At 66.6% G+C, this 55727-nt stretch carries 54 protein-coding genes and 3 pseudogenes (2 of these 57 only partly in view); 31 read left to right on the forward strand and 26 right to left on the reverse strand.

Annotated features, from left to right (window positions below; genetic code table 11):
• Positions 1 to 291, forward strand: partial view of a hypothetical protein gene (locus tag RHA1_RS02705; protein WP_011593813.1) — the 3' portion only. Its footprint begins 177 nt before the window's first position; only the last 291 of its 468 coding nucleotides appear in the window; the start codon falls outside the window, past its left edge; the stop codon is at positions 289 to 291.
• Positions 292 to 864: 573 nt separating this feature from the next.
• Here RHA1_RS02705 and zwf read toward each other — a convergent pair.
• Positions 865 to 2439: a glucose-6-phosphate dehydrogenase gene (gene zwf, locus RHA1_RS02710; RefSeq protein WP_011593814.1), complete on the reverse strand. Its 1575-nt coding sequence runs from the start codon at positions 2437 to 2439 to the stop codon at positions 865 to 867.
• 216 nt (positions 2440 to 2655) lie between these two features.
• On the opposite strand from zwf, the gene gnd reads away from it, so the two are divergent.
• Positions 2656 to 3555: a phosphogluconate dehydrogenase (NAD(+)-dependent, decarboxylating) gene (gnd, locus tag RHA1_RS02715; protein ID WP_011593815.1), complete on the forward strand. Its 900-nt coding sequence runs from the start codon at positions 2656 to 2658 to the stop codon at positions 3553 to 3555.
• A 34-nt stretch (positions 3556 to 3589) separates the two neighbouring features.
• On the opposite strand, the pseudogene RHA1_RS02720 reads toward gnd, so the two are convergent.
• Positions 3590 to 4365 (reverse strand): annotated as a pseudogene (locus RHA1_RS02720) (AraC family transcriptional regulator).
• A gap of 91 nt (positions 4366 to 4456) precedes the next feature.
• Between RHA1_RS02720 and RHA1_RS02725 the strand changes: the two are divergent.
• A pseudogene (locus RHA1_RS02725) lies at positions 4457 to 5253 on the forward strand (TSUP family transporter).
• A 123-nt stretch (positions 5254 to 5376) separates the two neighbouring features.
• Here the strand turns inward: RHA1_RS02725 and RHA1_RS02730 are convergent.
• The gene (locus tag RHA1_RS02730) at positions 5377 to 6243 is read right to left on the reverse strand and encodes a helix-turn-helix domain-containing protein (RefSeq protein ID WP_011593820.1); all 867 of its coding nucleotides are present in this window, start codon (positions 6241 to 6243) and stop codon (positions 5377 to 5379) included.
• 185 nt (positions 6244 to 6428) lie between these two features.
• Between RHA1_RS02730 and RHA1_RS53495 the strand changes: the two genes are divergently transcribed.
• The 4 genes and pseudogenes from RHA1_RS53495 to RHA1_RS02755 all read left to right on the forward strand — a co-directional run bounded on the left by RHA1_RS53495 (position 6429) and on the right by RHA1_RS02755 (position 10757).
• Positions 6429 to 7898: an alpha/beta hydrolase gene (locus tag RHA1_RS53495; protein WP_011593821.1), complete on the forward strand. Its 1470-nt coding sequence runs from the start codon at positions 6429 to 6431 to the stop codon at positions 7896 to 7898.
• A gap of 230 nt (positions 7899 to 8128) precedes the next feature.
• Positions 8129 to 8542 (forward strand): annotated as a pseudogene (locus tag RHA1_RS02745) (nitroreductase); the annotation flags it as partial.
• A gap of 98 nt (positions 8543 to 8640) precedes the next feature.
• Positions 8641 to 10116 (forward strand): MFS transporter, encoded by a 1476-nt coding sequence (locus tag RHA1_RS02750; RefSeq protein ID WP_011593823.1) that lies wholly within the window; start codon positions 8641 to 8643, stop codon positions 10114 to 10116.
• Complete coding sequence (locus RHA1_RS02755; RefSeq protein WP_050787236.1) at positions 10113 to 10757, forward strand: TetR family transcriptional regulator; 645 nt, start codon at positions 10113 to 10115, stop codon at positions 10755 to 10757. Before RHA1_RS02750 ends, RHA1_RS02755 begins: the two co-directional genes overlap by 4 nt.
• Positions 10758 to 10781: 24 nt before the next feature.
• Here RHA1_RS02755 and RHA1_RS02760 read toward each other — a convergent pair whose 3' ends face one another.
• The 4 genes from RHA1_RS02760 to RHA1_RS02775 form a co-directional block, all read right to left on the reverse strand.
• Complete coding sequence (locus tag RHA1_RS02760) at positions 10782 to 11183, reverse strand: (R)-mandelonitrile lyase (RefSeq protein WP_011593825.1); 402 nt, start codon at positions 11181 to 11183, stop codon at positions 10782 to 10784.
• Positions 11184 to 11194: 11 nt separating this feature from the next.
• Positions 11195 to 12079, reverse strand: coding sequence for an aldo/keto reductase (locus tag RHA1_RS02765; protein ID WP_011593826.1), 885 nt, complete (start codon positions 12077 to 12079; stop codon positions 11195 to 11197).
• A gap of 83 nt (positions 12080 to 12162) precedes the next feature.
• Positions 12163 to 13569, reverse strand: coding sequence for an MFS transporter (locus tag RHA1_RS02770; RefSeq protein ID WP_011593827.1), 1407 nt, complete (start codon positions 13567 to 13569; stop codon positions 12163 to 12165).
• On the reverse strand, positions 13566 to 14615 hold the full coding sequence (locus tag RHA1_RS02775; RefSeq protein WP_011593828.1) for an alcohol dehydrogenase catalytic domain-containing protein: 1050 nt from the start codon (positions 14613 to 14615) through the stop codon (positions 13566 to 13568). Before RHA1_RS02775 ends, RHA1_RS02770 begins: the two co-directional genes overlap by 4 nt.
• A 101-nt stretch (positions 14616 to 14716) precedes the next feature.
• Here RHA1_RS02775 and RHA1_RS02780 point away from each other — a divergent pair, with 101 nt between their 5' ends.
• A complete protein-coding gene (locus RHA1_RS02780) occupies positions 14717 to 15616 on the forward strand; it encodes a helix-turn-helix transcriptional regulator (protein ID WP_011593829.1) in 900 nt (299 codons plus the stop codon).
• A gap of 80 nt (positions 15617 to 15696) precedes the next feature.
• Here RHA1_RS02780 and RHA1_RS02785 read toward each other — a convergent pair whose 3' ends face one another.
• From RHA1_RS02785 to RHA1_RS02795, 3 genes are all read right to left on the reverse strand, one after another.
• Entirely contained in the window at positions 15697 to 16512 is an 816-nt protein-coding gene (locus RHA1_RS02785) for a bifunctional allantoicase/(S)-ureidoglycine aminohydrolase (RefSeq protein WP_011593830.1), read from the reverse strand.
• 124 nt (positions 16513 to 16636) lie between these two features.
• Positions 16637 to 17299 (reverse strand): transcriptional repressor LexA, encoded by a 663-nt coding sequence (gene lexA, locus RHA1_RS02790; protein ID WP_050787455.1) that lies wholly within the window; start codon positions 17297 to 17299, stop codon positions 16637 to 16639.
• 393 nt (positions 17300 to 17692) lie between these two features.
• Positions 17693 to 18982 (reverse strand): glutamate dehydrogenase, encoded by a 1290-nt coding sequence (locus RHA1_RS02795; protein ID WP_011593832.1) that lies wholly within the window; start codon positions 18980 to 18982, stop codon positions 17693 to 17695.
• 186 nt (positions 18983 to 19168) lie between these two features.
• Here RHA1_RS02795 and RHA1_RS02800 point away from each other — a divergent pair, with 186 nt between their 5' ends.
• The gene (locus tag RHA1_RS02800; protein ID WP_011593833.1) at positions 19169 to 20092 is read left to right on the forward strand and encodes a LysR family transcriptional regulator; all 924 of its coding nucleotides are present in this window, start codon (positions 19169 to 19171) and stop codon (positions 20090 to 20092) included.
• Positions 20093 to 20117: 25 nt separating this feature from the next.
• Here the strand turns inward: RHA1_RS02800 and RHA1_RS45595 are convergent, their stop codons facing one another.
• Positions 20118 to 20768, reverse strand: a complete 651-nt coding sequence (locus RHA1_RS45595) for an LLM class flavin-dependent oxidoreductase (RefSeq protein WP_237726836.1) — start codon at positions 20766 to 20768, stop codon at positions 20118 to 20120.
• On the opposite strand from RHA1_RS45595, the gene RHA1_RS02810 reads away from it, so the two are divergent.
• Both RHA1_RS02810 and RHA1_RS02815 read left to right on the forward strand, forming a co-directional pair.
• Positions 20746 to 21633 (forward strand): NAD(P)/FAD-dependent oxidoreductase, encoded by an 888-nt coding sequence (locus RHA1_RS02810; protein WP_237726837.1) that lies wholly within the window; start codon positions 20746 to 20748, stop codon positions 21631 to 21633. The two genes, RHA1_RS45595 and RHA1_RS02810, sit on opposite strands and share 23 nt — an antisense overlap.
• Before the next feature lie 87 nt (positions 21634 to 21720).
• Positions 21721 to 23229, forward strand: coding sequence for a protein adenylyltransferase SelO (locus tag RHA1_RS02815; protein ID WP_423816209.1), 1509 nt, complete (start codon positions 21721 to 21723; stop codon positions 23227 to 23229).
• A gap of 162 nt (positions 23230 to 23391) precedes the next feature.
• Here RHA1_RS02815 and RHA1_RS02820 read toward each other — a convergent pair whose 3' ends face one another.
• On the reverse strand, positions 23392 to 23733 hold the full coding sequence (locus RHA1_RS02820) for a YciI family protein (RefSeq protein WP_009473200.1): 342 nt from the start codon (positions 23731 to 23733) through the stop codon (positions 23392 to 23394).
• Positions 23734 to 24271: 538 nt separating this feature from the next.
• On the opposite strand from RHA1_RS02820, the gene RHA1_RS50300 reads away from it, so the two are divergent.
• From RHA1_RS50300 to RHA1_RS02835, 4 genes are all read left to right on the forward strand, one after another.
• A complete protein-coding gene (locus tag RHA1_RS50300; RefSeq protein ID WP_167540920.1) occupies positions 24272 to 24664 on the forward strand; it encodes a hypothetical protein in 393 nt (130 codons plus the stop codon).
• 170 nt (positions 24665 to 24834) lie between these two features.
• On the forward strand, positions 24835 to 25101 hold the full coding sequence (locus RHA1_RS45600) for a YdeI/OmpD-associated family protein (protein WP_011593838.1): 267 nt from the start codon (positions 24835 to 24837) through the stop codon (positions 25099 to 25101).
• Between the two features lie 181 nt (positions 25102 to 25282).
• Positions 25283 to 26200: an NADP-dependent oxidoreductase gene (locus RHA1_RS02830; protein ID WP_011593839.1), complete on the forward strand. Its 918-nt coding sequence runs from the start codon at positions 25283 to 25285 to the stop codon at positions 26198 to 26200.
• Positions 26201 to 26418: 218 nt separating this feature from the next.
• Positions 26419 to 26862 carry a DoxX family protein gene (locus RHA1_RS02835; protein WP_011593840.1) on the forward strand — a complete coding sequence of 148 codons (444 nt, stop codon included), beginning with the start codon at positions 26419 to 26421 and terminating at the stop codon, positions 26860 to 26862.
• 52 nt (positions 26863 to 26914) lie between these two features.
• Here RHA1_RS02835 and RHA1_RS02840 read toward each other — a convergent pair whose 3' ends face one another.
• On the reverse strand, positions 26915 to 28207 hold the full coding sequence (locus RHA1_RS02840) for a wax ester/triacylglycerol synthase domain-containing protein (RefSeq protein WP_011593841.1): 1293 nt from the start codon (positions 28205 to 28207) through the stop codon (positions 26915 to 26917).
• A 118-nt stretch (positions 28208 to 28325) separates the two neighbouring features.
• Positions 28326 to 29972 (reverse strand): alpha/beta fold hydrolase, encoded by a 1647-nt coding sequence (locus tag RHA1_RS02845; protein WP_011593842.1) that lies wholly within the window; start codon positions 29970 to 29972, stop codon positions 28326 to 28328.
• A gap of 269 nt (positions 29973 to 30241) precedes the next feature.
• On the opposite strand from RHA1_RS02845, the gene RHA1_RS02850 reads away from it, so the two are divergent.
• On the forward strand, positions 30242 to 30613 hold the full coding sequence (locus RHA1_RS02850) for a thioesterase family protein (RefSeq protein ID WP_011593843.1): 372 nt from the start codon (positions 30242 to 30244) through the stop codon (positions 30611 to 30613).
• Positions 30614 to 30693: 80 nt separating this feature from the next.
• On the opposite strand, the gene RHA1_RS50305 is transcribed toward RHA1_RS02850, so the two are convergent.
• Entirely contained in the window at positions 30694 to 30852 is a 159-nt protein-coding gene (locus RHA1_RS50305; protein WP_016880869.1) for a hypothetical protein, read from the reverse strand.
• Between the two features lie 490 nt (positions 30853 to 31342).
• Here RHA1_RS50305 and RHA1_RS02855 point away from each other — a divergent pair, with 490 nt between their 5' ends.
• Positions 31343 to 32686, forward strand: coding sequence for an NAD-dependent succinate-semialdehyde dehydrogenase (locus RHA1_RS02855; protein WP_011593845.1), 1344 nt, complete (start codon positions 31343 to 31345; stop codon positions 32684 to 32686).
• Between the two features lie 124 nt (positions 32687 to 32810).
• On the opposite strand, the gene RHA1_RS02860 is transcribed toward RHA1_RS02855, so the two are convergent.
• The 3 genes from RHA1_RS02860 to RHA1_RS51550 all read right to left on the reverse strand — a co-directional run bounded on the left by RHA1_RS02860 (position 32811) and on the right by RHA1_RS51550 (position 33856).
• Positions 32811 to 33014 carry a cold-shock protein gene (locus tag RHA1_RS02860; RefSeq protein WP_005242781.1) on the reverse strand — a complete coding sequence of 68 codons (204 nt, stop codon included), beginning with the start codon at positions 33012 to 33014 and terminating at the stop codon, positions 32811 to 32813.
• 156 nt (positions 33015 to 33170) lie between these two features.
• Complete coding sequence (locus RHA1_RS51545; RefSeq protein WP_011593846.1) at positions 33171 to 33578, reverse strand: class I SAM-dependent methyltransferase; 408 nt, start codon at positions 33576 to 33578, stop codon at positions 33171 to 33173.
• The gene (locus RHA1_RS51550; protein WP_237723886.1) at positions 33575 to 33856 is read right to left on the reverse strand and encodes a class I SAM-dependent methyltransferase; all 282 of its coding nucleotides are present in this window, start codon (positions 33854 to 33856) and stop codon (positions 33575 to 33577) included. Before RHA1_RS51550 ends, RHA1_RS51545 begins: the two co-directional genes overlap by 4 nt.
• A 329-nt stretch (positions 33857 to 34185) precedes the next feature.
• Between RHA1_RS51550 and RHA1_RS02875 the strand changes: the two genes are divergently transcribed.
• Positions 34186 to 35217, forward strand: coding sequence for an aldo/keto reductase (locus RHA1_RS02875; protein ID WP_041810984.1), 1032 nt, complete (start codon positions 34186 to 34188; stop codon positions 35215 to 35217).
• 95 nt (positions 35218 to 35312) lie between these two features.
• Here the strand turns inward: RHA1_RS02875 and RHA1_RS02880 are convergent, their stop codons facing one another.
• On the reverse strand, positions 35313 to 36377 hold the full coding sequence (locus tag RHA1_RS02880) for an LLM class flavin-dependent oxidoreductase (protein WP_011593849.1): 1065 nt from the start codon (positions 36375 to 36377) through the stop codon (positions 35313 to 35315).
• Positions 36378 to 36915: 538 nt separating this feature from the next.
• On the opposite strand from RHA1_RS02880, the gene RHA1_RS02885 reads away from it, so the two are divergent.
• On the forward strand, positions 36916 to 37425 hold the full coding sequence (locus RHA1_RS02885; RefSeq protein ID WP_011593850.1) for a GNAT family N-acetyltransferase: 510 nt from the start codon (positions 36916 to 36918) through the stop codon (positions 37423 to 37425).
• Between the two features lie 14 nt (positions 37426 to 37439).
• On the opposite strand, the gene RHA1_RS02890 is transcribed toward RHA1_RS02885, so the two are convergent.
• Positions 37440 to 38852, reverse strand: coding sequence for a PLP-dependent cysteine synthase family protein (locus tag RHA1_RS02890; RefSeq protein ID WP_011593851.1), 1413 nt, complete (start codon positions 38850 to 38852; stop codon positions 37440 to 37442).
• A 229-nt stretch (positions 38853 to 39081) separates the two neighbouring features.
• Here RHA1_RS02890 and RHA1_RS02895 point away from each other — a divergent pair, with 229 nt between their 5' ends.
• Positions 39082 to 39345, forward strand: coding sequence for a WhiB family transcriptional regulator (locus RHA1_RS02895; RefSeq protein WP_272942749.1), 264 nt, complete (start codon positions 39082 to 39084; stop codon positions 39343 to 39345).
• A 180-nt stretch (positions 39346 to 39525) separates the two neighbouring features.
• Here RHA1_RS02895 and RHA1_RS02900 read toward each other — a convergent pair whose 3' ends face one another.
• On the reverse strand, positions 39526 to 40221 hold the full coding sequence (locus tag RHA1_RS02900) for a GntR family transcriptional regulator (RefSeq protein WP_016880841.1): 696 nt from the start codon (positions 40219 to 40221) through the stop codon (positions 39526 to 39528).
• Between the two features lie 193 nt (positions 40222 to 40414).
• Here RHA1_RS02900 and RHA1_RS02905 point away from each other — a divergent pair, with 193 nt between their 5' ends.
• The 3 genes from RHA1_RS02905 to RHA1_RS02915 are packed head-to-tail and all read left to right on the forward strand — an operon-like array spanning position 40415 to position 44368.
• On the forward strand, positions 40415 to 41686 hold the full coding sequence (locus RHA1_RS02905) for an amidohydrolase family protein (protein WP_011593853.1): 1272 nt from the start codon (positions 40415 to 40417) through the stop codon (positions 41684 to 41686).
• Positions 41676 to 43163 (forward strand): APC family permease, encoded by a 1488-nt coding sequence (locus tag RHA1_RS02910; RefSeq protein WP_011593854.1) that lies wholly within the window; start codon positions 41676 to 41678, stop codon positions 43161 to 43163. The genes RHA1_RS02905 and RHA1_RS02910 overlap by 11 nt, the downstream gene beginning before the upstream one ends.
• Positions 43160 to 44368, forward strand: a complete 1209-nt coding sequence (locus RHA1_RS02915) for an amidohydrolase family protein (protein WP_011593855.1) — start codon at positions 43160 to 43162, stop codon at positions 44366 to 44368. Before RHA1_RS02910 ends, RHA1_RS02915 begins: the two co-directional genes overlap by 4 nt.
• A gap of 24 nt (positions 44369 to 44392) precedes the next feature.
• On the opposite strand, the gene RHA1_RS02920 is transcribed toward RHA1_RS02915, so the two are convergent.
• Both RHA1_RS02920 and RHA1_RS02925 read right to left on the reverse strand, forming a co-directional pair.
• Entirely contained in the window at positions 44393 to 45061 is a 669-nt protein-coding gene (locus RHA1_RS02920; protein ID WP_011593856.1) for a zf-HC2 domain-containing protein, read from the reverse strand.
• The gene (locus RHA1_RS02925) at positions 45048 to 45605 is read right to left on the reverse strand and encodes a sigma-70 family RNA polymerase sigma factor (RefSeq protein WP_193384919.1); all 558 of its coding nucleotides are present in this window, start codon (positions 45603 to 45605) and stop codon (positions 45048 to 45050) included. Before RHA1_RS02925 ends, RHA1_RS02920 begins: the two co-directional genes overlap by 14 nt.
• 208 nt (positions 45606 to 45813) lie before the next feature.
• Between RHA1_RS02925 and RHA1_RS02930 the strand changes: the two genes are divergently transcribed.
• Genes RHA1_RS02930 through RHA1_RS02940 form a run of 3 tightly spaced genes read left to right on the forward strand, consistent with a single transcriptional unit; the run spans position 45814 to position 47981 of the window.
• Entirely contained in the window at positions 45814 to 46272 is a 459-nt protein-coding gene (locus RHA1_RS02930) for a COG4315 family predicted lipoprotein (protein WP_011593858.1), read from the forward strand.
• Complete coding sequence (locus RHA1_RS02935; protein WP_011593859.1) at positions 46265 to 47368, forward strand: catalase family peroxidase; 1104 nt, start codon at positions 46265 to 46267, stop codon at positions 47366 to 47368. The genes RHA1_RS02930 and RHA1_RS02935 overlap by 8 nt, the downstream gene beginning before the upstream one ends.
• Complete coding sequence (locus RHA1_RS02940) at positions 47358 to 47981, forward strand: cytochrome b (protein ID WP_011593860.1); 624 nt, start codon at positions 47358 to 47360, stop codon at positions 47979 to 47981. Before RHA1_RS02935 ends, RHA1_RS02940 begins: the two co-directional genes overlap by 11 nt.
• Before the next feature lie 295 nt (positions 47982 to 48276).
• Here RHA1_RS02940 and RHA1_RS02945 read toward each other — a convergent pair whose 3' ends face one another.
• On the reverse strand, positions 48277 to 49161 hold the full coding sequence (locus tag RHA1_RS02945) for a class I SAM-dependent methyltransferase (protein WP_041810991.1): 885 nt from the start codon (positions 49159 to 49161) through the stop codon (positions 48277 to 48279).
• Between the two features lie 339 nt (positions 49162 to 49500).
• Between RHA1_RS02945 and RHA1_RS50310 the strand changes: the two genes are divergently transcribed.
• Entirely contained in the window at positions 49501 to 49650 is a 150-nt protein-coding gene (locus tag RHA1_RS50310) for a hypothetical protein (protein WP_009473232.1), read from the forward strand.
• Positions 49651 to 50039: 389 nt separating this feature from the next.
• On the opposite strand, the gene RHA1_RS02950 is transcribed toward RHA1_RS50310, so the two are convergent.
• Positions 50040 to 51845, reverse strand: coding sequence for a zinc ribbon domain-containing protein (locus RHA1_RS02950; protein ID WP_011593863.1), 1806 nt, complete (start codon positions 51843 to 51845; stop codon positions 50040 to 50042).
• A 386-nt stretch (positions 51846 to 52231) separates the two neighbouring features.
• Here RHA1_RS02950 and RHA1_RS02955 point away from each other — a divergent pair, with 386 nt between their 5' ends.
• The 4 genes from RHA1_RS02955 to RHA1_RS02970 all read left to right on the forward strand — a co-directional run bounded on the left by RHA1_RS02955 (position 52232) and on the right by RHA1_RS02970 (position 54825).
• Entirely contained in the window at positions 52232 to 52612 is a 381-nt protein-coding gene (locus RHA1_RS02955) for an NAD(P)/FAD-dependent oxidoreductase (RefSeq protein ID WP_011593864.1), read from the forward strand.
• Between the two features lie 96 nt (positions 52613 to 52708).
• A complete protein-coding gene (locus RHA1_RS02960) occupies positions 52709 to 53413 on the forward strand; it encodes a hypothetical protein (protein ID WP_011593865.1) in 705 nt (234 codons plus the stop codon).
• Positions 53414 to 53594: 181 nt separating this feature from the next.
• Positions 53595 to 54002, forward strand: coding sequence for a YciI family protein (locus tag RHA1_RS02965; protein WP_009473239.1), 408 nt, complete (start codon positions 53595 to 53597; stop codon positions 54000 to 54002).
• Positions 54003 to 54189: 187 nt separating this feature from the next.
• Positions 54190 to 54825, forward strand: coding sequence for a GyrI-like domain-containing protein (locus tag RHA1_RS02970; protein ID WP_011593866.1), 636 nt, complete (start codon positions 54190 to 54192; stop codon positions 54823 to 54825).
• A 58-nt stretch (positions 54826 to 54883) separates the two neighbouring features.
• On the opposite strand, the gene dapA is transcribed toward RHA1_RS02970, so the two are convergent.
• Positions 54884 to 55727: the 3' portion of a 4-hydroxy-tetrahydrodipicolinate synthase gene (gene dapA, locus RHA1_RS02975; protein WP_009473241.1), read on the reverse strand. The gene runs 62 nt beyond the window's last position; only the last 844 of its 906 coding nucleotides appear in the window; its start codon lies beyond the right edge, outside the window; the stop codon is at positions 54884 to 54886.

Raw genomic sequence — 55727 nt, forward strand, 5'->3', positions numbered from 1 at the left:
TGGGAACGCCTGCACTACGACTGGACCGACCCCCACCGCATCGTCATGACGACCACCGACTCCAACCTGTGGGGCGGCAACTCCGGCCACACCTACACCCTCACCCCGCGCCCCGACGGCACCACCGACATCGACGCCGTCGTGGTCCGCGACGGCAAAAACCTCAAAGGACGAGCACTCGCAGCCGTGCTCGGCGTCTTCGGCACCCGCGTCCTGGGAAAGGCGTTCGACAACACCATCGCCGCCATCGAAGCCCGCAACCACACCCCACGAACGGCAAACAACACCTAACCCAGAGGGCGCCGTCGAGCACCGCAACCACGGCGCCCGGCGGCGCCACCATGTCCGACAGTCCGTAGCAGTGAAGGTAGGCAGGCCGGCGACATCCGCGTCGGGCCCACTGTCACGGTGGCGACGAGGGCGGTGTCTTCGCAGACGATGTCCTCGCCGCTGTTCTGCGCCCCCGCACCGGCTTCCCCGCCTGGGTGGGAGCCTTGTCTTCGGCCGCGACTCCCGCCGGGGCCGCCGACACCTTCTGCACAGGACTGGGAGTCGTTGCCCCGGCCACGGTTCCGGGTCCGGTCGACGGCTCACCGGCCCCCGCGCGGTCCGGCTTCGTGCCGAGTTTGAGTTGGTCGAGGACCAGCGCCGTAGAGCCTCCTCCCACTCCCACGGTTCGACATGCGCACACCTGACCAATAGCCGAGGAGCATGGTCTGCATCACTATTTTAATTCAATGATCCCCTTGTCCCTGCTCCGCCGGAGCTCGTCCTCGTTGTCGATCGTCGTACGCGTCGGCGGACCTGCAGCCCGAACCCCGGCGCCGCAGAACGGCGCACGGAATTGAGCGGCGGCACCGCGGGTCAGAGCGACCGCCACTCCCGGCCGGTCCGGCTGAGGATTCGTTCCGCAGACTCCGGGCCGGACGCGCCGGACGGATAGTTGTCCGGGCGACCGAGGGCTGCCCAGTGCTCGAGGAGAGGATCGATGACCCGCCAGGACCATTCGACCTCCTCACGGCGAGGAAAGAGGGTGGCGTCCCCGCGCAGCACGTCACAGATCAGCCGCTCGTAGGCCTCCGGCGCCGGGTCGAACACCGACCGAAAGTCCATCCCCAGGCTGACCGGCTGAATGTGCATGCCGCCGCCCGGACGTTTGGCGCCGATGTGCAACTCGATTCCGTCGTCCGGCTGAACCCGGAGCACGAGCACGTTCGACACCGCCGCGGCCCGGGCAGCGGGTGAACCATGGGCGGGGGGTGTGAACGTTACCGCGATCTCGGCGGTCCGCCGTGCCAGGCGTTTGCCGGTGCGGATGAAGAACGGCACGCCGGTCCGCCGTGCCAGGCGTTTGCCGGTGCGGATGAAGAACGGCACGCCGGCCCACCGGCGAGTCGCGATGCCGACTGTCAGGGCCGCGAAGGTCTCGGTCGTCGAGTCGGCTGGGAAGCCTGCCTCGTCAGCCAATCCTGTTACGGGAACACCGTTCTCCACCCCCGCACCGTATTGGCCGCGGGCAGATGTCTCCGCGAGCGGTCCGAGGAGTCCGGTGGCGGAGAGGACCTTGATCTTCTCGGCGGCGATGCTGTCGGCATCGAACGCGACGGGTTCCTCCATCGCGATCAACGCCAACAGTTGCAGCAGATGATTCTGGATGACGTCGCGGGCAGCACCCACGCCGTCGTAGTACCCGGCGCGCCCGCTCACTCCGACGCTCTCGGCCATGGTGATCTGCACGTGGTCGATGTGCCGGTTGTTCCACAACGGCTCGAACATTCCGTTCGCGAAGCGTAACGCGAGGATGTTCTGCACCGTCTCCTTCCCCAGGTAGTGATCGATGCGGTAGATCGAGGACGGCGGAAACACCCTTTCCAGCGCGACACCGAGGGTCTGCGAGCTGGCGAGGTCGTGCCCGAACGGTTTTTCCACCACCACCCGGCGCCACCCACGATCCCCGCGGTGGAGACCGGTGATCGCCAGCTGGTCGCAGACCGTGGCGAACGCGGACGGCGGCACCGACAGGTAGAACACGTAATTGCCGGGCTTACCACGACGGACGTCGAGCTCGGCCAGCCGGGCGGAAAGCCGGGCGAACGCGGCCGTGTCGTCGAACGACCCCTGCACGACGTGGATACGCTCGACGAGCCCAGCCCACACCGCAGGGTCGAATGGTGTGCGCGCGTGCGCAATCACCGCCTCACGCAGCCGGGCTTCGGTGTGCGCGCCGTCGCGAGCGAAGCCGACGAGATCGAAATCCGGTGGCAGCTGGCAACCGTGCGCGAGGTCGTAGATGGCCGGGACCAACTTCTTGCGTGCGAGATCACCGGTGATTCCGAAGATCACCATCGAGACCGGTTCGGTGACCTGACCACTATTGCCGATCAACGCCTCACCGAGTCCGCCGTCCGAGCTGGCTGCCAGCGGGTCCCTCTCCTGCACTTCAGACACGGTGACTTCTGTTCCCACTCCGTCTTTCGCTCCACCACAAGCGCATTCGGACAATGCGTCGAATACCAGTGTGGAAGGCCTGAAGACGGAATGCACTTGGCCGAGCGGCCAGTGACAGCTCCCCGTCCGGTCAGGTGAGGCGACCCCGAAACCGCCGTAGACATAGACATCGGCACGATACCGAGAATCGAGAATGGAACGGTGACGATGAAACTGGGACTGGTCGGTCTGGGCCGCATGGGTCTGAACATGCGTGAGCGGTTGCGCGAACGCGGACTCGAGGCGATCGGATACGACCCTCACGCCGCCGCCAGCGATGTGGACAGCCTCGAATCGTTGGTCGAGTCGCTTCCGGCACCGCGGGCGGTGTGGGTGATGGTGCCTGCCGGTACGCCGACCCGTCAGGTGATCGGGCAGCTTTCGCGCCTGCTCGCGCCCGGTGACCTCGTCGTCGATGGCGGCAACTCCCGGTTCACCGACGACAAGGTGAACGCGGACATCCTCGCCGAACACGGCATCCGCTACCTCGACTGCGGCGTCTCCGGCAGAGTGTGGGGACGCACGAACGGCTACGCGCTGATGGCCGGCGGCGACGCCGCCGACATCGACCGGTTGATGCCGGTCTTCGACGCGCTGCGACCGGACGGTGACCGTGAGGACTCCTTCGTCCACGCCGGCGCGGTCGGTGCCGGCCACTACGCGAAGATGGTGCACAACGGCATCGAGTACGGGTTGATGCAGGCCTACGCCGAGGGGTACGAGCTGCTCGCCGCCGAGGACTCGATCGTGGACGTTCCCGCAGTCCTGCGTGCCTGGTCCAAGGGCACCGTCGTGCGGTCCTGGTTGCTCGACCTCCTGGTGCAGGCCCTGTCCGAGGATCCCGACCTGGCCGCGATCTCCGGCTACACCGAGGATTCCGGCGAAGGCCGCTGGACCGTCGAAGAAGCCATCGCACACGCGGTTCCCGCGCCGGTGATCTCCGCCGCATTGTTCGCGCGGTTCGCCTCCAGACAACACGATTCGCCCGCCATGAAAGCCGTTTCGGCGCTGCGCAACCAGTTCGGTGGGCACGCCGTCCGACGTTCCGAAACCGCCGGGATCGCCTGAACAGTGACGGCCTCGACCCGACCTGCCCGGCAACTCACCGGTGCGTGTCCTCGCGGCGGCCGGCGGCGGACGGCGCCATTCCGAACTCGCGGCTGAAGGCGAAGGAGAAGGCTGCGGGAGATGCGTAGCCGAGAGTCGAGGCGACCCGAGTCACCGGCTGCGAGCGCAGCATCGGGATGGCTGCCAGCAACCGAGCCCGCAGGCGCCAGGCCGCCGGACTGACCCCGACCTCGCGTAGGAATCGCCGGGTGAAGGCGCGTTCGCTCACGCCACTCGGCCCGCCCACTCGGCGTTCGTCACGCCGACCTCCGGCTTGCCGAGATAGGACCGGCACAACGCGACCAGGTCGGCCGACGTGGGCAGCATCAGGTGCAGGGGCAGCGACCTGAGCGTTGCCAGCTCGAACAGCAGCAGTGCCGCGACGGCGCCCTCCCTACCGTCGCGGTCCTACTCGGCGGGTAGATCGGCGGCGACGAGCAGCAATTCACGGAGCAGCGATGACACCTCGACCACGACGCACGCCATGGGCCACCACGGCACCGCAGCTGGTTCGATGTAAAGACTGCTCGTACTCACACCGAGCATCCGTACCCGATGCCGTGTGGCCGGCGGAATCATGACGCCCTGAGCCGTGGGCACCGTCCAGGTGCCGTTGTCGGTCTCGACGACCATTGTTCCTGTAGCTCCGTACAGGAACTGCGCACGACGGTGTTCGTGCCAGTCCAGCACGAAGCCGGCCGGATAGTCGGTCGCGATCGGGAGCACGTCCCGCTCGATACTGTCGATGTCGCCGAGCGGGACATTTCTCACCACACCCAACCTACCGACTGACTCTCGAAAGAAATCGACTGACATTCGATTGTCGCCGCTACAGCGATACGGTGAACTGGACCGAGTGAATATGTTCGTTCTCGTTCTCATCGGCCTCGTGACCGGGTTGACCACCGTCCTGTTCGGTTTCGGCGGCGGGTTCGTGACCGTCCCGGTCGTCCTGTGGGCAGAAGCAGGGCTCGGCGACTCGGCCGCCCGGGTCGCAGTCGCAACATCCGCGGCGGTGATGATGGTGAATGCTGCCGTCGCCACGTCCGCAACCTCCCGCACGGTGCTGCGTCACTTGCGTGACTCTCGTTGTCTGCTAGCACTTCTCGGTCTCGGAGGCGTGGCAGGCGCGTTGCTCGCCCGGCTCGTACCCGGCGCAATCATCCAGTGGGGGTTCGTCATCTACCTCGTCGGGACGATCGTTGATGTCCTGGTGCGGCCGGGCTTCTTCCGTCCGGCGGCGCCGCACACCACCGACTCTCGGCAACGGTTCGCCATACCGACCTCGCTCGGGCTACCGATCGGCGCGAGCGCAGCATTTCTCGGCGTCGGCGGCAGTGTCATGACGGTGCCTCTCCTGCGCCGCTCCGGATTGATGATGGGTGTCGCCACCGCACTCGCAACCCCGCTGACCCTCGCCATCAGCCTGCCGGCAGTTCTGATCTTCCTCGTCGGCCGCGGTCCCGGATCACCCGCCGGCGCCGCCCTGGCCGGCTCCATCGACCTGGCCGCGGCCCTGGCGCTTCTCCTCGGCGCACTCCCGGTGATCGTCACGCTGAGGGACGCCCACCCCGTCTGCCCGACCGTGTCCACGCGGTCGGTTACGTGCTGCTCCTCGTCGCGGTCACCATGACCACTGTGCTTGCTGCGCTTCGGTAACCGCAAGCGCGTATCCCGCCGACACGGGAGGAAGGATCACGCCGGTGCCGCCCACACCCAACGACGTCCGTGAACCCACCGGGGTAAGCCACGTCGACGGTAGCCGACTCTCCTTCCCGGACTTCAGGAATGCTGATGTTCGGGCCGGTCGGATGCGGCCCAGCTGGAGAGCAGGCGGAGGGATTCCTCGGAGGGAGAACCAGGCTCGGCGGTGAATCCGAACAGGGTGAGACCGGCCGCACTGGCAACCTCGAGCGCCTCGAAACGCAGAGTCAGGTCCCCGACGACGGGATGATGGAACCGCTTGGTGCCGCGCCGGTGCGCCTTGATGTCGTGCGTCGCCCAGCGAGTGCGGAACTCGTCGCTGCGAGTGGCCAACTCGCCGACGAGGCCGGTGACCGCCGCCGAATACGGGGACCGCGCCGCCTCGCTCCGGAGTATCGCGACGGCGTCGTCGGCAGCATGGTTCCAGTCGGGGAACGTTTCACCGGCGCGGCGGTCGAGGAAGATGAAGCGGGCGAGGTTGGGCACGCCGTCCGAGCGGTCGAACACGTCGGCGTACAGGGCGCGGCCGAGGGCATTGACCGCGACGATGTCGAGGTGACCGTTCTGCACGACCGCGGGAGCGGTGATCATCGCGTCGACGAGGGCCTGAACCGGCTCCGGAACCTCGACGCGCGCCCGGGGAGCAATTCGCCTGCGGGGCCTGGTGGACGCCGCGCGGGCCAGCGTGAAGAGGTGTTTCGTCTCTTCGTCGTCGAGCCGCAGCGCGGTCGCGATGGCGTATAACACTTCGTCGGACACCCCTGAAACGCCGCCGCGCTCGATCTGCACGTAGTACTCGGCACTGACTCCGGCGAGCATCGCGACTACCTCCCGGCGCAGCCCCGCGACGCGGCGCCGACCACCCGTGGGCAGGCCCACCTGGTCGGGTGTGATGCGTGCGCGGCGGGTCGTCAGGAAGTCCTTGATCTCCTTGGCGATTTCCATATCAGCAGCTTAGGGACCTCCGACAGCCCGTGGGAGGGGCTGAGGGTACCCCCGATAACCGGCTCTGGTTCGGGGGTGCGGATCACAGCAGAGTGGTGTGAGCACACGGTTCGGGCCGCCCGGAACCGAGTATCGAGATCCAGACCGGCCGGCGGGCTCCGCCGGACGACGAAGGGAATGAGCGCATGACCACGAAAACGACCGAGACCGTCAGCGTGAAGACGCCGTACTGGGACATCGCTGCAGACATCTACTTCCCGCCCGGATTCGACGAGTCGAAGCAGTACCCGGCCATCATCAGCGCGCACCCGATCGGCAGCTGCAAGGAGCAGACGTCCGGCAACGTGTACGGCACCGCCCTCGCCGACGCCGGCTACGTCGTCATCGCATTCGACGCCAGCTACCAGGGCGCCAGCGGCGGCGAACCCCGGTTCACCGAGGACCCCACGCAACGGGTCCAGGACTTCAGCTTCGTCGTCGACCACCTCGTCACGCTGCCGTACGTGGACGCCGACCGGATCGGCGTGCTCGGCATCTGCGGCGGTGGCGGATACTCCATCAGCGCAGCGAAGACGGAACGGCGGATCAAGGTCGTCGGCAGTGTCGTGGGCGTGAATTTCGGACACCTCCTGCATGAAGCGTTCAGCGGCTACGACCCGATCGCGACACGGGAGGCGATCGCCGGGCAGCGCACCGCCGAGGCCCGCGGCGCCGAACCGAACGTCGAGAACCTGCTGCCGCCCACCGTGGACGCGGCGGCCGGGACGGGACTCGACGTCGTCGAGGCCACCGACTACTACAAGACACCCCGCGGGGAGAAGCCGAACGGCGCCACCCGCAGCCTGATCTCACGACGAGCAGCGGGATACGGGTGGGACGCCTTCACCCACGCGAAGTACTCCTCACCCAGCCGCTGTGTGTCGTCGTCGGAAACAAGCCCGGTGCGTTCGGTTCCTACCGTGACGGCCTCGAGATCTACCGCCGCGCCCGCTCCGAGACGAAGCAACTCGTCGTGGCCGAAGGCTTCTCGCACTACGACCTGTACGACCAGCCCGACCCGGTCGGGCAGGCTCTCGACGCCCTCATCCCCTTCTACAACAAGAACCTCTGACCGAACGAGCACACATCACAATCAGAAGGACTCGGTAATGGACAGCATCACCTTTCCCAACGGCCCGATCACCATGGCCGGCAACCTGTTTCTGCCCGACAACTTCGATCCGCAGGCCAGCTACGCGGCCGTCGTCACCGTGCACCCGGGCGGCGGTGTGAAGGAGCAGACCGCGGGCCTGTACGCCGCGAAAATGGCGGAGGAGGGTTTCGTCGCACTGGCCTACGACGCCTCGTTCCAGGGCGAGAGCGGCGGCGACCCGCACCACCTCGAAGATCCGTTCGCTCGGGCGGAGGACGTCCGCGCCGCCGTCGACTTCCTGCAGAGCCTGGGCTATGTCGACGCTGAACGGATCGGCGTCCTCGGGGTCTGCGCCGGCGGCGGGTACGCCGTGAATGCGGCCCTGACCGACTACCGGATCAAGGCCGTCACCACCGTCAGCGCCGTGAATATCGGCGCCTCGTTCCGGCGCGGGTGGTACGGAACCGACTCCGACGCAGCGTTCTTCCGGGAGAACCTGGCGGCTCACTCCGAAGCGAACTGACACCAGCCCGACCCGGTCCTCCCGGCCTCTGGAATCCCCAATGGCTCGGGAGGACTCGGCATCGCCACTCCAGCTTCCGGGTACCAGCTCAATGGTTCGGGCTTGCAACAGATCCGGCATGCCACCGACGCCACGTGAACTGTTCTACTCCCCCACCACGTCAGGGGCCCATCCCATCAATCGCTTCTCGATGACCGAGAACGCAGCTTCGCGCGGAAATGCATTTTACAGTCTACCGTGAACGGCGCCGCGCCAGCGGTTGGCAGCTGTATCAGGCCGTCGGCGTGGAGCGCGGCGACCGCGAAGCCTCGGCCCTCCAGGCGTTCGAAAACTTTCGCTTCTTCGGCGCGCCGCACGTCGCGATCATCACCACCGACGCGGTGCACGGGGTGTACGGTGCCGTCGATACCGGCCTGTACGTGGGCACATTCCTACTCGCGGCGCGGAGCCTCGGACTCGGGGCAATCCCCCAGGCCGCGCTCGCCAGTCATTCCCCGCTCATCCGCAAGCACTTCGACATCCCCGCCGATCGAAAGATCTTGGTCGGCATCTCGTTCGGCTTCGCAGACACCGACCACCCGGCCAACAACTACCGCACCACACGGGCACCGCTGAACGAAGTCGTGACGCGGATCCGCGAATAAGCATCCGGGAACGACGGAGGCGATGTCGCGCTGACCTCCGCTTCGAATGATAGATTCTCCGCATGCGGAGTGAACGCTCCGCTTTGTTGGGAGAATCTATGAAAACCGCTTCACGGCGGACGCACCATCAGTTGACGTTCGCCGTTCTCACCGTGGGCGTCGGCGCCTATGCCCTGCTGCAGTCCCTGGTGATGCCGGTGTTGCCCACCCTCGAGTCCGCGCTGGGCACGACACAGACCGATATCACCTGGGTGTTGACCGCCTACCTGCTGTCGGCGTCGATCTTCACCCCGGTCATGGGACGCCTCGGGGACATGCACGGCAAGAAACGGGTGTTCGTGATCGCGCTCGTCGCACTGGCCGCGGGGTCGCTGCTCGCGGCCCTGGCCACCTCGCTGTCCGTGATGATCGCCGCCCGGGTGATCCAGGGCATCGGTGGCGGTGTGCTGCCGTTGGCGTTCGGCATCATCCGCGACGAGTTCCCCGAGGAGAAGGTGGTCGGAGCGGTCGGCATCATCGCCGCGCTCACCGCCGTCGGCGCCGGTCTGGGCATCGTCCTGGCCGGACCTATCGTGACCGTGCTGGGCTTTCACTGGCTGTTCTGGATTCCGCTGATCATGGTCGTCCTGGCCGGGTTGGCCGCGCAGATCCTGGTCCCCGAGTCGCGTGTTCGCACCGCCGGGAAGATCAACTGGCTCACCGCACTGCTGCTGTCCGGCTGGCTCGTCGCGTTGCTGCTCGGGGTCAGTCAGGCACCGACCTGGGGCTGGGGCTCTCCGATCGTCATCGGACTGCTGGTCGCCGCCGCGGTCCTCGCCGCGACCTGGGTGGCCGCCGAAGCGCGATCCGCCAACCCGCTGATCGACATGAGAATGATGCGGATCCGCAGCGTCTGGGCCGCCAACCTGGTGGCCCTGCTGATGGGAGTCGGGATGTACGCCGCGTTCGGCTTCCTCCCGCAGTTTCTGCAGACACCCCCCTCGGCCGGATTCGGCTTCGGCGCCTCGGTCACCGAATCGGGCCTGATGCTGCTGCCGTTGAGCGTGGGAATGTTCCTGCTCGGACTCGCCTCCGGCCGCCTGGCGACTCGACTGGGGTCGAGAAACCTGGTGATCGCCGGCTCGATCGTCAGTGCGATCGGCTACTTCGTGGTGGCATTCCTCCACGAGACCGAGACGGACATCTACCTCGCCACGGCCTTGACCGGAATCGGTTTCGGCCTGGCCTTCTCGGCGATGTCGAACGTCGTCGTCGCAGCGGTGCCGTCGGAACAGACCGGTGTCGCCAGCGGCATGAACGCGAACATCCGCACGATCGGCGGCTCACTCGGCGCCGCGTTCATGGCCAGCGTCGTCACCGCCGGGGCGTCCACGTCGGGGGTGCCGCAGGAATCCGGCTACACCAACGGCTTCGTCATGCTGGGTGTGGCAGTGGCCCTCGGCGCCGTGGCGGCCCTGTTCATCCCGGCGATGAAGCGGGACGACACCACGAATCTCGAACCGTCGCCCGAGCTGCGGCACCCGGAACTCGCGCTGGTCGCCGGCGGCACACTGGTGGGCGACGAATCCGAATGAGGTCCGACATGAGCGATCCGGCAGGCGGCAAGGCACTGCGCCGCGACGCCGCGGAGAACCGGCAACGGCTACTCGATGCGGCAGCGACCGTGTTCAGTGCCCGCGGCCTCGACGTGGGGGTCGACGAAATCGCCCGGGTCGCCGGCGTCGGCATCGGCACCCTCTACCGCCGGTTCCCCACCAAGGATGCACTGATCAGTGAACTGGTTCGCCAGGTGCTCGAAGACTTCCTCACCCTGGCCCACGAAGCCCTCTCCGCGCCGGAGGGCGAGGGCCTCGAACAGGTGCTCTACGGCAGCGGTGCCATCCTCGCGTCGAACCGCGGATGTCTCTCTCGCATGTGGAACGACGATCAGACCACAGTTCTGAGGAACGAGTATCGCCGGATCCTGTTCGAGTTGCTGGCGGGGGCCAAGCAGCACGGCCGCATCCGCGAAGACGCCACCGAGGCCGACCTGGACCTCATCTTCTGGTCCCTCCGCGGCGTCGTCGCGACGACACGCGGCGTCACCGACACCGGCTGGCGCAGAATCCTCGCGGTCATGATCGCGGGATTGCGGCCCGGCGCGGAAAGACTCGATGCGGCACCGCTGAGCGCACAGGACGTCGCACAAATCATGGAAAATTTGTGGCCTCGATAAGGTGCGGCGGGTGGCGAGGGAACACTACCCCGTCAGGTATTCGTCGTCGGTGACGTGCTCGAGCCAGGTCGTGGTGGTGGCCGGGTCGTCGGCGTTGTCGAGCATGGCGAGGTGTTCCATGAACGAGTCGGCGCTTGCTCCGTGCCAATGTTGTTCGTTCGGTGGGCAGTAGAGGGTTTGACCGGCGTGTGCTTCGACCTTCGGTCCGCCGCGGGACTTTACCCAGGCAGTTCCTTCGGCGATGTGCAGGGTCTGACCGTGGGCGTGCGAGTGCCACGCGGTGCGGGCGCCGGGCGCAAAACGCACTTTCGCCACTACCATTCGCTGACCGGGGTCGCGGGGAAAGGCGATACGGTCGAGCCAGACGTCACCCGTGAATTGCTCGGGCGGGTTCTTGGTCGTCGGGGTGTGGGGATCGATCTGCATTGCTGTACTCCTCAGGCTTCGGGGATCTCGAGGCCGAATGTCTCGCGGGTGATGTCGTCAGGTTCCGGGCCGCCACGCACACCGGTGTCGAGGGCGTCGATCGCGGCGAGTTGATCGGCGGTGAGATCGAAGTCGAAGACCTCGAAGTTCTCGGTGATCCGGGACGGGGTGACCGATTTCGGGATCACCTGACGTCCCTGCTGCAGGTGCCACCTCAGCATCGTCTGGGCCGGCGTCTTGCCGTGTGCCGCTGCGATCGACTGGAGGGTGGGATCGTCGAGTGTGGAGCCGTGGGAGCCGTTGCGGTAGAAAGTGATGCCGCCGATCGGGGACCATGCCTGCGACACGATCCCGTGTTCGGCGTTGGCCGTGAGCACGTCGGATTGGCGGAAGTACGGGTGTACCTCGATTTGGTTGACCGCCGGCACCACCGATGTCTCGTCCCGCAGTCGCGTGAGGTGGTCGGACATGAAATTGCTGACACCGATGGCGCGGACGCGTCCGTCCGCGAGCAGCGTCTCGAGCGCCTTGTAGGCCTCGACGGTGAGGGCGAACCCACCGGGAAGAGCCTGGTGCAGTATCAGCAGGTCGATCTGATCGATTCCGAGTTTGCGGGAGCTCTTGTCGAACGCGTGCAGCGTCGCGTCGTAGCCGTAGTCGGTGATCCAGATCTTGGTCTCGACGAAGATGTCCGAGCGATCGATGCCCGAACGGCGTATGGCTTCGCCGACCTCGCGTTCGTTCTGATAAGCAGCTGCGGTGTCGATGTGCCGGTATCCGGTCTCCAATGCCGCCTCGACCGCCGCAACGGTGTCATCAGGCGGCGTCTGGTACACACCGAAACCCAGTGCCGGCATCGTGATTTCGTTGTTCAAGGTCAATTGGAGGATGGTCATGTTTCAACCTTAGGTTCGGTCTGCGCGCGCTGGGAGTGCCTGTCGAACCAGGTACCGGCAGTACCTGGTTCGACCAGCGGATGTCATTCGACGGGCCGGTGTCGTGCAGCGGGCACGATCACCATGAGGACGACGACCAGTGCGAGGACCAGCAGTACGGTGCCGCCGGTGAGCGCTGCGTCGACGTGCTCGGTCACCGCTGCTGGTCCGTCGAGGTTGGCGCCTGCGTCGGCCGCGAGTGCGACGAGAATGCCCAAACCGAGTGCCATTCCGAGTTGGTGCGCCGTGTTGACCAGTCCGGATGCCGCGCCGGCGTCCGCCGAATCCACACCGGCGATTCCTGCGTTCGTCAGCGGCCCGAACGCCAGGCCTTGCCCGGCGCCCACCAGGACGATCGGTAGTGCAACGTCCATGAGATACGTATCGAGTGGGCCGATGCGGCTCAACCATGCCATACCGGCCAGGGTCAGCGCCGTCCCGGTAGCGAGCAGAGTCCCGTTCGACAGCCGGGCGCCCAGCCGGGGCACAACGAGTGCGACGACGAAGTTGACGAGGGTCATCGGCAGGAAGCCGAGCCCGGCGTGCAGTGGGGAGAAGCCGAAGCCGTCCTGGAGCAGTTGGGTGGTGAAGTAGAAGAATCCGATCATCGCCCCGAGGTACAGCAGGCGAGCCGAATAGGCGCCGGCGCGTTCGCGACTGCGGAACAACCGCAGCGGCAGGATCGGTTGCTGCACCCGACTCTCGTGAACGACCAACCCGACCAGCAGGAGAGCCCCGAGTGCCAGAGCGGCCTGTACCCGTGCCGATCCCCAACCTGCCTCGGCGGATTCGATGATCCCGAAGATCACGGCGCCCATGCCGAATGTCGCACCGAGAGCACCGATCACGTCGAACCTTCCGGTTCGCCGTGGTGTTTCGACGAGCACTGTGCGAGACCAGACAATCAAGGCGACCGCGATCGGGACGTTGACCAGGAAGGCCGCTCGCCAGGAGATCCACTCGGTGAGCGCACCTCCGACCAGAAGGCCGAGGCTGGCGCCGATACCGGCCGTTGCGGCATACCAGGCAATGGCCCTGTTGCGGGCCTCGCCGTCGAAGTAGGTCGTGATCAACGCCAACGAGGTCGGTGCGACGATCGCCGCACCGATTCCCTGCACCGCGCGGGCGGCGATCATCCACCATCCCGCGGGCGCGATTCCGACGAGCAAGGATGCGGTTCCGAAAATCGCGAGACCGATCCTGAACAGTCGGCGCCGCCCCACGATGTCCCCCGCGCGGGCAGCCAACAGGAGCAGGCCACCGAAGACCAGGGTGTAAGCGTCCTGAACCCACGACAACGCCCCCGATGACAGGTCGAGTCCGGATCGGATGCTCGGCAACCCGGTGAAGATCACCGAGTTGTCCAGCAACACCATGAAATAGCTTGCCAGGATGATACCCAGAATCGCGGTCCGGGAGGTCGTGGCCCGACCGGACACAGCGGTGGTCACGGCCGGACCGCGACCTTGAGCGCGTCGCGGGCATCCATCGCGGCGTAGCCCTCCGGCGTCTGGCCGAGACCGACGGTGCGGTCGAACACCTTCCCCGGCTGGACAGTGCCGTCCAGGACCGCCGGAAGCAGCTGCTCGATGTAGGCGCGCACCGGTGCCGGACCACCGGTCAGCGTGACGTTCGGCCCGAACAGGCTCCCGAACCCGACTGGCGCGTCCTCGTACTGGGGCACCCCCACCCGACTGATCACTCCACCCGCGCGGACGACGCCCACCGCCTGGTCGTAGGCCGGCCGGTGACCGACCGCCTCGAGGACGACCGCGCTGCCCAGTCCGCCGGTCAGCTCACGAACCTTCGCGATCCCCTCCTCGCCACGCTTGGCAACCACATCGGTCGCGCCGAACTCGCGACCGAGATCGGTCCGCCGCTGGTGCCGTCCCATCAACACGATCTGCTCGGCACCGAGCAGGCGAGCCGACAGCACGGCCGACAATCCCACCGCCCCGTCACCGATCACGGTCACGACACTGCCCGCGCCGACGCCGCCGCGGACCGCGGCATGCCAGCCGGTGCCATACACATCCGACAACGTCAGCAAGGAGTTGAGCAGCGCATCGTCGGCGTCCTCGCCCACCGGTACCGTCACCAGCGTGCCGTCGGCCAGCGGCACCCGGACCGCCTCGGCCTGACCACCCGCCGTACCCAGCGAGGCGTCGTTCCAGAACCCGCCGCGCACGCACGAGGTCTGCAGACCCGCAGTGCAGAACACGCACGTGCCACACGACACCGCGAACGGTGCGATGACGAAGTCGCCGACCCGTAACGTCCTCACATCCGAACCGATCGCTTCTACGACACCGATGAACTCGTGGCCCATCGATCTGCCCGCAGGTTCGGCGTCCATGGAGTGATAGGGATGCAGGTCGCTGCCACACACGCAGGCCCGCACGATCCGTACCAGAGCGTCGGTGGACGACTGGATGGTGTGATCAGGAACATCGATGACGCGGACGTCGCCCGCGCCGAACATGTACGTCGCTTTCATGCCACCCAGTTGACCTCCATTCGGGCCGCCCGGGGAGTCACGGACGTTCCGGGTACTGCCAGTACCTCCCACATCCGGCGGTCACTGCCTACCGTGGACTCATGAGTTCGACCGACCTGCGCACCGAAATCCGCGAGTTCCTCAGCACGCGGCGCGCACGCATCACCCCGGAACAGAGCGGACTACCCGTGTTCGGCGGCAACCGCCGTGTCAAAGGACTGCGCCGCGAAGAGGTCGCCATGCTCGCCGGTGTCTCGGTCGACTACTACGTCCGCATGGAGCGCGGCAACCTCGCCGGCGCCTCCGACAGCGTCCTCGACGCCCTCGTCTCCGCCCTGCAACTCGACGACGCCGAACGTGACCACCTCTTCGCTCTCGCCCGGCAAGCACAAGCAAGCACCACCCGCCGCCCCCGCACTCCGCTGGTGACGGTCCGCCCGGCAATCCAGCAAGTACTCGATGCCATCACGGACGCACCGGCCTGGGTCCGAAACGGCCGCCACGACATCATCGCGATGAACGACCTCGCGCGCGCCCTCTACTCCCCTGTGCTCGCTGACCCCCGCCGCCCCGCCAACACAACCCGATTCGTCTACCTCCACCCTCAGGCAGCCGAAGAATTCTTCGTCGACTACGACACCATCGCCAGGGACGCCGCCGCCATGCTCCGACTCGAAGCAGGCCGCAACCCCCACGACAAGGCGCTCATCGCGCTGGTCGGGGAACTGTCCACCCAGAGCGAACTCTTCCGCCAACGCTGGGCGTCACAGGACGTCCGATTTCATCGCAGCGGTCGAAAACGCCTGCGCCACCCCTCCGTCGGCCAACTCGACCTCGACTTCGAAGCACTCGAACTGCCCTCCGAACCCGGCCTCCAACTCAACATCTACACCGCAGCCGCCGGCACACCCTCCGCCGACGCCCTCAAACTCCTCGCCTCCTGGGCCGCCAGCCAGGATCAGCTCGGCACCGAACACGACGCTCCCAGCAGACCGCATTGACCCCCGCACAGGCGATCGGTGGGCCGCCACCCTTGCGACAACGGCAGCGGCACACAGGATCATGACCAGATTCAGGAGAGTCAGAGTTGGAGGCCGGCGTGCCGGTTGGTGTCTTTGTAGAGCAGATAGCGGAAGCGACTCGGCCCGCCCGCGTAGCACGCCTGGGGGCAGAAGGCACGCAACCATAGGAAGTCGCCCGCTTGCACTTCGACCCAATCCTTGTTGAGCAGATACACCGCCTTGCCCTCGAGGATGTACAGGCCGTGTTCCATGACATGCGTCTCGGGGAACGGGATCGCACCTCCCGGTTCGAAGGACACGATGTTGACATGCATGTCGTGGCGGATGTCGGTCGGATCGACGAACCGCTGGGTCTTCCATGCGCCATTCGTGTCGGGCATCTCGACGCCCTCGATATCTTGCTCCCGGGTTACGAAGGACTCGGGCACCTCGATGCCGTCGACCTGCGCATAGGCCTTGCGGATCCAGTGGAACGTCGCGGTGGCCGGACCGTGGTTGTGCAGATTCCACCGGGCGCCGGGAGCGAGGAAGGCGTAGCCGCCCGCATCCAGCACATGCTCGACCCCGTCGAGTGTGAGAGTCAGCGCACCGTCGACAACGAACACGACCGCCTCGGCGCCCGGATCGGCATCGGGACGGTCACTACCGCCACCGGACGAGACCTCGACGATGTACTGCGAGAAGGTCTCCGCGAATCCGGACAACGGCCGCGCCAGCACCCACGCCCTGGTCCCGTTCCAGTGCGGCAGCAGACTCGCGGTGATATCGCTCATCGTGCGACGCGGCAGGACTGCGTAGGCCTCCGTGAAGACCGCGCGGTCGGTGGTCAGATCGGTTTGCGGCGGCAGGCCGCCTCGCGGAACGAAGTAGTTCATGCTTTCCTCATCGGTTGTCGGGACAGCGGCGGTGGCGAGCCACCGGTGATGTCGATCTTTCGCCTGTGGATCCCACACGAGAATATTCGTGGGGAGGGTGTCGGCGGCAGCCGAGTCCGGGCCCTCAGATCCGCCGCATCACCGATACCACCTTGCCCAGGACAACTGCGTCGTCGCCGTCGATCACGGCATACGCGGGATTGCGGGGCTCGAGGAAGACGTGGCCATCGCGGCGCCGGAGCACCTTCACCGTGGCCTCGCCATCAATCATCGCAGCGACGATCTCGCCGGAATGGGCTTCGTCCTGGCGGCGCACCACAACGACGTCGCCATCGCAGATCGCGGCGTCGATCATCGACTCACCGCGCACCCGCAGCCCGAACACGGTGCCGGAGCCGACGAGTTCGCGAGGGAGCGTCAGCATCTCATCGGCGTGCTCCTCCGCGAGGATCGGTGCGCCGGCTGCGATGTCGCCGACCACCGGTACCGTCACATTGTTTTCGGACGAACGACCTCGCTTCCCCTCGGAGAGGAACGGGCGCACGTCCAATTGCCGAGCCATGGCCGTGCCCCTTCGGAGAAAGCCCTTTTCCTCGAGGCTCTTCAGATGCTTGGACACCGACGACGCGGAGCGCAGGCCCACCGCGTCCCCGATCTGTCGGGTGCTCGGCGTGCACCCGTGTGCAGCCACGCAGTCCCGGATCGCTGCCAGAATCCGCCGCTGGCGGGATGGCAGGGTGGAGGCATCGAGGCCACCGAACATGTCGAGATCGTCGTAATCGGTCACCGAAGAATCGTAGGGGGTGACGACAGCCCCCTCGAGCACGGCGTAGGCGTGCGACCAGAAGCGGAGCCTGTCCCGTTCCACCTCACGGAAATGTCGACCTCAGTCGATGCGCCACCACCTGGAACCACAGTTGAGGGTGATTTTCCCCATGGACTTGAATCTCACTGCCCGCGGCTCGACGCCTCTACGCACCGTCGAGCCGCGCCCGATATCGACTCTCGCACAACGGGAACCGTCAGCTCAGTGCCGCAATGCACCGCACCGCACCGCGCTCACTCGGGCCGCTGCCATCTCGACGCGCGAGCACTGTTGGCTCACCGCAAGGCCAGACAGACGAGCACGTGACGGTCCCGCAGCCGCCGGCCCGGTGTTACTGTCGCCGATCGCCGACTTTCACGGGATGGTGAGCGCCGGCACTGCCAGAGGATCGGTGGGAGCCGGCGCGTGGCGGTTGGCCCCGACGAGGTCCCACGCGGTCTGCCGTGGCGCCACGCCGTCCAGTTTCCATTGCCCGAGCAGCAACGCGACCTTGGCCAGCATCTCGGTACGCAACCGCAGGAACGAGTCCTCCGGGTCGGTACCAACCTGACTCAGTAGGACCCACCAGGCCCAGGCGACTGCTCCGGCATTGGCGACGAAGTCTGGGACCACCGGAATGCCGCGGCCGGTGAGCACCGCCTCGGCCCGCGGGGTCGTCGCGGCATTCGCAGCTTCGATCAGGACTTTCGCTGCGACCTGGTGGACGTTATCCGAAGTGATCGCATACGAGATCGCGGCCGGGACGAGGATGTCTGCCGCGGTGGCGATCACAGCCGTGCTCGGCAACCGCTGAACATGCGAGGGGACGCGGGAGCGGTCGATCTCGCCGTAGCAGTCCCGCAGGTCGAGCAGCGCGGGAACGTCCAGGCCGTCGGGACAGTACAGCGTGCCGAAGGCGTCGGCGACAGCAATCACGCGCATACCGGCCTCGTACAGATACCAGGCCGCGCCGCCCCCCATGGTGCCGATGCCCTGGATTGCCACCGTCGTGTCTGCCGGAGTCCAGCCATATGCGTTCACCGTACCGATGCAGGCCTGCGCGACTCCGTAACCGCCGATCACATCGCCCAGCAGAAAACCGCTGGGCACGGGGGCGTTCAATGCTGCCCGTACCCGGCGTAGAGTCCTCTGCGGATCTTCGGCACGGCTGATCGCCGCATGGTAGGACTGCTGAAGGCCGAGTCGCGCGAAGACGTCGTCGAGCAGATGCTGCGGCACCCCCAGATCCTCCGCGGTCACCCAGTGCGCGGCCAGCCACGGGCGCATCGCCTGACAGAACCGCTCCAGAACACCGATGGCGCGGGGGTCCTTCGGGTCGAAGTCGATGCCGCCCTTCGCGCCGCCGACCGGCAGGTCGAAAACCGCGGTCTTGGCGGCCATGCCTTTGGCCAGATCCTCCACCTCCGACATCGTGCAGCCTGCGCGCATTCGGGTGCCCCCGGTTGCCAGGTCGGACACCAACGTGTGCACGACGAGGTAACCACGAGCTTCGGTGACCGGATCAGACCACGTCACACGTAAGAGGGGCTCACCGCCACGCACGGTCGCCGCATCGACCCGAGGTTGCGTCGCAGCGTTCTCACGGTAGTCAGACTCTCGGTGCTCGGGGGTGCGCCCGAACCCGCATTCCGTTGTCGTGGTCACCTCGAGTTACCCCAATCGTCCTCAGAAAATCTTCGCCTCCACGACCACTCAGCCGATGACGCCAGAGTGCGCGCGCTGGTGACCAGGCGTCCAGTTAAGAATCTTGAAGGATTGAGTTCACGCTTTCTACACAGCGGAGCGCGTGGTCCGGTTGGACGGTTCGGAATGGATGCATAGGCTGGCGGCATGGAGCTGTCATTGCGCCGGTTGCGGATGCTTCGGGAGTTGCATCGCCGAGGCACCGTGACCGCCGCGGCGCTGGCCTTGCATTACACCACATCCGCGGTATCCCAACAGCTCACCCAGCTCGAACGCGACGTCGGCGCAAAGCTATTCGAGCGGCGCGGTCGGCGGGTACAGCTCACCGAGATCGGCCTGCTCCTCGCCGAGCACGCTGAGGACATCATTCGATCGGTGGAGCGCGCGACCACCGCTCTCGAACAAACGCAGGACGGGGTCACCGCCCGATTGACCGTCGGCGTGTGGGCGTCCGTCGCGTCGAGCCTGGTGCCGAGTGCGCTGACGTTGCTGGCCGCCGAACATCCCGGCATCGAGGTGCGAACGAGGGAGCTTGCGCCGGAGGACACCGCAGTCGCGGTACGGGACGGGTCGCTGGACTTCTCGTTCGTGATCGACTATTCCGACTATCCGATGCAGTGGGACCCGGAGTTGACCAGGGTGGTGATCGCAGTGGAGCGACTGCACGCAGCGCTGCCTCCGGGAACGGTTTCCGCCAAAACGATGGCGCTGGCGGATCTCGCCGAGCATCCCTGGATCCTTGCGGGACCCACGTCGCACTTCGGCCGCGCGGTGCGCTTGGCCTGTCAGCGTTGCGGATTCGAACCCAGGATCAACCATGAGGTCGGCGAGCAGGCTACGGCACTCGCGATGGTTGCCGCGGGCCTGGGAGTCACCCTTGTCTCCGATCTCGGACTGACGCTGCGCCCGCCGGGAATGGACGTCGTCGCGCTCACCGAACCACTCATGCGGACCATTTCTATCGCCCATCGGGGGACGGAAGCGCACCGACCGCCGCTGCAACTGGTGATCGACGCAGTGCGTGCCGCGGCGGCCGCACGGGGGCTCGCGGCGCGCTCGCCGTACCCGTAAGCGCGTTCCCCCCCAGGACGGAACGTCAGGCGTGTGGGCGCATGGTTTCGAGCATGTAGTCGAGTTCGGTAATGGTGCGGTGGGGTGGGAGTGCGAGGATCGGCATCTCGGCGCCTGCGGTGTACCAGTGCTGGAGTTGGTCGTGAGCGGTGTCGGGTGTGCCCCAGACGGTGAGCTCGTCGAGGAGAACAAGGGCTTCGGCCGGCACGTCGGTGGTGTCGTGGGTCGGGTTGCCGGCGAGCACGGCCTCCACCTGCTCGCGGTATCCCCGTTCGCTCAGCGAGCGGCGGTAGAGCGAGCCCATGCTGGTGAGGTAGAACGCGACCCACCAGGACGCGATCTCACGGGTGGTTGCGTGATCGGCCGCGACGGCGGTGGGGACCGCCGGGCACACCGAGAAGCGTGTGGGTCGGCCGGATCGGGCGCCCGCCTGCTGGAGCAGGGCCCTTCGGCTGGGCAGCCACGACCGAGGGACCAGGAAGGGCGTCCAGCCGTCGGCCACTTCGCCGGCGAGTTGGATGGATTTGTTGCCGAGTCCGGCGAGGTAGATCGGCAGGCCGGTGCGCGCGGCGACACCCAGCCGCAGGGGCCGGTGGTCGTGGGTTGCCGTCGGGCGGACCCGGTCGCCGTCGAGCAGTCGACGGACCTGTGCGGTGACCGCGCCCAGCTTGGCCACCGGTGCGGTGAACGACTGGTCGTGCAGTCCTTCGACGATCGAAGGGCAGACAGCCGCATACTGCCCGCGGCGGACCGTTCTCGACACGGTGCTGGTCGAGGCGGCCGTCGTTGCGGGCACCGCTGGTAGTCGGGCGGATGGTCTGCACGCGACCGTCGCGCGGCGAGTCGCTGCTCGCGTCTACAACCACCATCCGCCGCTGACGTGCGTGTACTACTCCTATTGGAGTGGCCTCGGCGATGTGCGCGCGTCGTTCCACGCCAGAACCGGCCAGCTGATCCTGGTCTGGCCCACCAACGACGGGCTCACCTGCATCTACGTCGGTTGGCCCCGTCGGGAATTTCCGCGCGTCCGCACAGACCTCGACCGAAGCTTTCACGCCGCCCTCGATCTGGTGCCAGGACTGCGTGACACGGTCGCCTCCGGCCAGCGTGAACAACGTTTCGTCGGTACCGCCGACTTACCCAACCAGTACCGAACATCGGTCGGACCGGGCTGGGCACTCCTCGGCGATGCCGGCCACCACAAGGACCCCTCCACGGGGATGGGCATCGCCGATGCGTTCCTCAGCGCCGACCTGCTCGCGGAGGCCATCCACAGCACGCGCGCCGGCCGTCCCGTCGATGACGCCCTCGGCGACTACCAACGTCAGCGCGACCAGCTCACCGCCAACGGCTTCGAACTGGCGCTCAGCACGGCCCGCCTCGCGCCGCTCTCGAACGGACTCACGGCGTTCTACCGAGCGGCCGCGGCCCAACCGGAGGTAGTCGAGCGAATCTTCGGCGTCCTCGGCGGGTCGGTGCCCATCCGAGACGTCTACTCCGCGGCGAACATCGCGTCGGTTCTCGCACAAGCCAACTCTTGAACACACGTTCCATTGCGCGTGCACACCAGGCCGTACTCGCGGTGCCATCGGGTGCGCGGCGGTCCGTGCGGTGGTTACCCTCGCAGGATGACTGCAATTCCGGATTCCACGGTGGGCACGAACACAGCGGTGGCCGGCCTCGAGAGCACCTTTGCCGACGAGCTGGGCGCCCTGACGGTGCCGTGGCAGGGTGCCCACGCGCCGGACCCCACGTTGCTCGTACTCAACGAGCAGCTTGCGGCGTCGCTGCGGTTGGATGTCCAGACGCTGCGAAGCGAGGACGGGGTCGGCGTCCTGTCCGGATCGACGGCGCCGGCCGGGGCCAAGCCAGTGGCGATGGCATATGCGGGCCATCAGTTCGGCGGATACGCACCGCTCCTCGGGGATGGTCGGGCGTTGCTGCTCGGCGAGCTGACCAGCAGCGATGGGCAGCGGGTGGATCTGCACCTCAAGGGCTCGGGGCCCACGCCGTTCTCCCGGGGCGGCGACGGGTTCGCGGTAATCGGCCCGATGCTGCGCGAATACCTGGTCAGCGAGGCCATGTACGCCCTCGGCATCCCCACCACGCGCGCACTGTCGGTGGTCGCGACGGGCCAGAACGTTCATCGATACGGCGCCGAGCCCGGTGCCGTGCTCGCCCGGGTCGCGGCCAGTCACCTGCGGGTGGGCACCTTTGAATACGCGGTGCGGCAGGGTGAGGTGTTGCAGCCGCTCGCCGATTACGCGATCGCCCGCCACTACCCGGAGCTGACCGAACTGCCGCCGGGACGTGACGGTAATCGCTATCTGTCGTTCTTCGAGGCGGTGGTGGAGGCGCAGGCGTCACTGGTGGCGAAATGGATGCTCACCGGTTTCGTGCACGGGGTGATGAACACTGACAACACGACCATTTCGGGCGAGACCATCGACTACGGTCCGTGCGCATTCCTCGACGCGTTCGACCCGGCCGCTGTGTTCAGTTCGATCGACCACGGCGGCCGGTATGCGTTCGGCAACCAGCCCGTTGTCCTGAAGTGGAACTTGGCGCGCCTCGCGGAAACGCTACTGACGCTGTTCGATTCCACGCCGGATGACGCGATTACCGCGGTGTCGGCAGTCCTCGCGACCTTCGACGAGCGTTACGACGGCCACTACGCGGCCGGGATGGCGGCAAAGCTCGGTTTGGCCGGCGAACTCGTCGACCGAGCGCTGGTCGACGACCTGCTGACGCTGCTGGAGGAACACGGTGCCGACTGGACGGGCACCTTCCGTGCTCTCGCGGACGAACTACGCGGACATTCGACGCCTCTCGACGGCCTCGTTCCGCGAGAGCACATCGGGCCATGGCTGGAACGCTGGCGCGGCGACCTGACGAAACATGGGCGCGGGGCAGCGGAGACCGCGGACGCGATGGACTGCGTCAACCCGCTGTACATCCCGCGCAATCATCAGCTCGATGCTGCGTTGCGCGCCGCGACCGACGGGAGGCTCGCTCCGTTCGAGAAGCTATTGGAGGTCGTCACGCATCCGTTCGACCGCCGCGACGAGTGGTCCGACTACACCACACCCGCCCCACCGTCATTCAGCAAGTCCTTCCAAACCTTCTGCGGCACTTAACTTCCAGGACGGAGTTGCACGGCGACGTTCGTGTCGAGGAAACTTCTCGCCGACGATTCGTCGCCGGAACGACTTCGGTTGGTGTCGCCGCGACGGGATGCCGCCGTGCGCAGTTCGCGGCCGGCCGAAGCCGAATGCGATTGCCCGAGACGTCGAACCCCGTCAGCTGGCGGGATCGTAGTGGAACGCGCGCACCTCCTGCGCGCACCGGCAGGCAACCGCGATCTTCGCAGCCCATTCCAGTGCCGCCTCGCGGGAGGGCAACTCCAGTACCGCGTAGCCGCCTTCGAGCTGCTTCGTCTGCGGGTACGTGCCCTCGGTCACCGTGCCATCCCCATCGACCAGGACAGGCGGAACGCTCTCGTCGATTCCACCGCCGAACACCCAGACACCGGCGTCCTTCGCCTCCTCCACCACCGCGTGCGACGCATCCGACACTGCCTGCAGATCCTCGTCGGGAAGGACCATGGCACCACTGGGGAAAGAGATCAGGTACTTCGTCATCGCGTCGACTCCTTTCTTCTCACGTCAGATCGGAACCCATCCTCGCCGACACGGGCGCGGCGCGCACAAGATTCGCCCGCCCACCCCGAACGGTCGGAACAGGCCGTCTCACCACCGCGCTCACCGCGGGCATCAGGCACTTGATCAGCACGCCCGAGTGCGCGTGGGGTAAGTAGTGTGACGGTCGTGTTGTGGCGAGCCCCTGCACAGCGCATTATTCTGCGGACTGCCGTCCAAGGGCTGGAGATGATGGTGGTCGAGAACGTCACGTTCTCCGAGAGTCCGTCCGGCGACGATCGGATCGGCTTTTCGGGCACACTCGAGAGCAAATTCTTGACGACATCGCTTCCGCAGCAACTACGGGCGCAGACGAGTTGATCCTCGACCTGACTGGTGGCAGAACACACGTCGGATGCTGGACGCGGCACTCAAATTCGGGAGCTAGTCTCGGCGGCGAGAGTCTGAGGAGGTGGCGGCTATCGGTTTACGGGCCATCCTTCCCCCGACTTCGGCGTCAATGGCTCTGCGACGACTCACCATGGCCGATATCAAGCCCGATGCGACCACAACCTGCCCCAGCATCAGCGACGTCGGCAGTATCAACAACTCCCACCCCGTCGAACCATACGCCTGCGACCACACCACGATCACGATGGCCAAAATCCACGTCAAAGCCTGCCCCAACGTCATCAACGCGCCGGCCCACGTCCGATCAGCGCGTCGGACGAGCCCGATCGTGCCCGCGACCGCCCCCACCAACGCCGCGATCAAACCGACCGGTGTCGGGAGCAACACCATCAGACCGAGAAGCGGTCCAGGCTCGACTATCCCTGTGGTGACCAGTTGCGGCACTACGAATAGCCACACCGACACAGCGCACAGCACCGAGACGACCGATGCGCTCGTGGATACCTTCATCGCATCAACCTAGACCAGACATCAGGTTCACCCGGCAGTCCACGATTGCAGTTGAGACTCACCATCGCGCGATCCTGCGTGCAGCGACCGCGCCGAAATCGAGCGGGCCCGCCTCTGAATCAACACCAAGACTCCGTTGGCTACGACCCGCCCGACCTCGGCGACAGTCGGTAGACTCCAAACATGGGCAAGCGCACGGTCCCGAGCGGCACGGTGCATAGAGTGCCAGCAGACCTACGAACGGCGTTGGCCGATGACGGCCAGGCGCTGAAAGCGTGGAATGACATCACACCACTCGCACGCAATGAGTGGATCTGCTGGGTCGAGGATGCCAAGCTCGACGAAACGAGAGCGCGTCGAATCAAGCGGGCGCATACCGAACTGGCTGAAGGCAAGCGCCGCCCATGCTGCTGGCCTGGTTGTAGCCACCGGGAAAAGACCGGTAAGTAGAACCCTTCCACTCAGCCGCAGCCGACTTGTCCGATCCGGGACCTTCGGCCTCGCGCGGTCGTCCGCGCGACCTTGTTTCTGGAGACGACGAGGTCGCGCACATATTCGACGCAGTGGACAATCGACATAGCTTCAGCGCATGGAAGCTCGATGTAGTCGTATACGACTCGAGGAGCATCACATGAAAGCCGTTCACATCCATGAGAATCGAGGTCCCGCGAACCCGGAGCTACTCGTGCTCGAGGATGCCCCCGACCCGCACGCCGCCACCGGTGACGTGATCGTCCGAGTGCACGCCGCATCCTTCGTGCCCGACGAGCTCGACTGGCCAGGAACCTGGACGGATCGGGCCGGCCGCGACCGCACGCCGTGCATCCCCGCACACGAGGTGGCCGGCGTTGTCACCGAAGTTGGCTATGGCACCACCGGTTTCGAGGTCGGTGACCGTGTCTTCGGGTTGACCGACTGGCACCGCGACGGCGGCGCCGCCGAGTATGTCGCCGTCGAGGCACGCAACCTGGCTGCGATCCCCGACACCGTAGGATTCCAGGCGTCCGCGGCGCTGCCCCTCGCAGGTCTGACCGCCTGGCAGGGAATGTTCCGACACGGCGGCCTGGAGTTCGGCGACGCCGCCGACCGCACCGTCGTCGTACATGGTGGCGCGGGAGGGACTGGTTCCCTGGTTGTCCAGCTCGCGCACGCGGCCGGATCGCGGGTCGTCGCGACGGGACGGCGTGCAGCCGAGGAACGCGCCCGAGCCCACGGCGCAGACGGATTCCTTCCCCTCGACGGGGAACGCGACCTGGACCAGCTCGCACCGGTGGACCTGGTGTTCGACACCATCGGCGGCGATGCGCTCGCCCGATCGGCCGCGATCGTCAAGCCGGGCGGCGTGCTGGTCTCGATCAGTGCGCCGCCCACGGTGACACCACGCGGCGGACGAACAGTCTTCTTCATCGTCGAACCCGACCGATCAGAGCTCGTGAAACTCGCACAGCTCACCTCGCAGGGGTACCTGCGCCCCCACGTCGGCGCCGTCCACCCGCTCGCCGAGACACGGGCAGCGTTCCTGTCCAAACGGCGGGGCGTGCCGGGCTAGGTGGTCCTCGGCGTCCCGCCTGCGGGGTTGCCGACCTAGGAGGGCCCACGAACGGAGATCCCTCGAGCGCCGCGGTGAGTTTTCCCGTCACCTCTGGTCTGTACTGGTGTGAGTAGACACGAAGCGTGCGGGAGCAGTCGATTTGCCCGCGTGACGCCGACGGGCAGGTGCCACCGGTCAGCGGTGTACCGCTTCATGAACAGCAAGGAGAAAGTCTCATGACATCGACACCACCCTCCACGGGAACCTCCAACGCGACACCGGCGCCGACGGGCGGAACCACGAAGAAGGCCAGAATCGCTGGACTGGTCGTCAGCGCCCTCGTGGTGCTGTTTCTCCTGTTCGACTCGCTCATCCACATCGCGAACACGCAAATGGTGCGCGAGGCGATGGCCGAGCTGGGTTTTGCCGAGAACCTCAACCGTGTCATCGGGGTCGTTCTGTTGGTGTGCCTGATTCTCTACATCGTGCCCGCCACGGCGATTCTGGGCGCGGTGCTGCTGACCGGATACCTCGGTGGAGCCGTCGCTACCAACATGCTCACCGAGCAGCCGATCGTCAGCACCACCCTGTTCCCGATTTACGTCGGCATCTTCGTGTGGGGCGGTCTGTACCTGCGGGACGCGCGGGTGCGATCGATCATGCCTGTCCGACGCACGTGAACCACCACCCGACTGCTGGCCTCGAATGCCATTGACACCGAACGGATCGATGTTAGGTGATCGCGGCGTCACGCAATTCGGCGTATGAATCTTCCATCGCCACCGCCAGCCGGGCAACGTCGGGCAGCGCCTCGGGGTCTGTGCAGAGCCCGATACCGACGATCCCGGCGCAGGAGATCGCCGAGATCCGCAGCGCGTGGTGAGCTGCGGGCTCGGAGGAGGAGAAGAGCCGCTCGACCCGACGTCCGGAAACGCTGACCGGCACGGGCGGGCCGGGGACGTTCGAGATCGACAGGCTGAACTCGCGCGCGCTACCAGCGAGTCGCTTTGCGGCTTCCTCGACGCGTTTCACGCGTCCGAGAGCGTGGAAGAGATCGAACAGCTCTTCGGCGTCGTCGAGGAGCTTGCGCTTGCTGGTCTCGGCGTTGATCCGGTCGAGTCGGGTGAGCGGATCCGCCTCAGCGAGCGGCAGATCGACATTCAGGAAGGAATCACGGTTTCCGAGTTCGCCCGCTCCCTCGTCCCGGTGGTGCAGGCTGACCGGAACTTGAGCACGAAGACGCGGCAGGGCCGCCTGGCCGGCGCCGAGCCAGCTTCGCAGGCCGCCGGCGACGATCGCGAGGAGTACGTCGTTGACGGTTGGTCGACCGGGGCGTGAGGCGCCGATTGCCTTCAGCTCCGCGAGTGGGGCGACGGTGAAGGCGAGCTCGCGGGCGGCACTGATCGGGCGGTCGAAAGGCGAATGTGAACCGCGATGGCCGAGTTCACGATGCACAACCGCAGGCATCCGCAGTGCCTCGTCGATTCGCGACCGTTGCGGCGAAGCGGCGCGAAGGCCCGGCCGCGTTCCTCCCAGGGGCGGTTCGAGGTGCCGATCCCAGAGGACGTCGTCGAGGAAGCGAACCGCGCTGATCCCGTCGGCCATCGCGTGATGGATCCGCACCGCGATCGCCTCGCGCCCGTCGCCGAGTGGACCGATCAGATCGAACGTCCACAATGGACGCTCGTGGTCGAGGTGCTCGGACATAAGCTTACTGACGGCCCGCCACAGATCGTCGCGCGAGGCACACCCGGGCTCCTCCCGGCGCCGGACGTGGTCACTGATCTCGAACGCCGTCGCCTCGACCCAGCGCGGCTCCGGTCCCGAGGTATCGATCCGTTGCGTCGCTCGCGGCTGGCTCGAAAGCCGCTCCGCCACGGCAGTTCGCAGAGCCTCGACGTCGAGCGGGGAGGTGGCCGGCCCGAGAACGACGAGCTTGAGCGTGTGGCCGGTTATCACCGCCGATTCGAGCCCCAGGATATGTGCGTCGTCGGCGGACAGCCGATCGGGATCCTCGCGGCTCACCTCGGCAAGTCTATTCGGGTCGGCACCTTTTCGAACCAGGAATGTCGGTCCCGCAGCTCAGCACGGACCCAGAGTGTTGCTTGCCTATGTCACACCGTCCGCGGCCCGGCCCCGGCCTTCACAGCGGGGCGGTGATCGGCGCCTCAGGGGCGTGGGTGACAGCGGTGCGCCCGGTCTCGAGGTACTCGGTGACGGTCTGGTCGACGACGGCGTTGCCACCCTGGATCCCCGCACCGTGATCGCCTCCCTCGACGGTGACGAGGTGCGCCCCCATGTCGTGGGCGAGCTGAACTCCCCCCTGATAGGGGGTCTGCGGGTCGCGCATTCCCTGCAGGACGAGCGGGGCCGTCGCCAGTCCTCGATTGCCCAACGTGGGCAGCGCGACAACGGGCGGCGCACCGGTACATTCGGGCCCGGCGCTGTAGCTGTACCCGATGAGGTCGAAGAGATCTCCGGTGACGAAGGTGGAGAAGAGCCAACCCGGAATGCGGTCCGGCCGAGCGGCGACATTGTTCTCGTTGCACAGGACCAGTGACTGCATCATCTGGGCCTGGGCGATCCGCTCGTACTCTTGCTCCGTCAGGTCGTCCATCGCGGTGCCGTCGGGAATCGCGTCTCGACCGTCCCGGATCACCCGCGCCATGAGCGGCCAGCTGTTGCGGGCGGGAAGCACCTGCCGCGTCATCACGTAGATGCTGGACGACATCTGGGCGTGCGACGGGTCGGCGAGACGACGGACGAAGGCCTCGAACTGAACGCGTGCCGGTCCGGTGAGATCGACCCCACCGCGATAAGCATCCGCAACGGCCTGCAGGCCGGGCGGTACGTCACCGATCTGGGCGGGTGGTGGCGCGAGGGTCGGGTTCCCGCCGGCTTCCTCGACGATCCGGTCCGACCACCGCTGATACACCTTCAGCGGAGTGTCACCGAGCCCGTACGTGTCGTCGTGGGCGGCGATCCAGTCCATCAGGTCGTAGAAGCGATCCTTGTAGCCGTCGTTCTGCTGCCACAACACGTCGTTCCACAGCCACTTCTGGTCGACCGCAGAATCGAGGACCATGCGACCGGTGTGCTGAGGGAAGAGAGTCGCATAGGTGGATCCGAGAATTGTGCCGTACGAGAGGCCGTAGATGTCGATGACGTCCTCGCCGAGTGCGAGCCTGACCTGCTCCCAGTCCTTCGCGGTGTTCTCGGTCGTCAGGTGCGCCGTGGTGCCCGGCGCAGCGGACTCGCATGCGTTACGCGTCGCAGCACCGCCGAAGCCGAGGCTCATCGCCGTCGTCTGTTCAGGGGCCAGCACGCACTCGACCGCGCCGGCGTAGGGAAGACCGCGCGGTTGGACACCGATCACGTCCCACTGTGTGCGGACCGCGTCGGGCAGGATCTCGACGAACATGCTGTTCGAGCCGATCGCGTCTCCGCCGGGCCCACCGGGATTGGTGAACAGCACGCCGCGGCGCGAGCCGGGATCCTCGGCGCGGTGGCGGGTGACGAGCACGTCGATCGTGCCGGCGGCGGGGTCCGCGTAGTTGCGGGGAACGGTGACCGAGGCGCACTGATCGGATGCCGGGTCCAGCTCGTATTCGGCCGGGCAGGACCCCCAGCGAAGATCGTCACCCGGTGCCGGCTGTGCGGTGGCCAGCGGTACCGGACCCAGGGCGAGTGTGGCGGTGAGGCCGCCGACGAGGGCGACAAATCGCGTACGCCGTGCAAACCGCGCCCCCGCGCGTTGCCTTGAGTCCAAGTGCCCATCGATCCCCGGCATACTGTCGCGATCCCCCTCGTAGTCCAGTGTCGTGACGATCGTGGCGCCTGAGCCGCTGCGCAGCCAGCCCGCTCGCTCTCGCCCCAGCAGCCAGTGTCTCAGACGCACCACCGCGACGACCGGTAACCCGGAATCGGAGATGTCGCCACGGAATCCGGGTGCACACGTCTTTGCGGTGCTGCGTCATCGTGCACCACCGGCGGGACCGTGAAAGCCGGAACCGGAAGCGCTGACCAAGGGTTCGGCCGCGCCTGGCGTACTGTATTGGCGTGCGCTACGAGGTAGTTGAGTCCGACACCGCGACCGCATTGGGCAGCGGTGACGTTCCTGTGCTGTCGACCCCCCGGCTGATTGCGTGGATGGAGGCGGCCACCGTCACCTGCGCTGCATCGTTCATCGGTGCGGGCCAGACGACAGTCGGGACCGCTGTCCGAATCGAGCACCGCGGCCCGACACCGGTCGGTGCAACCGTCGAGATCGCGGCCGGGCCACCAGCCGCCGCTGTCGGCCACCGCCTCACCTTCACCGTGCGGGCGACCGATAGCTCGGGGAAGGTGGTCGCGTCAGGCGAGATCGACCGGGCGATCGTCGACCGGGACCGGTTTCTCGCGGCGGCGTCACCCGCGAAGCCTGATCGCTGACCGCGCATGTCGCGCACTCACCACTGACCGCCACGTCGCGACCGGCCCGATCCCCCAGCCCTGACGGCGGGCACGGTTACTCACTCGTCGCTGAAGAGTGACCGGTGGATCTCGGCGGATGTTTGCGTGGGGGAATCGCCGGTGCGCGGCGCGTCGGAGACGGGCTCCGGGGTGCTGTGGGTCAGCGTTCGCTGCGCAGAGAAGAGTGGGAGTTCGGACTTGTCGTGATCGATGGTCATTCTGTTCCTTGATTCAGGTGTATGTGGGCGCGGCCGGCTGGGGTGATGGGTCGTGGACGGCTCATTCGGCTCGCCATCAGGCGTGGTGCCCACCCTGGGAGATGGTCGCGCGGTGCGGATCTGCGCGGCGCCTGGGCGTGCGGGCCTGCAGCGCTTGGCATCAAATGGACGCTCCTTGCATCGGCCGCAAATCGGCCGGCATTCTCTCGAATCGGGAACGCGTGAGCCGACTCGCTCGATGCGACAACCATTCCGATTCACCAAGCCTATACCCCCATACCATCCGCCTGCTCAACAGTGAACGATCTCACTGCGTGGCGCCCCGAATAAGCGACCTGCTGAGGCGGCGCCGCCCTACCTCGTGTCTCGAGCGCACGGCCTGTTGCCGGCCGCTCGAGGTGAAGATCGGGCGATCTACTCGTGTGCACCACCCCGGGCGCCCATCGCAAGCGATACTGAAATGCCCCACCCTTTCCGAGGAGACGTGAACATGAGCCTGTACGCAGTTGTGGACCCCGCCACCGGAAAGACGGTGCGCGAATATCCGACCGCGACCGACGAGCAGATGCAGGCGGCGTTGTCCGCGGCGGAGAAGGCGCACCGCGAGTGGTCGCGCGGCTCGACGGTGGTTGAGCGCGCCGAACTGCTCCGGAAGGTCGCCGAGTTGCACACCGAACGCCGCGACGAACTGGCCAAGATCATCCAGCGGGAGATGGGCAAGCCGCTGGACCAGTCGTTGGGGGAAGTTGACTTCAGCGCCGCGATCTACCAGTACTACGCCGACAACGCCGAGAAGTTCCTGGCTGACGAGCCGATCGACCTGGTCGAGGGCGACGGTACCGCGCTGATCCGCCGCAACTCGATCGGTGTGCTGATCGGCATCATGCCGTGGAACTACCCCTACTACCAGGTCGCCCGGTTCGCGGGTCCGAATCTGGCACTGGGCAACACCATTGTGCTCAAACATGCACCGCAATGCCCGGAATCGGCGGCGGCACTGCACCAGATCTTCACCGACGCCGGATATCCGGAGGGCGCCTACGTCAACGTCTACGCCACCAACGAGCAGATCGCCGACGCGATCGCCGACCCGCGGGTCCAGGGCGTGTCATTGACCGGGTCCGAGCGTGCGGGCGCAGCGGTCGCCGAGATCGCCGGCCGCAACCTCAAGAAGGTGGTGCTGGAACTCGGGGGTTCCGATCCGTTCATCGTGCTCAGTTCCGATGACCTCGACGCCACCGTAAAAGCGGCAATAGAAGGTCGTTTCGAGAACACCGGGCAGGCGTGCAACGCCGCGAAGCGATTCATCATCGCCGAGGACCTCTACGACGACTTCGTCGGCAGATTCACCGCGGAGGTGCTCGCCACCGCAGACGGACTCGCGCCGCTGTCGTCGGTCGCCGCCGCCGACCGGCTGTCCGAGCAGGTGCAGCAGGCGATCGCCGAGGGCGCCACGCTGGTGTCGGAGGGTGAACGCCAGGGTGCCTTCTTCCCACCCGCCGTGCTGACGAATGTGTCGCGGGATTCACGAACCTACCGGGAGGAACTGTTCGGGCCGGTTGCGACGATCTACAAGGTGCGTTCCGAGGATGAGGCCGTCGAGCTGGCGAACGACACTCCGTTCGGTCTCGGCTCGTATGTCTTCACCACGGACCCCGATCAGGCCTACCGCGTCGCCGACTCACTGGAGGCCGGCATGGTGTTCGTCAATGCCGTTGGCGCCGAAGGAGTCGAGCTGCCGTTCGGCGGCGTGAAGCGCTCCGGTTTCGGTCGCGAACTCGGCAAATACGGGATCGACGAATTCGTGAACAAGAAACTCATCCGCGTCAGCTGACCCGACGATTCCAGTATTTCAGCGCCCTCGGCGTGCAGTTCGATACCGGCGCCCCCACCGGATACCCATCCGGCGACAGAAGTGGGGACCGCACCCACCGGATGCGGTCCCCACGTTGCGCTGGTCAGACAGAGCGCACGTTCGTGGCCTGCGGGCCCTTCTGGCCCTGGCCGACCTCGAACTCCACACGCTGGTTCTCGTCGAGCGACTTGAAACCGCTGCCCGAGATTTCCGAGTAGTGCACGAAGACGTCCGGAGTTCCGTCGTCGGGTGCGATGAAACCGAAGCCCTTCTCACCGTTGAACCACTTCACAATGCCCTGCGCCATGCCCATACTCCCTAAATCTCGATCCGGACCCTCACATCGAGGTTCCGATCTCGATGACCTGATCCTGCCATCCTCGATGTAGTCGCGAAGAACCGGTCGCCTTCGGGTCGACGTTTTTGCATACACCGAGCGCGGTCAGCGGACCATCACCCAGCGCTAGTGTCCCGTCAGCCCGGACCTTTGCGTCCCACGAGGTGAAAGACGCGGCTGAGTTGACGGTAGGAGTCTCATCGGCTCCACGCCGCGGATCCGCACAAGCTCGCGGAGTTCCTCCACCGTGTCGGCTCGAGTCGGCACTCCCAGCACCCCGATCTCCCCCCCGGTGTCAAACGATGCCAGGGCGTCGTCCCACCGTTGTTCCAGGGCCGGGCGCACTGCCATCGCCTTCGCGTTGCCCGTCGTGATCGATACGACGCCACCGGCGCCAGTGCACCGGCACAGCTGGTCGACGAGCGGCTCCGGCTGCTCCAGGTACCCGAGCACGCCGTGACACAGCACGGCGGCGAACCGTTGACCATTCACCGCCTCGTCGGCGTTCTCGCCGTCGGCTACCACGAGCGTCACCCGTCGCTGGGTCTCACCAGGCAGTCGCTGGAGTCGCTGTCGAGCTTGTCCAGCATCACCGACGACGGGTCGGGCACCGTCACGTCGTAACCGGCTCGGGCCAGCGGAAACGATTGATTGCCCGCGCCGCCGCCGACGTCGAGCACTGTCGCTGGGGGCGCCGGCAAATGCTCCAACAGCTGCTGGTGCAGCACATAGATGCGCACGCGTCCCTTCACCGAGGCATACGCCTCATCGGCAAATTGGTCGGCCACACCGGCCCAGGTGTCATCGCCCACAGCCCCAAGATGGTGATTCGAACATCTCGACGATGGGCGGGACCTCGGGCCGTTGTCCACATTATCGATCGGATCGATTCGAGATCGGGTCAAACGATCCGCACTCTGCCCCGCTTCTGCTGTGTCTCGTCGCGCATGTGGTGCCGGCTCGACAGTCTTTTCAGAGAATCTGCACGATCTCAACGATTCACTTTCCATCGCCGTCCGGTGACAGTGTCTGTATGGAGCAGACTCGATGTTGCGCCGTCTCTCCGGCACCGGGCGACACCGCGCGCCAGTCTGTGACCGGCCCGCGACAACAACCGAACAGAACGGAAGAGACGACACCGATGACCGACAGCCCCCTCGATCTCACCTACGCCGCGGCCGAAGACCGCTACGAGAAGGTCCCGTACCACCGAACCGGAAACTCCGGACTCGATCTGCCCGCCTTCTCGTTCGGCCTGTGGCAGAAGTTCGGTAGCGACTACGCATTTGCGACTCAGCGGGAGATCATCCTCCACGCGTTCGACCTGGGCATTACCCACTTCGACAACGCCGACCGCTACGGCCCACCGCATCGCGCAGCCCAGAAGAACTTCGGCGCCGTGCTCGCCAAGGACCTCGCGCCTTATCGGGACGAACTCATCCTGTCGACCAAGGCAGGCAACCCGATCGGTCCGAGCCCGTATCTCAAAGGCGGCTCGCGCAAGTCGATCCTGACCTCGCTCGACCACAGTCTGCGCGACCTCGGCACCGACTACGTCGACATCTTCTACCACCACAGCCCCGACCTCAGCACGCCACTGGAGGAATCCGTCGGGGCTCTGGTCAGCGCGGTGGAGCAGGGCAAGGCGCTCTACGTCGGCATTTCCAACTACCTACCCGATCGCACACACGAAGCCGCCGAACTGCTACGCCAGGCCGGCGTTCCGCTGCTCATCCACCAGGCGCGTTACTCGATCTACGACCGTCGTCCCGAACAGAACGGCTTGCTGGACACCGCCCGGCAGGACGGATTCGGGCTGATCGTGTATTCACCCCTGGCGCAGGGTCTGCTGACGGACAAGTACCTGGAGACGATTCCCGAGCGCGCACGAGCACAGAACAGCGCGTTCTTGACGCCGGATGTGATCGACGAGACCTACCGGCAGCGCACGGCCGAGCTCAACAAGATTGCCGAGGCTCGTGGCCAGTCACTCGCACAGCTGGCACTGCAGTGGGTGCTGCGGCGGCAGGAGGTCACCTCGGCGCTGATCGGAGCGAGTTCGACCGAGCAGCTCGACCACAACATCGCGGCCCTGAACTTCCCGCCGCTCACCGACGAAGAACTCGCGCTTATCGAGGAGCACGGGGTGCACGGAACCGGACTCAGGCTCTGACAACCACTCACCCGCTCGCGCCGACAGCGCGGGCGGGTGACTGTCTCTGTTTGCACAAAGCTGTTGCGGGGAAGCGCAAGTAGGGCTCCCCCGGCTCATTCGCGCAGTAACGGCAGCAGTTGGTTGCCCTGGCGCTCGATCTCCGGCAGATACGGGGTGTCGGAGAGCACGAAATGGGTGATGCCGAGATCCTGGTACTTGCGCAGCGACTTCGCGACGTCCTCCGGGGAGCCGACGAGCCAGGTGGTGCCGGCGCCGCCGCCACCGACCTTCCCGGGTGCGGTGTACAGGTTGTCGTCGAGTACGTCGCCACGGGTTGCCAGGTCGAGGAGTCGCTGCTGTCCCACGGCGGTCTGGCGATGCGGGTTCTGTGGAGGCGCACCCTGATTCTTCGCCATCTCCGCGACCTTCGCCTCTGCCTCGGCCCAGGCCTGCTCGGTCGTGTCCCGGACGAAGGTGGTGATCCGCAGGCCGAACTCGAGCGGCGCATGCTCGCGGCCAAGTTCCTGACTCAGTGAGCGCAACCGCTCGATCCGCTCCTGCACACCCGCGAGCGGCTCACCCCAGAACAGCTGAACGTCGGCCTCGGTCGCCGCAACACGCTCGGCGGCTTCGGACGCGCCACCGAAGTAGAGCTTCGGGTGCGGTCGATCTTCGCGCGGCGAGATCCGGGGCAGCACCGTGGAATCGGTGACCTGGAAGTGCTCACCCCGGTAGGTGACGTTCTCCTCGGTCCACAGCTTGCGGACGAGCTGGAGGAACTCCTTCGTGCGGGCATAACGGTGCGCCTGGTCGCTCTCGTGTTCGCCGTACGCTCCGAGGTTGTCCTTCCCGGACACGATGTTGATCCGAACCCGGCCACCGGTCAGATGATCGAGAGTAGCGACGGCGGAAGCGAAGTGAGCCGGTCGCCAGTAGCCGGGCCGGATCGCGATGAGCGGCTCGAACGTCGCCGTCCTGGCCGCAAGGGCGGCGGCGACGGTGAGGGTGTCCGGCCGACCCCAACCGGTGCCGATCAAGGCCCCCTTCCAGCCGTGTTCCTCGAGGGCCTTCGCCTGCGTCGTGAGGGTATCCAGGCTGTTGTGGTCAACCGTGACGGCGTCGCCGCGGTGTCCCGGGGTGACCTGATTCGGTATGTACCAGAGGAATTCGAGACTCATGGTATGTGATTCCTGTTCGATGGTGGTGATCAGCGGGCGATCTCGGTTGGCTGAGACCGGCGAATCCTGCTGTCCCACCGATTCGGCGGAGAGTATGTCCGGACCGACCGTGTGCGCCGCTGTCATCGTGTTCTTTCCCTACTTTCCCCGAGAGATGCCTCAACGCCCGACCGGATCACGTGACCAGCATCCAGACCTCGCGAGACTAACCTCGATTGCGCCCGTTGGACGTCCATGCCTTGTGTCCTCCACGACGGGAAACAGGACCTGACGTGCGATAGTCCGTCACAACTGGAGATAGATTCCTCCAGATCGAAAAGATCCAGCGCACCTTGTAATTCAGCGATCACTTTTCCGGGGCCACTCCCGAGCGCTGGGACTGCGGTTGCGAGCAGAAGGCGGACCTCATCCCGATACAGCAGGGGCAGTGAGCAAAAATAGGGACACTCATTGGCGCCACCATGATTTCAACCCTCGCAGCCAGAGTGAAAATGGTGGAGCATCGACCACATCGCGGTTTCATCGACGGAGAATGTACATGCCTTCTGAACTAGCACTCTCGACACATCACGTACGTGAGGTGTCGTGGTTCGATCCCGATGCGGAGGCATTGCGAGCGGCCATGGCCGACGAAGTGGGGCCGCGATACTCCGACCGAGTATCGACTGCAGACCGCGCCGCCACCAATGCGGTTGACCCGACGTCCGTTTTCCTCACAGTGGTCGTGTACACCGCCGCGGGGGCTACCGACAATCGAGAATCGGTCGGTCACGCCGCGCTCAGGTGGAACGGCGACGACCTGGAGTTGAAACGGATGTTCGTCACAGTGGAACATCGCGGAACCGGAGTGTCCACAGCGTTGTTGAGCGCGGTCGAGGATGCCGCCAGGAAGGCGGGGCGCCCACGCCTGATTCTCCAGACAGGCGACCGGCAACCCGATGCGGTCAGGTTGTACGAGAAGAGTGGCTACTCACGGATTCCGATCTTCTCCCCATACGAGATCTTGCCCTTCTCGAATTGCTTCGAGAAGGTGTTCGATCAAGGGTGACGGATCACCGCACTTCACGCGACGGGCGAGGTGCGGACGACGTCGGCGTCGACCAACACTACGGCCCGCCCGTTCTCGGACACGACGACCGGCCCTCGATGCCCCGCGATTCGTCGCACCGCCACCGACAGCTCTTCGGTGACTCCCACGACGGGCAACGGCTGATCGACGTGCACGCCGATCGGGTCGTCATCCGGAGCGTCTGACAGCGCCGCGGCACTGACGGTCCCCTGGATCTCGGCGACCACGACCGGACCGGTGACCGGGCGCGCCAGCACGACGGGTAGGGCCGGGGTGTCCGCGAGCAACTCACGCGCCTCCGCGACCGTCGCGGTGGACGGCACGGCCCGGGGTGCGATACCCCGGCCGCCCAGTGCGTCACGCACAACGGGTCCGGTCGCTGCGTGGTAGAGCGGGAAGCCCAGCCGTCCCAGCCACTCGTTGTCGAAGTACTTCGACAGGTAGGCCCGGCCCGAGTCCGGGACGATCACGACCACGACGTCGTCCGGGCCGAGGGTCCGCGCGACCCGCAGGGCGGCGGCGACCGCGGTGCCGGCGGAACCTCCGACGAGGAGGCCTTCCTCCCGGGCGAGCCGGTGCAGCACCGTGAGCGCCTCGATGTCCGGGATCCGCTCGAGTCGGTCGACGACGTCCGGGTGATACGAATCCGGCCACTCGTCGTGCTCGGTCTGCGGGTGCAGGAAATGCCCCACGGATTCGATGTACCAGGCCCGTCCGTCTCCCCCGCCGTAGACGGAGGTCTCGGGGTCCGCGCCGATGATCTTTACGGCCCCGCCGGAGATCTTCGTCAGGAACTCCCCCGTCCCCGTGATGGTCCCACCGGTTCCGACACCGGCGACGAAATGAGTGACTCGGCCACGGGTCTGACGCCAGATCTCCGGTCCGGTCGTGGTGCGGTGCGCGTCGGGATTGGCCGGGTTGTCGTACTGGCCGGCGAGCCAGCCGCCGGGGATCTCCGCCGCGAGACGAGTGGCCACGTTGCGTACGAACTCGGGATGGTGGCTGGGCCTGCCGCCCGGTGTCACATGCACCTGCGCCCCGTGCGCCCGCAGCAATGCGATCTTCTCGACGCTCGTCTTGTCGGGGACCACGACTACGGAACGGTATCCCCGAGCGGCGGCGACCAATGTCAGCCCGACCCCGGTATTGCCCGACGTGCCCTCCACGACGGTGCCTCCGGGCAGGAGTTCCCCGGATTCCTCGGCCGCGTGGATCATGGCCAGGGCGGCGCGATCCTTCACACTTCCGCCGGGGTTGAGGAACTCGAGCTTGGCATACACCGTCGCGGAGATGCTTCCGGTTACCCGGTTCAACCGGACGAGGGGTGTGTTGCCGATGGCGTCGGTGATCGAGTCGTAGACTCCGAGGCTCGCAGCGTCGACTGTAGGGGGATCGAGGATGGTCATGCGTCTGCCTTTCGAGGCCGCCCGGGTGTCACTCGGTCAGCATCGCAAGAGCAGTCGTCGAACAACAGGATTCGCGTCACGCCGATCAGATCTTCAGTGGCTCACCACGAACGGCGCAGCGAGTTCACCCCGAAATCCTGGAGATTCGAATTCTTCTCGTGTGTTGCCGAATGGGCTGTAATTTGGGGCGACCGAGAGCGAAGGGGGTAGTCGAAAGATGTCGACACCGGTGACGACACTGCAACCTCACGACACCGAGTTGTGGCAGTGGCGATTGTCTGCGCGTTGCCATGAAGCGGACGCGGAGATCTTCTTCCCGGCGGACGCCGAACGCAGGAACGCTCGCTCCGAGCGCGAAGATCTCGCCAAGGAGTTCTGCCGCGGCTGCGCGGTGGTGGAGGAATGCCTCGAGTATGCCCTCCACACCGGCCAACAGCACGGCGTCTGGGGTGCGACGACACCGGGCGAACGGCTGGCACGACTCGGCCGGTGAACGAATGCCCGCGCCGGCATTCGCACACGAGCGGCTCGGCCCGAGCGTCCTCAGCGGAGGAGAAACTCGAAATATATTCGCGGCGAGTAGATTTGGTGTCCTTGATCGGATAGCCAGGTGCGTTGGGGTCGTCGCAGTCGTGGGAGAGACCGTGGTTGCCCGCTTGCTACGCACCGACCCTCAGGTCGTCTCGGTTTCGGCGGCCAGGGAGCGGAGGGCCTCGACCCGGGTGCCCACGACGTGTCGCCGCGCCAGTTCTTCCGCTCCGTCCGCGTCTCGAGCTCGGAGCGCCTGGTAGAGCTGCTCGTGCTCGCCGCACATGGTGTCGCCGTCGTCGCGGGTCGAGGTGAGGTGGAACAGCCGTCGCAGTCGCGCGTCGAGTGGCGCCATCAGATCTTGCAGCAGGGGGTTGTGGGATGCCTCGACGATCGTCCGGTGGAAGTCCGCGTTGAGCGCGACGACCTGGCGGGTCTTTCCGGTCTCCGCGGCGGCGCGGGAACGGGCCACGATGGCACGCAGGGCATCGAGTTCGTCGGCGGTGGCGTGCAGCGCTGCCAGCCGCGCCGCCAGCCCCTCGAGGCTCTCACGCACATCGAACAGGTGCTCGGCCGCGGCCGCGTCGAATTTCGCGACCACGGCGCCGCGTCGTGGTGCCACCGTCACGAATCCCTCGGATTCCAATCGCTGCAGCGCCTCGCGCAGTGGGATCCGTGACAGGCCGAACTCCTCGGAGAGTTCCCGCTCGACCAGCCGGAACCCGGCCGGATATCGGCCTTCGATGATGCGTTCGCGCAATTCGATGTAGGCGCGATCTCGCAGTGACTGATGGGTGCCCCCGATCGAGGCGGAGCGCTGCGCGGTGCGGCGGGTGGTCATTGCGCGACTCCAGGTTCGAGGGATGGGCCTGCTCGGTCGCAGACTCTCCCTCGCATCATTGCAGGCTTCGGTGATCTCTTCCGCACCCGGGTCATTTGGTATACCGTAGACCAAACTTCGTCCCGGACATTCGAAACAAACCAACTCTGACCTGCACATTGATACCCCTATGCCTACACCCGGAGACACACTGATGCATCACTCGATCGGCACCGTGCACGATCCCACCGCGCCCGACACCGCGACACCCACGGCGTTGGAAGACGTCACTCTTCCCTGCGGCCGACGCGCCGACGTCGTACTCCACGGCGATCGGATCGAATCCGTCGACGATCACCGGCCCGGCCACCACCGGCCCGGCGCCTATCGCCTCGGCGGCGCCCTACTACTCCCCGCGCTCGTCGACGGACACTGTCATCTGGACAAAACCCTGCTCGGCTCCCCGTGGCAGCCTCACCGAACCTCACCGACGCTGCGCGAACAGATCGCCACCGAGCGACTATCGCGCCGCAACACGCAGGCGCCGGCCACCGAACGCGCCGCAGCCCTCGCCCGGCGCATGGTGTCGCTCGGAACCGGGCACGTGCGCTCCCACGTCGACATCGACCCGGACGTGCAACTCACAGGACTGCACGCACTCCTCGCGGTGCGAGAACAGTTCCGCACGCGACTCGGTATCCAACTCGTCGCCTTTCCCCAGAGCGGGGTCGTCACCGCCCCGGGAGTGGCCGACCTCCTCGATGCCGCACTCGCCGACGGCGCCGACGTCATCGGAGGACTCGACCCCGCCGGATTCGACGGCGATGTCGACGGTCAGCTGAACGTCGTCTTCGGGCTCGCGGAGCGGCACGGCGCCGGTGTGGACATCCACCTCCACGACGGCGGTGAGGCAGGCGCCCACCAGCTACGCGAAATTGCCACGCGAACAAAAGCATTGGGTCTGGGCGGGAAGGTCACCGTCAGCCACGCCTATGCGCTCGGGCAACTCGACTACCACGACCTGGACCGGGTGGCCGAGGCGCTCGCCCGAGCCGGAGTCGCGATCATGACCAACGGCCCGAGCCGGTCGATGCCTCCGGTGCTCCGTCTGCGTGAGCACGGAGTCCGGGTCTTCGCCGGATCCGACAACATCCGTGACACCTGGTGGCCGTACGGGACCGCCGACATGCTCGAACGCGCAACCATCATCGGCCTGCAGGGCGAGCTGATGACCGACGACGACCTCCGGTACGCCGCCGCCCTCGCCACCGACGAGGCGGCAGCCGCACTCGGCCTGACCGATTACGGGCTGGCTCCCGGCAAACGCGCCGATGTGGTGGCCGTCGCCGCGGGCAGTGTCCCCGAAGCCGTTGCCTCCCATCCCGAACGACTTCTCGTCCTCCACGGGGGCCGGATCGTCGGCCCGACGCCACTCACCACCATCCGCATTCAGCCACCGACCTTCGAGGATTCCCGTGATCACTGACCGAAACGTCTCCCAAGCCGAGGCCCCCGCGCAGAAGACCGCCGACGGCCGGCTCGCCGCCGGTCGAATCGGTACGTTCGACCTCGTTTTCTTCGTTGTCGCCGCCGCTGCCCCGCTGACCGTGCTGGCGGGAGTCGCGCCCTTTGCGATCGGGATCGGAGGAGCCGGTGCCCCGCTCGCCTACCTGATCGCGGGTGCGCTGCTCACGCTGTTCGCGGCCGGCTTCACCGCGATGAGTCTCTATGTGCGCAACGCCGGCGCCTTCTACGCCTACGTCGCGCGGGGCCTCGGCCGCAGCCTCGGCGTCGGAATCGCATACATCGCCGTCATGTCTTACAACCTCATCACACCGGGGGTCGCCGCCGCCTTCGGCTACTTCGCGGCCGGGACTATCCGCAGTGCGACGGGCGCCGACGTCCCGTGGTGGGTGTTGTCGGGCGTCTGTGTTGCCGCCGTCGGTGTGCTCGGCTGGCTGAAGGTCACACTCAGCGCCAAGGTTCTCGGTGTCGCCCTGATCCTGGAGGTGGCGTCGCTGCTCGTCATGAATGCGGGCATCCTCGGCGAACGCGGGTTGGCCGCACTCGATGTGAAGTCCTTCGATCCGGGCACGCTCGCGACCGGAGGGGTGGCCGGGATGTTCGTTCTGGTGATCGGCGCATTCACCGGTTTCGAGGCGACGGCGATCTACGCGGAAGAGGCACGTGATCCGAAGCGGACGGTCCCGCGCGCCACCTACATTGCCGTCGGGTTCCTCGCACTGTTCTACGCCGGCGGGGTGTGGCTGATCATGGGCGCCTTCGGCACCGACACCGCGGTCGCGATGGCCGGTTCGGCGGCGGGGCCCGATCTCACCTTCGAGGCGGGTGGACTGTTCGTCGGTGCGTGGCTGGCCGACACCATGCACGCTCTCATCATCGTCAGCGCGTTCGCCGCGGCTCTGGCCTTCCACAATGCCGCCGCCCGTTACCTCTTCGCCCTCGGCCGGGAGGGGCTCCTGCCGCGGTTCCTGGGAAGGGTGTCTGCGCGCCACGGCTCACCGAGTGGCGCCGTGATCGCGCAGACCGGCTTCAGCGCGGTGATCGTCCTCGCCGGCGCTGCGTCCGCGGTGGATCCGTACTCGGTGGTGTTCTTGTGGACCAACAGCATCGGCGTCCTCGGCATCATGGCGATGCAGGCATTCGCCGCACTCGCGGTGTACGCCTTCTTCCGCCGCGACCGGCGGGGTCTGTCGGCGGCAAGAGTGGTGTGGGCGCCGCTGATCTCCTGTGCCGGACTCACAGTTCTCACCGTGCTCGCGATCGTGCACTTCGACCTGCTGACGGGACGCTCCGGGTTCGTCAACGTCCTTCTGCTCGCACCGTTGCCGATTGTCGCGGCGGCGGGCCTGTACGTCGCCCTGCGCATCCGCCGCAGCGATCCGGCACGCTACGCATCACTCACCAGCGTCGACGTGGAACGGGACCGAGAAACACGATGACCGTCGAAGACACCACCGTCACCGTCTTCCGCGACGTCCGCCCCTTCGGCGGCGCGGCGAGAGACCTGATCGCCGTGAACGGCATACTGGCACAGAGTATTCCCGACGGAGCCGCCGTCGACTACGTCGACGGCCTCGGGAAGACCGCCGTGCCGACCCTGGTCGACGCCCACATCCATCCGGACAAAACCGCGTGGGGCGAGCCGTGGTACAGCAGGCGGACCGCGCACGCGATCGAGGAACTCGTTGCCGGCGACGTCGAACTCCACCACGCCCAACCACCCGTCGCGGACCGAGCCCTCCGGCTGATGTCGCACGCCGCCACCCTCGGGACACGAGCGATGCGGGCGCACGTGGACGTTGCGCCCGCGTACGGGCTCGCCGGGGTGGAAGCGGTGGCCACCGCCCGGGATGCCCTGCGCCACGCGATGGACGTCCAGATCGTCGCATTCCCACAGCACGGTGTCGACCGGACCCCGGGCGCCGCGGGACTGCTCGAGGTGGCCGCCGAGAGCGGGCTGATCGACGTGATCGGTGGCATCGACCCCGCCGGTTTCGACCACACCCCCGGCGGAACGGGACGAGACCCCCGCCAACTCGACATCGTCTTCGGGATCGCCAAAAGACACGAATTGCCGATCGACATCCACCTCCACGACACCGGCGAGACGGGTGCCGCGACTCTCACCGACATCGCCCAGCGCACCAGAGCGGCCGGCTTGCAGGGCCGGGTCACGGTCAGCCACGCCTTCGCCGTAGCTGAATTGTCTTGCCACTCACTGGAGTCGACGGCGGACCTGCTGGCGGAGGCGGACATCGCACTGACGACGGCAGCGCTGTCCGCGACAACGGCATTGCCCTTCCGCCACCTGTCGCAGCGCGGTGTCCGAGTCGGGCTCGGGTCGGACGGCGTTCGCGACAACTGGAGCCCATTCGGTAACGCGGACATGCTGCACCGCGCGTGGCTGCTCGGCTGGGCACTCGACGCACGCCTCGACGCGGACCTCGAGGCGTGTTACACGCTCGCCGCCGACGGCGGTGCTGCCGTCATGGGGCTACCGCGGGCCGACCTGCAACCGGGTTCGCCTGCCGACTTCATGTTGCTGGACGGAGAATGCGTGCCGCAGATCGTCGTCGACGTCCCCCGTCGAGACACGGTGGTGCGGGCAGGCCGGGTCGTGGCTCGCGACGGCCTGCTCCTCTGAATCGTCCACGAGGGTTGGCGCCGGTCAGGACCGCAGGGGCGCTTGCAGCAGGGTCCGGTCATCGCCCGGGGCGCTCACTCCGAGCATCGTCGCATCCGACATCGGCAGCCCCACCGCCAACTGCATCGACATCGTCTTGTCGCCGCCGGCGATGAAACTGCCGGCATTCATGCGACTTCCGTCGGAGCGTTGGAGCCAGACGTTGTAGGTGCGGCCCTGCGGGAGTCCGGCGACGTCGAGGCTGATTCCGGTTCCCCACGCCCTGTTCTCCACCCGCGCGGAGGCATCCACACCTGCGGCGAGGACCGTGAAGGCCACCGGCTGCCCGGGCGGGGCCGTCGGGGTGCCCCCGCGCAGGAAGAACCCGCCGGCCACCAGGCCGACGGCGATCACGACGGCCGCGGCGGCGACCGCGATCCGGTGGTACGGCTTCCGCCCGCGTTCGCGGTCGACCGCCCCGAAGATCGCGTCGGGCAGCGTCGACGACGGCCGGGGTGCAGGTTCGGTGATCCGGTCCGGGTCCGCCGCCGACAGAGCAGCCGCCACCGGCGTCAGCAGACGCAACTCGGTGCGGCACCCCGGGCAGCCGTCCAGGTGGGCGCGAAGCGTGATCGTCTCGCTGTCGTCGAGGCGACCGAGCGCGTACATCCCCAGCATGGTGCGCATCTGCTGGCAGCGGTCAGTAATCACCATGCCACCCCATTTCTTCGAGTACGAGTCGGAGAGCCTTCAGCGCGTAGTACACACGACTGCGGACGGTGCCCACGGGAATGCCGAGCTGTGCGGCGACCTCGGCGGCGGGCCGGTCGCGCAGGTGAATCTCGACCAGGACGCAGCGGTGCTGATCGGACAGCCGCCGCAGCGCCTCCTCCATCTCGAGCCCCACCAGCAGTTGTTCGAGGGGACGCTCGGGTGCGGGCAGCTCGGGTGGTGCGGCGTCGGCCAGCTCGGGTCGGGCGGCACGAGCCCGGATCGCGTCGATCACCACGTTGCGGCAGATCGCATACAGCCAGGTCCGGAGCGTAGCGCGCCGCGGGTCGTACCGGTCCGCGCGCCGCCACGCCCGCAGAAACGTCTCCTGCACCGCCTCCTCCGCGCGGCCCCGGTCTCCGAGGGACCGGTAGGCGAGGGCGAACAGTTCCCTCCCGTGTTCGTCGTAGGCGGCCCGCAACACCGTCTCGTCATCCAAGCCGCCCTCGGACTGGCCCCCGCGTGTGCGCACGATACGAAGCCGCACCACTCACCTCCCGAAACACCGGATACGGCGTCGGCCCGCCCGACACCCACCGAGGAGTACGGGCGTGGGCGTCGCGGCGTTCATCTCGAATTCTGCCACTCGGGTGTGCGGAGGTGACTGCGGCCGCTGAACGTGGGTCGCCGACCATCCGTACTCCCCAGCGCCGAACGATCCGGCACACGGAACGAACGAATGGAGACCCACGACGATGCTGAAGAAGTCGATTCTTGCGGCGGCCGGCGCCGGCGCCACGATCGCGCTGATGTCGGCGTGCGGCGCCGCCACCGACGACGCCCAGCGCCCGATGCCGCCGTCAGCCTCCGCCGCCGGGCAGGTGGAACTCGGCACCCGGGACACCGCCCTCGGTACGGTGCTCACCGACGGAGACGGTTTCACGCTCTACCGATTCGACGAGGACACCCCGGGCACCATCCGGTGCACCGGCCCCTGCGCCGAGATCTGGCCTCCCACGCTCGGAGCACCCCAGCCCGACGCCACCCTCTCCGCCCGCGCGGGTGCCACGACGCGGCCGGACGGAACCGAGCAGATCACCTACGACGGCCACCCGCTGTACCGTTTCGCGAAAGACACCGCCCCCGGGCAGACGGGCGGCGACGGCGTCAAGGGAACCTGGCACGTGGTGACGGTCGACTCCGCCCATGGATGACGCCACCACACCCCCGGTTCAGGCGCCGCGCCCCGCGGTCAGTCGCCGCAGTGCGCTGCTCGGCCTGGCCGCGGTGGGCGCCATTGCGGCAGTGGACGTCGGCGGGTTCCTCTGCGCGGCGGGGACACTGGACGCCGACGCGCTGACCCCGGCACGGCTGACCGACCGGTTCGAGGAGGTCGCCGGGCATCACGACGGATTCCGGCGCAATCACGCCAAAGGAGTCGGCGCGACCGGATATTTCACCGCCACCGGCGCCGGGTCCATAGTCTCCACCGCCAGCGTTTTCCGGGCCGGACGCATCCCGGTGACCGGCCGGTTCTCACTCTCGGGTGGGAATCCGTCCACTCCGGATGCCGACGACACGGTCCGGGGGCTTGGGTTGGCGTTCGACCTCCCCGATGGCGAGCAGTGGCGCACCGCGATGATCAACACCCCGGTGTTCCCCGACCGGACACCCGACGGCTTCTACGAGCGGTTGCTCGCCTCGAAAACGGACCCGGCCACCGGCAAACCCGATCCGGATCGCATGGCGGCGTTTCTGTCCCGCCATCCCGAGACCGCGGCGGCGATGAACTTCATCCGACAGCATCCACCGACCTCCGGGTTCGACAACAGCACCTTCTACGGTCTCAACGCCTTCCATTGCACCAACGACGCCGGAGTCATGGTTCCGGTTCGGTGGACACTGGTCCCCGAGCAACCGGCCCGCTCCCCCGGCCTCCCGCCGCTGGGGCGCGACCATCTCTTCGACACACTCACCGCGGCAGTCTCGCGTGCGACGTTGCGGTGGCGGATGCTGCTCACCATCGGCCAGCCGGGCGATCGGACCGACGACGCCACCCGGCCGTGGCCGCCGACCCGGCAGGTCCTCGACGTCGGCACAGTGACCATCGAGGCGGTCCGGACCGAAGCGCCGCACAACGCGCGGGACCTCAACTTCGATCCGCTCATCCTCCCCACGGGTATCGCACCCTCGGACGATCCCCTGCTCAGCGCCCGCTCCGCGGTCTACACCGAATCGTTCACCCGCCGGTCCGGGGAGCCCGAACCGCCGGCCCCCGTCGACGTGGATGGGGTGCGCGATGACCGCTGACCCGACCGCCCGCCCGCTCCGGTTCGCGCCGACCGTCCGGTTGCTGCACTGGGCGATGGCGGTCATGGTGATTGCACAACTGCTCGTCGGCGCCGTCATGGTGACGACACTCGACCACTACCATCTGCTGCGCGCGGTGCACGTCCCGTTGGGCGCCGCGATCCTCCTCCTGGTCATCGTCCGCATCGGCAACCGGCTGGTGTGCCGCACGCCCGCACCACCCGCCACCATGGGACCGGTCGAGCGCCGGGTCGCAACCGCGTCGGAGTACCTGCTGTACGGGCTGCTCGTGATCCAGCCACTCACCGGGTGGGCCATGCTCTCGGCCGGTGGCAACCCGATCACCCTTTACCAGCATCTGCACCTGCCCACCCTGCTTGCACCCGATCCCACCGTCTACGCGGTACTGAGGCGGGCTCACACCGCATTCGCCTACCTGCTGTTCTTCACCTTCACCGCACACATGACCGCCGTCCTCTTCCATGTACTGGTCCTGACGGACAGGCTCCTCGACCGGATGGCGCCCTGGCGCACTCGCCGAGAGTCTTCGCCTACCGCTTCCCGACCGGCACCGGCGCGGATCGTCGATGACGTTGCTGCAGAGCAGGATTGAGAATAGTGGAGACCGCCACGATCGTGGACTCAGCTGTCGCGCGGCCTGCCGCGGCCGCGGAGGTCGCACCATCGCGCGGACGTCCGCGGGTGGGTTGACCGCCGGAAGATACGGGACTTGCCCCAGACAGGGGTTCGGCCGGGAATGCTCTCACATTCTCGGCCGGATCTCTGCTTCTCGAGTGTTTCACCGTTGCCGATTACTCTCTCGATCCGCAACTTTCAATGTACGCGCGAATGGCGGCCCACCGCAATGGCACGTTTCTGCCGTTCGTCGCCGCGAGCGGGACCGTGGGTTACTTGACCGCCGTCAGGTACGTGGACCGCTCCGACAGATCGACAAGTTCTTCGGGGAGATCCGGAACCGGCCGGCCGTAGGCAGCCGCCAACTCGAGCGAAGTGGACCGCCGCACCGACCAGCCGTGCCCGGTCAACCACTGCACCGGATCGGCCCGCTCGTCACCGTAGAACAGTTCGGCGATGTCGATGTCGCCGAACGGATTCTCGGCGAAATACTTCGCCCTGATGGCGTCGAAGCGTTGCATATCGGTTCCCTCCGCGAAGTTGTCCACGGCAACGTGGCTACCCGGGCTGGAAAGCTCGTCGATCCGCTCGAACAGCGCATCGTGCGCTGCGCCGGGGAGGTAAGCCAGCAGCCCCTCCACCGACCACGCGGTCGGCTTACCGGGGTCGAAGCCTGCGGCTTCGAGGGCGGCAGGCCAGTCGTCTCGAAGATCGACGGCCACCGGGCGACGATCAGCCTTCGCCGTAGCCCCATGATCGGCGAGGACCTCCGCTTTGAATTCCAGCACCTGTGGTTGATCGACCTCGAAGACCGTCGTACCGGTCGGCCAGTCCAAGCGATACGCCCGGGCGTCCAACCCGGCCGCGAGGATCACCGCCTGCGAAACCCCCGCGCCCGTGGCTGACGAGAAGAACTCATCAAAGAATCTGGTCCGAGAACCCATGAAGCCCGAGAACCGCATGTCCCCGAGCAACGACGGGTCGGCCAACAGCCCGGTGAAATGCGGTTCACCCGCCGCTTCGACGAACCACCGCGCGTAGTCGTCCTGAATCAACGCGTCGGGGCGCACTGTCTCCAACGCCCGAAATGTCGCCACTCCCAACGCGGTCAGGCCCACGCTACTGACGATGTCCCAACTGTCTCCATCGGTTCGCATCGCTGAAATACCTTCCCGATCTCATCGCAATTCGGAGCCGACGACCGAGCAGCGCAAACCGGCGACGAGGCCGGAGAAGTTCGGTAAGGCCTCACCGAAATCCGGGCCCAGCGTGATCGACCGAACCCGCGCAATTCTACGCTCGGGGCATCGCAATCAGCCGGAGCCGATTCGCCTACCTCGCGCCCGCTCGGTCACATTCCCACTCACCGCCGAGGTGACCAGGCCGAGTGGCACGGGACCGAACATGTGGTGTACAACATAGTCGGCCACGATGTGAACCAGATCACAACCGTGACCGTGAGGCACACATATCGGTAACCGACGAAAGCAGGACACATGGCGACAACCTCGATTGCCCCGACGACTCCCACCGGACGGCAGACGCCCCGGCGCAGCGGCACCATGAGCACCGCGGAGATCAAGTCGAGGATCGAGGCCATGTTCGCCGACGACCGCAGGCCCACCCGCCCCGCGGTCACGAACTGACGAAGCTCGCCGCCGCGGACGAGGACTCTCTAGCGGATCAGTTGAATCGCTCGATGGAAATTGACGATTGGCGTGTTCGAGACCGTCAGTTCCGATGGTTCACCTGGAGATTTCGACAATTTCAGGAATGGGGCCTCGTCTTCGCTCGAACACAGATGGAAGAGGCTCCCGCACGTCGTCCGTAGTGTTCGGAATCATGGTCGAGAACGTCGCATCGGTGCACATCAACGGACCGTCAGACCCTCGCCGGCTAGGTCAGCGTGTCGAACACTCGAACAGGGTTTCCGCAGGGTGCACGGGCCGTAACCGGCGAGCTCGACTGATGCTCATCCAATCAGTTCCTTGATGAGCGGCTTGATCGGTGCCTCCGGTGTGTTCCTGGGAAGCGTCTACGTAGATCTCACACTATCTACCACTTGCGTGGCGGGCGTGGGAGATGGACGTGTGTCACGGCTACCCGCATCACCGTGCGGCGGTACGGGTTTGACCGTGTCCCACACCGACGCTTGTGGTGCAGGAACATGCTGTTTCGGAGTCACCCCCATCCGCTGTGGTGCGATCGGCAGGCTGTGGCGGACCCGGCGGTGTCGCGGCCGACGCGGTGTGGGACTTTTCTTGTGGCGGCACTGGCGCACCGGCGCGTGCTCGGCGACCCGGATCGCGGGCAACTGCCCACGCCGGGGGGTGACGTTGTTCTTGCCGAGGAGCGCGCGTTTGGCCAGGTTCACCCCGGCGATGTGGTCGCGGTTGCCGCCGACCTTGCAGCGAGTACACCACGCGTCGTGGTAGCCGCCGGGGCGTGCAAGTGGTTCGTCGCAGCCCGGACACAATGCGGACGATCCTCGGGCGGGCACCGAGACCACGGTGATGCCGACCTCCGCGGCGGTGTGGGCGAGGGCGACCACGGCTTGGCGGCGGGCGGACTGCGCGGCCCGGTTGTTGTTGACGTGTCCGTGTCCGCGGGTCTCGAGGGTGGTGAGATCTTCCACCGCGATCAGCTGTGCCTGGGCGTCGACGGCGTAGTCGGTGGCCTGGCGGGCGAAGTGGAACGCCAGTTCCCGGTTGATCTTCCCCCGCTTGGCACCCACCGCGGTGCGGTGCTCGTCGAGGACGGCGATCTTCGCCTCCAGCTCGGCGCGGACCTCCGGTGGGGCGGTGGCGGCCAGCCGTGTCAAGCGAGCAGCTTTGCGGTGCAGCATCTGCCCTTCGGTCTGTAGGCGGGCCAGCTTCGCCCCGAGGCCGCGGTCGTCGTACGTGAAACCCCGATAGTCCGAGACCAGACCATCCGGGGTTTCGGTGGCGACGGCAGCAGCACCGAGTGTGGACGGGGACCAGTCCACGCCCACCGCCGTCGTTCCCGATCTCATATCCGCGACGGGGACTGCTTCGTTGGCAGCGCACCGCAACAGCAGACCTCGGTGGTCGAGATGAAGGGTCGGGAGATGCCACTCGCTGATCGGCCGCGCGTGCAGGTGCGGTGGGATCGCGGCGGTCACCCGGACTCGTCGCCACTGCGCGCGTCCTTCCGGGGCGGGAGTGGTGGGTAGTGTGACGGTCAACGTCATGACGGCGTCGGTGACGGTGATGTGTGCGAGTTGTCGATCCGCTGCGGAAAGCCGAGCCATCGCCGAGGTCTGGGGTGGTGCTTGCACGTCGGTGATCCGCAGGCGCTCCGCGGCCACGCCGGCGGTGCGGTGTGAGCGCGCGGTGAGCTGCCGCACCACACCTCGGGCGTATCCGCACGGGACGTACTCCGCAGCAGTAGTGGGTGCGGCGATGCGGCCGGTGGCCGGGTCGAACCGGGCCGACAGTGCGGTGATCGCGGTGTCTCGGTATGCCAGAGCCCGCAAAGTGCCTACTGCCTGCGCGGTCACCACCCGCGTGACACGCGACGGGACGTAGACACCGTCCGGGTAGTGCGGGGTCCAGCCGAGACGCGCAGCAGCGACATGACCTTGCATCGGGAGTTTTCGGCCTCGGCTGTCACATCCGGCGACCAGGACATCGAAGGTGGCCGGTTGCCACAGCCGCGACAGCAGGTGAGCTTCGGCGCCCGAGATCAGGTCGAGCATCCACCCGACACGAACGTCGAGGTCGTCGAGCCCGATCGGCGCACCGGTCGCGTCATCGACAGCCAGGTAGGGGCGGGTGGTGAACGAGAACTGCCGCAGCGCAGTGAATCCGGTATCGGCCATCAGCTAGTCCCTCTCCCATCGTGCTGCCGCATCGCCGAAGAAGTCGACGTTGACTCTGCATCGACCGCAACTGGTAGAAACGGCCGGAAACTAAGCGAGCACTGTCATGAAGTCATCCATCAGCTCCTCCACCAGCGACTTGTCCCCATGCTCACGCAGGACCTCGACCTTAACCCCGAGCACCGACAGGTAACGCTCGATCCACGCCACCGCCAAACCGCGCCAACCGATCCCGCCACACCACTCGCCCCACCGTAAAGTGACCCCTGACTGCGTCGTCGAGCATCCGATTCAGTCCCGCTCGGGTCTCCCGCACACCTGAACCACGATCCTCGGAGATCGACGTCCGGGGAGCCGGCACTTCCCCACGCCATGCGCTGTACCTGATGGAACCCAAGCTGGGACTGAGCCCGTACCACGACGCGATACGCATCGCCGGCGTATTCGAACTACCTGCCCGCGACGAACGGGTCCCCGAGCGACGGATCCGACGCCTCGTGGACCGGGTACACCCGTACTTGGCAGGATGGACCCCCGACACGAAGGTCGAAATTCGGTCCGGTAGAGCCGGATTACGACCCGCCACACCCGACAGCTTGCCGTTCATCGGCCCGGTTCCCGGTCACCGCGGCCTCTACCTTGCCGCCGGCCACGGCATGTTGGGTGTCACGCTGGCACCTGCCACAGCTGAGGGGATCGCCGACATGGTTACCACCCGTCGAATCCTGGAAGCGATGCTTCCTTTCCAGTTGGCAGGACGCATCTGATGACAGAATCAGGTGCACCACGGTTCGTTGCGGACGCTGATCCCGCCCGGGACGCACGGATGACCGTAGGGATCGCGAGGGGGAGGACGTATTCGAATGCGACGCGTCGTACGGGCCTTCTGGGGGCCGCGGCCGGAGCCGGTCGAAACGCTGGCAGGACGGTGGCGGCAGACGTTGGAGCACGTCACGGAACTGCTGCCGGCGGCCGCGCCACCGGTGCGAGGCGAGTGGCGGCAGGTTCACACGTCGGGACCGGACACCACCTGTTCGCCGGACGACCTGACAGCGGCACTCCTGGACGCGCAGCGCGCTGAAGCGTGGTCGGATCTGACGGGAACCGGATTGCGGCTGATACACACCGGTGCGGACGGGTGGGCGGTCGAATTGTCCGGCGTGGCGGGTGGTGTCCCGCAGTTTCTCCTGCAGTCGCTGGTGATGGCGGTCGACGCGCCCGAAGGCACCGTCGTCCCCGAATCCGAATTACTCGCAATGCTTGCGTCGGTGTGGGAACCGGACTTCGGTGACGTGAGCGACGACGACATTCTCGATGCCCTCGAAGACGACGCCGGGTTCACCGTCGGCGATCCTGTCGTCGGCCGGTTCGGCTATCTGTCCGCGGCCCGCGCCGTCCTGGTACCCGACGGCCCGGAGGCGGTCCGTCAGGACACGCTGGACGGCGGCGTGCTTCTGCACATTGCAGCACCGGGCGACATCGACACGATCTTTCGCGTGTACGGCCGACTACGGGACGCCGGCGCACTCGCGCCACTCCCACGGCCGCTGGACCGGCCGACACTGTGACGAGGTGCGCCGCGAGCGCTGTGCACGACACGCCCGGATACCGCAACTACCAGCCCCAGACCCCGGGTTCGGACGAGACCCGAAAAAACTCTTCGGGCGGCATGTCGAGAAATCCCGACCGGCTCCGTCTCCACAATGAACGCGACCACAATGGGCCGCACCACCACCGAGGAGAAACACAATGGCCAAGTATCTTCTGCTCAAGCACTACCGCGGCGCCCCGGCTGCGGTCAACGACGTGCCGATGGACCAGTGGACGCCGGAGGAGATCTCGGCCCACATCCAGTACATGCAAGACTTCGCGGACCGACTCGAAGGCAGCGGCGAGTTCGTCGACGGTCAAGCGCTCGCCCCCGACGGAATGTTCGTCCGCTACGACGGCGAGGGTCGCCCACCGGTCACCGACGGCCCCTTCGCCGAGACCAAGGACCTCATCGCCGGCTGGATGATGATCGACGTCGACAGCTACGAACGCGCCATCGAGCTGGCAGGAGAGCTCTCCGCTGCTCCAGGGGCGGGAGGGAAACCGATCCATGAGTGGCTCGAAGTACGCCCTTTCCTCACCGAGCCGCCCACCATCGCTGACTGACCCCCTCCTCCGGCCAGTACCCCGAAGGTGCTCGCCGATCCTCGGCCGCCGCGGACTCCACCCCACGGCGGCCGAGGCGGTGCGAGACGGAACCGCACCCCGCAACCGACGCATGAGATGTTCTTCTATTCATCGAGCCTCTCGGAGGCAGAAAGGTGGTGGCTCGCTACGCGAGTCCAGGTGCCCGATGACGGACAAGACCGACTTCAAGAAGACCCTCGCCGCCTACCAGGCACCACGCGGCGAGTTCCGGATCGTGGATGTGCCCGACCTGCAATACCTCATGATCGACGGTCACGGCGACCCCAACACCTCACCGGCATTCAGCGACGCCGTCGAAGCTCTCTACCCCCTCGCGTACAAGCTGAAATTCGCCAGCAAGCGCGACCTCGGCCGCGACTATGTCGTCCCTCCGCTCGAGGGGTTGTGGTGGGCAGACGACATGGACTCCTTCACCACGGTGCGGGACAAGTCGCGATGGGACTGGACGATGATGATCATGACCCCGAACTGGGTCGACCAGGCCATGTTCACCACCGCTGTCGACCAGGTCGGTGCCAAGAACCGCCCGGTACGCCTCGACGACGTCCGACTCGCGGATCTGAGCGAAGGGCGGTGTGTGCAGACACTGCACGCCGGCTCCTTCGACGACGAAGCATCCGTGCTCGCACAACTGCACGACGATTTCATCCCGAGCAACGGACTATGTGTGTCCGGCAAGCACCACGAGATCTACCTCAACGACTTCCGCAGGATCGCGCCCGAGAAGCAGCGCACCATCCTCAGACAACCAATCACCACCCGCGCCGCCTCCGGCGCCTGACAACCACCACGCCTGACAACCATCAGCACGTGACGCACTTCCGGCATACTCCGCTTTGTCAGTGCAGTAACCCCGACGCGTGCAGCCCCGTCCGCAACGCCTCGTACTCGCCGTCGTCGAGGGCAAGGAGCGGGGACCGCACGATTCTGTTCTGGAGCACACCGAGCAACTGCAGTGCCCCCTTGACCGTCGTCGCGCCGTAATTGGGGACACCCATGACCGCACGCAACGCCGGCTGCAGGCGGGCATTGATCTCCCGTGCGGTTTCGACGTCCCCCGACACGAAGGCGTCGATCATCGTGCGGATCTCGTCGCCTGCCACGTGCCCGAGAACAGAGACAACCCCGCAGGCCCCATACGCCAGGAACCCCAGGGTGAGGCTGTCGTCTCCCGAGTAGACCGCATAGCCCAATTCGCGCAACATGATCGCCTGAGTGGGGTCTCCAGCGGCATCCTTCACCGCCACCACGGACGGCCATTCCGCCATCGTCTCGAACGTCGACGGCGCCAGCTTGGTACCGGCCCGGCTGGGAATGTCGTAGACCATGACAGGAGCATCGACTGCCTCCACTACATACCGAAAGTGCTGCAGTACACCGCCCTGGCTCGGTTTGTTGTAGTACGGCGTCACCAGCAGCAGCCCGTCAGCACCGTGCATGACAGCCTGCCTCGCCAATTCCAGCGTGTGCCGCGTGTCGTTCGTTCCCACCCCGGCAACGATCTTCGCGCGGTCGCCCACCGCATCCTTGACCACTTGCAAGATCCGACCGTCCTCGGCGGTGGTAGTCGTGGCCGCCTCACCGGTCGTCCCCGAGACCACAAGGCCGTCGTGCCCATGATCGACCAGATGTACGGCGATCCGAGCAGTCGCCTCCTCATCGATCTCGCCATCCACGGTGAAC

This window comes from Rhodococcus jostii RHA1, assembly GCF_000014565.1.
Classification (GTDB): domain Bacteria; phylum Actinomycetota; class Actinomycetes; order Mycobacteriales; family Mycobacteriaceae; genus Rhodococcus_F; species Rhodococcus_F jostii_A.

Excerpts from the sequence above, each read along its gene's own strand:
- RHA1_RS02915 (WP_011593855.1), top strand. The coding sequence starts at position 43,160 with ATGACCGTCGAAGACACCACCGTCACCGTCTTCCGCGACGTCCGCCCC.
- RHA1_RS02905 (WP_011593853.1), top strand. The coding sequence starts at position 40,415 with ATGCATCACTCGATCGGCACCGTGCACGATCCCACCGCGCCCGACACC.
- RHA1_RS02835 (WP_011593840.1), top strand. The coding sequence starts at position 26,419 with ATGACATCGACACCACCCTCCACGGGAACCTCCAACGCGACACCGGCG.
- RHA1_RS02730 (WP_011593820.1), bottom strand. The coding sequence starts at position 6,243 with ATGGAAATCGCCAAGGAGATCAAGGACTTCCTGACGACCCGCCGCGCA.
- RHA1_RS02780 (WP_011593829.1), top strand. The coding sequence starts at position 14,717 with ATGAGTTCGACCGACCTGCGCACCGAAATCCGCGAGTTCCTCAGCACG.
- gnd (WP_011593815.1), top strand. The coding sequence starts at position 2,656 with ATGAAACTGGGACTGGTCGGTCTGGGCCGCATGGGTCTGAACATGCGT.
- RHA1_RS02965 (WP_009473239.1), top strand. The coding sequence starts at position 53,595 with ATGGCCAAGTATCTTCTGCTCAAGCACTACCGCGGCGCCCCGGCTGCG.
- RHA1_RS50305 (WP_016880869.1), bottom strand. The coding sequence starts at position 30,852 with ATGACCATCGATCACGACAAGTCCGAACTCCCACTCTTCTCTGCGCAG.
- RHA1_RS02775 (WP_011593828.1), bottom strand. The coding sequence starts at position 14,615 with ATGAAAGCGACGTACATGTTCGGCGCGGGCGACGTCCGCGTCATCGAT.
- RHA1_RS02815 (WP_423816209.1), top strand. The coding sequence starts at position 21,721 with ATGACTGCAATTCCGGATTCCACGGTGGGCACGAACACAGCGGTGGCC.
- RHA1_RS02940 (WP_011593860.1), top strand. The coding sequence starts at position 47,358 with ATGACCGCTGACCCGACCGCCCGCCCGCTCCGGTTCGCGCCGACCGTC.
- RHA1_RS02950 (WP_011593863.1), bottom strand. The coding sequence starts at position 51,845 with ATGGCCGATACCGGATTCACTGCGCTGCGGCAGTTCTCGTTCACCACC.
- RHA1_RS02860 (WP_005242781.1), bottom strand. The coding sequence starts at position 33,014 with ATGGCGCAGGGCATTGTGAAGTGGTTCAACGGTGAGAAGGGCTTCGGT.
- RHA1_RS02760 (WP_011593825.1), bottom strand. The coding sequence starts at position 11,183 with ATGCAGATCGATCCCCACACCCCGACGACCAAGAACCCGCCCGAGCAA.
- RHA1_RS02890 (WP_011593851.1), bottom strand. The coding sequence starts at position 38,852 with ATGACCATCCTCGATCCCCCTACAGTCGACGCTGCGAGCCTCGGAGTC.
- RHA1_RS02855 (WP_011593845.1), top strand. The coding sequence starts at position 31,343 with ATGAGCCTGTACGCAGTTGTGGACCCCGCCACCGGAAAGACGGTGCGC.
- RHA1_RS02880 (WP_011593849.1), bottom strand. The coding sequence starts at position 36,377 with ATGAGTCTCGAATTCCTCTGGTACATACCGAATCAGGTCACCCCGGGA.
- RHA1_RS02970 (WP_011593866.1), top strand. The coding sequence starts at position 54,190 with ATGACGGACAAGACCGACTTCAAGAAGACCCTCGCCGCCTACCAGGCA.
- RHA1_RS02820 (WP_009473200.1), bottom strand. The coding sequence starts at position 23,733 with ATGACGAAGTACCTGATCTCTTTCCCCAGTGGTGCCATGGTCCTTCCC.
- RHA1_RS02830 (WP_011593839.1), top strand. The coding sequence starts at position 25,283 with ATGAAAGCCGTTCACATCCATGAGAATCGAGGTCCCGCGAACCCGGAG.
- RHA1_RS02885 (WP_011593850.1), top strand. The coding sequence starts at position 36,916 with ATGCCTTCTGAACTAGCACTCTCGACACATCACGTACGTGAGGTGTCG.
- RHA1_RS02875 (WP_041810984.1), top strand. The coding sequence starts at position 34,186 with ATGACCGACAGCCCCCTCGATCTCACCTACGCCGCGGCCGAAGACCGC.
- RHA1_RS02785 (WP_011593830.1), bottom strand. The coding sequence starts at position 16,512 with ATGAACTACTTCGTTCCGCGAGGCGGCCTGCCGCCGCAAACCGATCTG.
- RHA1_RS50310 (WP_009473232.1), top strand. The coding sequence starts at position 49,501 with ATGGCGACAACCTCGATTGCCCCGACGACTCCCACCGGACGGCAGACG.
- RHA1_RS02750 (WP_011593823.1), top strand. The coding sequence starts at position 8,641 with ATGAAAACCGCTTCACGGCGGACGCACCATCAGTTGACGTTCGCCGTT.
- RHA1_RS50300 (WP_167540920.1), top strand. The coding sequence starts at position 24,272 with ATGGCCGATATCAAGCCCGATGCGACCACAACCTGCCCCAGCATCAGC.
- RHA1_RS02765 (WP_011593826.1), bottom strand. The coding sequence starts at position 12,079 with ATGACCATCCTCCAATTGACCTTGAACAACGAAATCACGATGCCGGCA.
- RHA1_RS02900 (WP_016880841.1), bottom strand. The coding sequence starts at position 40,221 with ATGACCACCCGCCGCACCGCGCAGCGCTCCGCCTCGATCGGGGGCACC.
- RHA1_RS02845 (WP_011593842.1), bottom strand. The coding sequence starts at position 29,972 with ATGCCGGGGATCGATGGGCACTTGGACTCAAGGCAACGCGCGGGGGCG.
- RHA1_RS53495 (WP_011593821.1), top strand. The coding sequence starts at position 6,429 with ATGACCACGAAAACGACCGAGACCGTCAGCGTGAAGACGCCGTACTGG.
- RHA1_RS02955 (WP_011593864.1), top strand. The coding sequence starts at position 52,232 with ATGGAACCCAAGCTGGGACTGAGCCCGTACCACGACGCGATACGCATC.
- RHA1_RS02960 (WP_011593865.1), top strand. The coding sequence starts at position 52,709 with ATGCGACGCGTCGTACGGGCCTTCTGGGGGCCGCGGCCGGAGCCGGTC.
- RHA1_RS45600 (WP_011593838.1), top strand. The coding sequence starts at position 24,835 with ATGGGCAAGCGCACGGTCCCGAGCGGCACGGTGCATAGAGTGCCAGCA.
- RHA1_RS02935 (WP_011593859.1), top strand. The coding sequence starts at position 46,265 with ATGGATGACGCCACCACACCCCCGGTTCAGGCGCCGCGCCCCGCGGTC.
- RHA1_RS02920 (WP_011593856.1), bottom strand. The coding sequence starts at position 45,061 with ATGGTGATTACTGACCGCTGCCAGCAGATGCGCACCATGCTGGGGATG.
- RHA1_RS02755 (WP_050787236.1), top strand. The coding sequence starts at position 10,113 with ATGAGGTCCGACATGAGCGATCCGGCAGGCGGCAAGGCACTGCGCCGC.
- RHA1_RS02945 (WP_041810991.1), bottom strand. The coding sequence starts at position 49,161 with ATGCGAACCGATGGAGACAGTTGGGACATCGTCAGTAGCGTGGGCCTG.
- RHA1_RS02930 (WP_011593858.1), top strand. The coding sequence starts at position 45,814 with ATGCTGAAGAAGTCGATTCTTGCGGCGGCCGGCGCCGGCGCCACGATC.
- RHA1_RS02800 (WP_011593833.1), top strand. The coding sequence starts at position 19,169 with ATGGAGCTGTCATTGCGCCGGTTGCGGATGCTTCGGGAGTTGCATCGC.